This window comes from Actinoplanes awajinensis subsp. mycoplanecinus (genome assembly GCF_001509495.1).
GTDB classification, from domain to species: Bacteria; Actinomycetota; Actinomycetes; order Mycobacteriales; family Micromonosporaceae; genus Actinoplanes; species Actinoplanes palleronii.
On record NZ_LLZH01000328.1, the window covers coordinates 1 to 44,368 of the forward strand.

Here is a 44,368-nt window from a genome sequence, read left to right on the forward strand (position 1 = left end):
GACGAGGGGGACGGGGCGGGGCCGGGGGACGGGACCGGGCCGGGGGTCGCGGCCAGGAGGGTGATCGAGGCGGCCTCCGGGAGGGACCGTGGCGGCTGGGACGCGGTCTTGTGGCCGGGCTGGTGGGTGGCTCGCTCGTCCTCGTGTGCCTCCTGCAGCGCGGTCAGCACCACGCCGACCAGCAGGTTGGTCAGCAGGTAGCAGGCAGTGACCATGTAGGACACGTAGTAGAGGACGGCCCAGCCGCTCACCTCCCGGCCGGCCTGCAAGGTGTCGGTGATGCCGTCCAGGGAGAGCAGCAGGAAGAGGGTGAGCATCGCCTGGCCGACCGTGCCGTACCGGTCCGGGAAAGCGGTGCCGAACATCATCCAGCCGAGCATCGCGTAGCCGTACAGCAGCAGGACGGTGACCAGCAGGAAGCTGGCCAGGCCGGGCAGGCTGCGCCGGATGCCGACCAGGATCACCCGCAAACTCGGGAAGAGCCGGAACGTGCGCAGGATCCGGGCCAGGCGCAACAGCCGCAGCAGGGTGACGTTCTCCCGCACCCCGGGCAGCAGCGGCGCGACCACGATCGCCAGGTCGAACAGGTTCCAGCGGTCCCGGAAGAACCCGGCAGGGGCGCTCAGATGTGATCCGAACCGGACAATCAACTCGACCACGAAGCCGGTCACGCACAGGTACTCGAGGACCTGCAGCTCGGCGCCGGCGGTGCGGACCACCGGACCGTACGTCTCCAGCCCGAGAGCCGCGGCATTGACCATGATGACGACGAACCCGGCGATGTTGAACCAGGGCGCCTCGACCACTCGCGCACAGCGCGCGGCGAGGCCACGGGTGGACTTCATCAACGGTCGGTGCTCCCTCGGCCGAACGGTAACCGGCCGGAGCCTATGTCAGTCCGTACCGCCTCGGGTAAACCGCCCACCTCGTCACACCGCGTGCCCTACCGGACACCACCCGCCCGGGTGATCCCGGTCGGCCGAAGTGGCGAACGTGGCCGGACGTTCAGCGGAATGAGTGACTTCTATCGGTCAGCGACCGCCTGGTCACCTAGGGTGGCACGCAGTCACCGATGGGGAGAACGATGCAGAAACTGATTCGTGGGGTTCTGGTGCTGGCTCTGGCCGCCGGCGGCGGGGCCGTCCTCGCGTCGCCGGCCGAGGCGGCCGTGCCGATCAAGACCTTCAAGAACTGCACCGAGCTGAACAAGAAGTACAAGCACGGTGTCGGCAAGAAGGGCGCGAAGGACAAGGTGCGCGGCAAGACCAAGGCCGTCACCACGTTCTACGTCAACACCAAGCTGTACAACGCGAACAAGAAGTCGGACCGCGACAAGGACGGCGTGGCCTGCGAGAAGCGGTGACGCCGGGCTCGTGTGCCGGGTCGACCGGAGCAGCAGCCTGCCCGGCGCGCAAAACGGCAGCACCACTGCCCGGCGCGTGAAAAAACCGCCGCCGGGGGCGAGGCCCCCGGCGGCGGCATTTCCGGCCGGGCTGGTCAGACCCGGTCGGCGGCGATCAAGAGGTAGTGGAAGCTACCCTCCTTGTACGCCGTGAGGAACGCCTCCTCGATCCCGGTCGCGACGTCCGACTTGGCGCGCAGCTCCCAGTACGGAATGGTCGCCGCGGTCAGGTCGACCACGTTGATCGGGACCAGATCGTGCGCCGCGAGCGACTTGAAGTAGTCGCTGCGCGGGTGGATGTCGCAGGTGTAGTGCTCATTGATCTTGCTGACCGCCTTGGAGCGCCGGCCGGTCACGTCGTTCGCGCAGCCGGTGATGCAGACGTAGCGGCCACCGAAGCCGAGCATCCGGGCGAACTCGCCGAACAGGTCGTCCAGATCGACGTACATCGTGGTCTCGTTCGTCCAGATCGCCTGCCGCGACCCGGTGGCGAACCCGGACTCCAGCATGTTCCGGAAGTGGAACCTGACCTTGTCGGCGACCCCGCGCCGGCTCGCCTGCTCGTTGGCGAAGCCGACCTGGTACTCGGAGATCGACACGCCGTCGACCTGGCAGCCGAACCGGGCGTTGGCCATGATGCTGGTGCCGCCCCGGCCGGAGCCGCCGTCCAGCAGCGCGTCGGTGGGCCGGATCGGCCCGAGGTGGTCGAGCAGCAGGTCGGCCTGCGCGCTCTCCAGCCGGTGCAGCTCGGCGATCAGCCGCTGCTCGCGGGTCTCGACCGGGCCGCCGAGCACGCTCAGGTCGGGCTCGCCGATCCCGTAGTGGTGGTGGTAGAGGCCGTCGACCTCGCCGAGGCGCAGGTTGACCGGGTCGACCTGGTTGGTGTTCCAGTAGGCCGCGACCGAGCGCTCGAAGTCGGTACGCAGCGGAGAGAGGGCAGTGGTCGTCATGAGTCTTCTCCTTGAGAGTCGTGGTAACGGCCGCTCGTCGCGTGCCACTCCCGGCTGCCGCCCAGCCAGGCCCAGGTGTCGGCCAGGAAGCGACGGAGGTTCGGTGACCCGGTCGCGCTCAGCGAGGCGGCCAGGGTCACGAAGCTGGTCATCAGTTCGTTGTGGATCTCGACGGTGCGCAGGAGCGCTTCCCGGGGTGTGAGCCCCTCGTGCGCGGTCAGCACGGTCGGCAGGTTGTGATCGGTCTCGGACTCGTTCTTTCCCGAGTAGAGGTCGTTGACCAGCACGGCGGCGTCGCCGGCGGTGGTGAACGCCTCGCGCACCCGCGGGTGGTAGAACTCGTCCGGGGACAGCTCGTAACCGCCCAGCACGTCGATCAGGATCATCGGCGGCAGGTAGTTGTTGAGGTGCCGCTGCACCAGGTACTCCCAGACCGGCGGGGTGCGCCGGTTGGCGTGCCAGTCGGCCTCCTGCGTCCAGGCCAGGAAGAGGATCGCCATCTGGTGCTGGAAGCGGCCCATCTGCGCCGCGGTCGTATACCTGGCCAGGTGTTCCATCGCGCTGCGGAACGCCACCGAGATCGGCTGCAGCCGGTGATGCTCCTCGTGGTCGGCCGCGTACCGGCGCGGCAGCGCGGCCGGGTCGACCACCGCGTGCAGGTTGGCGAGCCGGGAGCCGACCACCATCGGGTCGGCGCCCAGGGACACCTCGTCGACGTAGTAGTCGTCCGCCGCCCACTCCGCGACCAGGCACTTGGTCGCCGCGAGCAGCCGATCAGGATCGGACGTGTTGGGGTGGGCCAGCATCATGAACCGGCCGAAGTCGGCCGTCCGCAGCTTGTCCAGCCGGCCCGGGTAGATGCCGACCTGCTCGGCCCAGCGCACCACGGCCCGGTTGACCTGCTCACCCAGCGCACGGTCGTCGCGCACCGGTCCGGGGCAGAAGAGCTGCGGCGCCGGGCTCTCCGGCCGGAGGAAGAAGCGGGCCGCGGAGGTTCCGAGGCCGGTCGGCGCCAGACCGATCTTCGACTTCTCCGGTACGGCGGTGAGCACGGCAGCGAGTTCACCGGGTGGCGCTCCGCGCAGGTCACGCAGGATGTCCCTGCCGAGATCGGGGGCGAGCAGCATCAGTGCGACAGCTCGACGTGGTCCAGGATGCCCAGCGCGTCCGGCACCAGCACCGCGGCCGAGTAGTACGCGCTGACCAGGTAGGACATCACCGCCTGCTCGTTGATCCCCATGAACCGCACGGAGAGGCTCGGCTCGTACTCGTCCGGGATGCCGGTCTGGTGCAGCCCGACCACACCCTGGTCGGACTCGCCGAGCCGCATCGCCAGGATCGAGGTGGTGTGCGACTCGGTGACCGGGATCTTGCCGCTGGGCAGGATCGGCACGCCGCGCCACGCCATCACGGTGTGCCCGTCCATGTCGAGCATCGGCGGGTAGATGCCGCGCTTGGTGCACTCCCGGCCGAACGCCGCGATGGCCTGCGGGTGCGCCAGGAACATCTTGGTGCTGCGCCGCATGCTGAGCAGCTCGTCCAGGTCGTCCGGGGTGGGCGGGCCGCCCCGGGTGTGGATGCGCTGCCGCAGGTCGGCGTTGTGCAGCAGGCCGAACTCGCGGTTGTTGATCATTTCGTATTCCTGGCGCTCGCGCAGCGCCTCGACGGTGAGCCGGAGCTGCTGCTCGAGCTGGTTCATCGGGTCGTTGTAGAGGTCGGCGACCCGGGTGTGCATCCGCAGGATGGTCTGCGCGACGCTCAGCTCGTACTCGCGCGGGGCCTCTTCGTAGTCGACGTACGTGCCGTCCAGGACCGGCTCGCCCTTGTGGCCCGCGGCGACCGAGATCGCCGCCTCGCCGTGCTTGTTCTGCGGGCGGCGGTTCTTGGCCTGGAAGCGTTCGACGTGCGAGCGCAGGTGGACGCTGCGGCCGAGCAGTTCGACGAACGCGGACCGCGGCATGCTCAGCAGGGTCACCGCGGTCATCGCCTTGGCGGTGTAGTCCCAGATCCGCTCGGCGTCGATCAGCGCCTGCTCACCGAACGCCTCGCCGTCGGCCAGCACACCCAGGTTGACCGGGTCGCCGTAGGCGCCCACGCCGACCTTGTTCACCTTGCCGTGCGCGATCACGTAGACCTGGTCGGCGATCGAGCCGAACTCCACGATCACCTGGCCGGGCTGGTACTCCTGCTGGACGAACTTGTCGGCCATGTCGGCGAGCACTTCGGGATCGTCGAACTCGCTGAGCACGGAGAGCTCACGCAGTTCGGCGGGGACGACGCGGACCTGGGCGCCGACGTTGGTGAAGCTGAGCCGGCCGTCGCCGATCCGGTAGGTCATCCGCCGGTTCACCCGGAAGGCGCCGCCGGAGACCTGCACCCACGGCAGCTTGCGCAGCAGCCACCGCGAGGTGATCTCCTGCATCTGCGGGACCGTCTTGGTGGTGGTGGTCAGGTTCCGGGCCGCCGCCGTGCTGAGACTGCTCTGGCGTTCCCGCTCTTTCTCTTCCTCACGGATTTCGGACTGGGTGGGAGTAGCCACCGTTCGTACCCCGTTCGTCGGTTTTCAAGCATGTATTCCGTAACGCCGTTCTATCGCAGATCAAGACGTTTTGTCGGGTTTCACGGAATATGCACACATGCCCTGAGCAGGGCTTCTAGCTTGAAGATCATGGAGAAGACCCTGTTCCGTGCCCTGCTCCTCGCCACCACCGCCTCGCTGGCGGCCGGCGCGCTCGCCGCACCGGCCGCGGCGCTGGCCGACGGCACCACCACGTCGCTGAGCAGCGCCGAGATGGCCGCCGCGCTCAAGGCGGTGGCCGCCACCACGGCCATCGCGGAGATCCCCGGGTACGCCGGCGAGGTCACGGCCACCTTCAACTCGTTTTCCACGACCGCGGTGACCACGACGTTGCTGCACCACCCGGCTCTGCTGAAGGCGACGGACACCGGCCGGCAGACCGGCTCGGTGAGGTTCGCCGCCGACCCGGTACACGGCCGCGGCTCCTTCCGCAGCGTGATCGCCGGCGAGGGCGTCACCATCGGCTTCGGCGTGGGCGGCAAGGGCGAATACGTGTACCTGGCCGACCCGGCCGAGCACGCCGCCGCCAGGATGGCCGGCCTCCCGGCCGCGCGGTACGTCTTCCAACCGGACCCCAAGCTGACCCTGGACACCTGGGCCGGCCAGAACGCCCCGGCCCCGTCCGACCTGATCGTCCAGGACCCGCGACACCCGGGCACCAGGACCGTCCACGACGACGGCTCCGCCGACTACGCGTACACGACGGACTCCGCGACGATCACGTACTCCGCGGACGCCGGCGGGGTGGCCTCCGGCGGCACCGTCGCGTCGCCCGCGATCGACGAGACGTTCCTCTTCCAGTACGGCGCGCACAGCGTGACGCTGCCCCCGTCCACCCAGGTGATCAGCCGGGTGACGCTGACCAAGGCGCTGGCCTACCGGACCATGGCGAGCAGCGTGGCGCGGGTCGCCGGGGACATCACCGCGCTGGTCGAGGAGAAGGCGCACGGCAGGAACGTCACCGCGGCCGGTGTCCGCAAGTGGGGCCGGGTGGTGGTCACCGGCTTCAACCGCAGCATCGAGGTCACGATGGTCACGGTCAGGAACAGGGCCGGCGGGGTGCGGATCGGCGCGAAGAACCCGTACACCGGTGCCACGAGCGCCTACGTGGTCAAGGCGCGGGGCAAGCACGCGGTGGCCCGCAAGGCGTGATGCCCGGGAACCCCGTGCGACCCGCCGGTGTCACTGCTTCATGCGTACGCTCGCTCCTGCGATCCTGATCCTCCTCCTCGGCGCGTGCACCGCGTCGAAGCCGGCACCGGCCACCACCCCGTCCCGCGGGGACTGCGAAACCGGAGTGAGCCGGGCGGCCCTGCCCGAGTGGGCCCGGGCCGGGTTCACCGGCGACGGCGCCGGGACCCCGCACCGGCTCGGCGACCGGGGCGACCTGATGGCGGTGCTGTTCAACTACCCGCCGGTGGCCGACCCGGACCGGGGCACCAAGATCCTCTGGGTGTCCCGGCTCCCGGTCGACTCCCCCGGCCCGCTGGTCATCGACGCCGTCCGGGACGACGGGCAGGTCGCGCGCCAGGAACTCACCGGCGGTGCCGGCCCGTCGTCCGTCCAGCTCCCCGCGCCCGGCTGCTGGGCCCTCACGCTCTCCTGGTCCGGTCACACCGACGCGATGCGCCTGCGTTTCACCTGACCCGGCCCGGCCCTCAACTCGGTAGCACGGGGGCCGATAGACCTCGGACCGGACAACGGCCGAGGACGGAGGCAGGGTGTCGTACCGCTCGTCGCTCCTGCGCACGGTGATGTTCGCCGCCGCCTACGCGATCGCCTGCGCGGCCGGCCGGCTGACCGTGATGGACTCGTCCAACCTCAGCCTGGTCTGGCCCGCCGCCGGCGTCGCCGTGATCTGGTTCTGCGCCCAGCGGCAGGCCCGGGCGACCTGGCCGGACGTGGCCGCGTTCGCACTGGTCACCATGGCGATCAACATGATCACCGGCGCGTCGCCCACGCTCGCCCTGTGCTTCGTGGTGGCCAACCTGCTGCAGGTCGCGGTCTTCCTGGTGCTCTTCCAGCGCTGGCGCCCCGGGCTCTGGGGCACCGGCGGACCCGCGCCGATGCGGACCCCCGGCGACCTGTGGGGGCTGCTCGCCGCCGCGTTCACCGCCACCCTGTCCGGCGCAGTCGTCGGCCCGCTGGTGATCTGGCTGGTCACCGGCACCTTCTCCTGGGCCGCGGCCTTCGTCTGGCTGGCCCGCAACACCGCCAGCGTGCTGCTGCTCGGTGCGGTGGCGCTGAGCGTCGGGCACGCGGTGACCGGGTACCGGGACCGGCACGGCGGCCTGGCGCGGTGGGGCCGGCACGGCATGTCGCTGCTGGCGGCCGCACCGCGGCGCCGGGTCCTGGAGTACCTCGCGATCATCGTGGGCACCATGGCCACGTACGTGGCCGGCTTCGCCCTCGGCCACGGCCTGCCACTGACCTTCCTCATGATCGCCGTGACGGTGTGGGCCGGCACCCGGCTCGCCACCCCGTTCGTGGCGCTGCACGCCCTGGCCACCGGCACCGTCTCGGTGCTGTTCACCCTGCACGGGCTGGGACCGTTCGCGGCGGTCGAGGACAACGCCGCCCGGGCGTTCCTGGCACAGCTCTTCGTGGCGCTGGTGGCCGTGGTCGGCCTGGCCCTGGCGCTCGGCCGGGCCGAACGCGACGCGCTGCTCGCCGAACTCGCCGCCGAGAAGGCCGAACTGGCCGTGCACCGCGAGGAGGCGTCCCGGCGCGCCGACATGATGACCACGATCGTCGACTCGATGACCGACGGCCTCGCGGTGATCGCCGCGGACGGCCGGGTGGTGCTGCGCAACCCGGCCGCGGCGCGCCTGCTCGGCGGCCAGGTCAGCCCGGACCACCGGATGCTCACCAGCACGCACTACGGCCTCTTCCACCTCGACGGCCGCCCGGTCGCCGAGTCCGAGATGATGCACCGCCGCGCGATAGCCGGCGACCACCTGCACGGCCAGGACTATCTGGTGCGCAACGCCGGTGTGCCGGAGGGCCGGATCCTGCGGGTCACCTCCGGCTCGTTCAACGACGTCGGCGGGGAGCGCACCGCCGTGCTGCTGTTCCACGACGTCACCGCCGAACGCCGGCACCGCGACGAGCTGACCAGCTTCGCCGGCGTGGTGGCGCACGACCTGCTGAACCCGGTGACCACCGTCGAGGGCTGGAGCGAGGCGGCCGAGGACGCCCTGGACGGGGTGCCCGGCGTGGAACGGGCCCGGGACGGCCTGGCCCGGGTACGCCGCGCCGCGGGCCGGATGCGCACCCTGATCAGCGGGCTGCTGGACTACACCACCGCCCGGGACGCCGAGGTGGCACCGGCCCGGATCGACCTGGACGAGCTGGTCGCCGAGATCACCGCGGCCCGGAGCGACGCGGCGGTGGCCGCCGGCACGCCACGGCCCCACTTCACCGTCGGCGACCTGCCCGCGGTCTACGCCGACCCGGTGCTGACCCGGCAACTGCTGGACAACCTGATCGGGAACGCGATCAAGTACACCGCGCCGGGCGTCGAGCCGGCCCTGACCCTCACCGGCGGCACCGCCGACGGCCTGGTCCGGATCTCGGTGGCCGACAACGGCATCGGCATCCCGGCCGGCCAGCACGAGACGATCTTCGGAAACTTCCACCGGGCGCACCGCACCGAGGGGTACGCCGGCACCGGTCTCGGCCTGGGCATCTGCAAGCGGATCGCCGAGCGGCACGGCGGCACCATCACGGCCGGCGACAACCCGGGCGGTGGCTCCCGGTTCACCTTCACCCTCCCGGCCGCGCCGGTCCTCGCGCCGCTCCTCAGCAATGCCGGGGCAGAGCCGATGGTCAGGCTATGAGCGACGTCGTCAACGACGAGGCCCGGCTCGCCGCACTGCGCTCCTATCGGGTGCTGGACCGGCCCCGGCCGGCGGTGCTCGACGACCTCACCCGGCTGGCCGCCACCATGTTCGACACCCCGATCGCCGCCGTCTCGCTCGTCGACCGGGACCGGCAGTGGTTCGCCGGCAGCGTCGGCCTGCCGGTGCCGCAGACCCCGCTGGACGTCTCGTTCTGCGCGCACGTGGTCCCGGCCCGCAAGCCGCTGATCGTCCCGGACGCCGCCCTGGACCCGACGTTCGCCGGCTACGCCAACGTGATCGGCGCGCCGCACCTCCGGTTCTACGCGGGCGCACCGGTCTTCGACGAGGCCGGCCACGTGCTGGGCACCGTCTGCGTGGTCGACGACGTGACCCGGGAGATCGGCGACCGGCAGATCGACGCGCTCACCACGTTCGCCGGACAGGCCTCGATGCACCTGGCCGCGATCCGCAACCGGCTGCAGCTCGCCGACCTCGGTGATCACCTGGCCCGCGCGGCACAGCGCGAGGAGGACCTGATCGCGACGATCACGCACGAGCTGCGGACCCCGGTCACCACGATCCAGGGGTTCCTGGAGCTGCTCTGCGACGACGAGGACCTGGCGCCGTACCGGCGGTTGATCGAACCGATCGAACGCAACGGCAGGCGCCTGGTCTCGATGGTCGACCACATCCTGGCCGGCACCCGGCCGTCCGACGCGCCGCTGCCCGCCCCGATCGGGCCGGCCGACCTGAACACCGCGGTCGAGACCGCGGTGTCCGCCTGCCGGTCCCTCGCCGCGCGGCGGTCCGAGCCGATCGACGTGCACACCGGCCCGCCGGTCATCGTGCGCGCCGACCTGTCCCGGCTGTCCCACGCGATCGAGCAGCTGCTGCGCAACGCGCTGCTGTTCACCCCGGAACACCGGCAGATCACGGTACGGGTCACCGCCGATCCGCAACCGGTCGTCGAGATCAGCGACGCCGGGGTGGGCATCCCGGACGACGAGCTGCCGTACGTCTTCGACCGCTTCTACCGGGGCCGGCACGCGCGTGACCAGGCAGTTCCCGGCGTCGGGCTGGGCCTGACCATCGCCCGGGCGACGATCGCGGCGCACCTGGGCGAGCTGACCGTGACCAGCGATCCGCACGGAGTCACGGCCCGGGTCACGCTGCCCGCCTTCGACTGACCCGTTCCCGGCGATACGGTAGGCGGATGGAGCGGCCGATGTTCCCCGACGACGTGGTCGCGGTGATCATGCGGCGGCTGGCCGAGCAGCGCCGGGTGGTCCCCGGTTACGTGATCCGGGACGCCGTCGAGGCCGCGCTGCGCCGGCGGTTCCCGGACGTCCCGCTGGCCACGCTGCACGTCCCGCCGGAGGTGGCCGCCGAGCTGATCACCGGGTTCGGCGACGGGAACGGGGCCGCCGAGGACGATTCCGCGACCATGCCGGCCGTGCTCAGCGGCGACGAGACCGGGCGGCTGCTGGCGGCGCTGGGCCTGGCCGTACACGTGGCCGCCTTCAACCTGGACCGGGACCGCCTGCACGTGGCGCAGATCCTGAACGGGTCGGCGGCCGCCCTGGTCGCCCTCGGCGCCGCGCAGCGCGCCGCGGACGCCGCCGGCACCGTGGCGGTGCTGCTCTCCCCGGCCACCCTGCGCACCGTGCGGACCACGATGGTCGCCGTCCTGCAGGGCATCCGGAACCGTGGCTGGCAGGCCGAACACCTCGACCCGGTGGCCTCCACGGCGATGTTCACCGACGTCCTGACCCTGCTCGGAGCCGTGCCCTAATAGGGTGTCCCGGTGAACGGCGTGCAGCTTCTGCTCATCATCGGCACCGGCATCGCGGTCACGTCGGTCGCGCGCCGGCATCGCATCGAGCCGGGCTGGGTGATCGTGGTGATCGCGGCCGCGGCCTCGTTCATCCCCGGCGTGCCCCGGCTCGAGCTGGAGAGCCACCTGATGCTCGCCATCGTGATCCCGCCGCTGCTCTACTCGGCGACCCGCGGCGCCTCGGTCTCCGCCTTCGGCGCGAACCTGCGCGCGATCATCTCGCTCGGCGTGGTCGTCGTGGTGCTCACCGCCGCGGTGCTCGGCTGGCTCTCCTCGCTGCTGCTGCCGACGATCGGCCTCACCGCCGCGTTCGTGCTGGGTTCGATCCTGGCCCCGCCGGACACCATCACCACCGTCTCGCACGGCGCCGAGATCGGGCTGCCGAAGCGGGCCACCTCGATCCTCACCGGGAGAGCCTGGTCAACGACGCGACCGCGCTGACCCTGTTCAGCATCGCGGTGGCCGCGGTCAACGGCGAGCACGCCACCTGGGGCGGCGGCATCCTGGAGTTCCTGCGCACCGCGTCGATCGGGCTGGCCATCGGGGCCGGGTTCGCCCTGCTCGGGCTGATCCTGCGCAAACGGCTCGGCAACCCGACGCTGGAGACGGCGCTGACCCTGCTGCTGCCGTTCACCGCGTTCCTGACCGCCGAGGAGGTGCACGCGTCCGGCATCCTGGCCGTGGTCGCCGCGGCGTTCTCGATGAGCATCAACCTGGCCCTCGACCCGAAGCACCAGTACCCCGGCGGCTACCTGACCCGGCTGCAGGAGGAGCAGGTCTGGCGGGTGATGGACTTCCTGCTGGAGACGTTCGTCTTCGCGTACATCGGGCTGCAGCTCAAGTTCGTCCTCGACGACCTGGCCGAGTCCGACGACCCGGGCGTGTACCGCACGCTGATCGCGGCCGGGGTGCTGCTGGTGGCGGCGATCGTGTTCCGGATGGTGGCGGTCTTCGGCCTGTTCGGCCGCTGGAGCCTGAAACACCGGGCGATCCAGGTGCGGGTCGCCCGCGACCCGCGCGCCGCCCAGGTCCACCGGGACCGGCTCGCCCGGCGCCGCGGTGGTGAGCCGCTGCCGCCGCCGACCATGAAGGAGACCACCCTGGTCGGCTGGACCGGCATGCGCGGCATCCTCACCCTGGCCGCCGCGGCCGCGGTCCCGGAGCACACCTCGTCCGGCGCGCCGTTCCCGGGCCGGGACGCGATCCAGGCGATCGCGCTGATCGTCACGCTCGGCACCCTGCTGATCCAGGGCACCACGATCGGCTGGCTGGCCAAGCGGCTGAAGTTCGACCTGACCGCCGAGCGCGCCGAGGAGGAGCAGGTCCGCGAGCGGGCCCACCGGATCGTCGCCGAGGCCGCCGCCCAGCCGGCCACCGACGTGGACGCGTCCTTCGAGGCGCAGCGGCTCGCCCTGGGCCGGGCGGTGGTGGAGCGGACGGTCACCGAGGACCTGGCCCGCGAGCTGATCGAGGACCTGGACCTGCGCCAGGCCGCCCGCCACACCACCACCGGCATCCCCGGGGCGACACCGATCAGCTGAGGGCGAAGCCGTCCTCCAGGTAGGCCACCGTGCCGGCCGCGCGAGCCTCGATGGCGGCGGTGAGCCGGCGGGCCAGCAGCCCGGAGAGCCGGGTGGCGGCCTCCGGCCCGGTGCACCACGCCCAGCTGCGCAGCTCGTCGGCGGGCAGCCGGATCCGGCCGGCCTGCTCGTCGGGCAGCACGCCGCCGTCGAAGAGCAGCATCAGGCCCTCGGTCCGGCCGGGGACCGGCGGCACCCAGTCGGTGACCAGCAACCGGCCCGGCCGGATCGCCAGGCCGAGCTCCTCGGTCAGCTCCCGGGCCGCGGCCGCGTACGGGGACTCGTCGGCCTCCACCACGCCGCCGGGGATCTCCCAGTGGTCCTTGTAGGTCGGTTCGACGATCAGCGCCCGGCCGGCCGGGTCGGAGAGCAGCACCCCGGCACCCATCCGTTTGCGGGGCAGGGTGGCGGTCCAGTCCTGGGTCACCGCGTCAGGCTAACCAGCGGGGGCGATCTCCAGGCGCAGGGTGAAGACGCTGCCGGACGGCACACCCGGGCGGTAGCCGACCCGGCCGCCGTTCGCCTGGGCCAGGCTGGACACGATGTGCAGGCCCAGCCCGTGCCCCTCGGCGAGGCTGTCCTCGGCCCGGGTGTAGCGCTCGAACAGGTGCGGCCGCAGCTCGGCGGGCACCCCGGCGCCCTCGTCGGTCACGCTGACCTCCGCCTCCCCGCCCACCACGACCGCGGAGAGGCCCGTGGCGCCGCCGCCGTACTTGCGCGCGTTGGTCAGGAAGTTCACCAGGATCTGCCGCAGGTGCGCGGGGTTGGCCAGCACCGTCACGCCGGGCGGGCAGTCGACCGGCACGGCCATGTCGGCCGCGTCCACCGCGTCCTGCAGCGCGGCGCCCAGCAGGACCGGCTGGCGTACCGTGGTCAGCTCGCCGGCGTCCAGTTTGCACATCGCCAGCACGTTGTGCCGCAGCTCGTCGATCCGGTGCGCGCCGTTCATGATCCGGGTGGTCAGCGCGGTCAGCGGAGCGGGCAGGTCGGCCTCGCTGAGCACTTCGCCATACCCGAGGATCGCGGTGAGCGGGGTGCCGATGTCGTGCGAGAGCATCCCCATGAGGTCGAGTTTCAGCTGGTTGGCGCGTTGCAGCTGCTCGTTGCGCTCGGCGAGCACGGCCTGCGTGACGTCGCGTTCGCGCCGGGCCCGGGTCTGCTCGGTGATGTCCTGCACCACGCCGATCAGGTGCAGCGGCCGGCCGCCGCCGTCCCGGATCAGCCGTACGCCGGTCTGCACGTCGACCAGGTGCCCGTCGGCGTGCAGCAGGCGCTTGGTCCGCTCGTACGAGTCACCGTCGTCGGCGAACAGCCCGGCGAGCGCCTCGGTGTCGGCGTCCCGGTCGTCCGGGTGGGTCAGCAGCACCACCCCGGAGCCGGTCAGCTCGGTCGCGGACCGGCCGACCATCCGCGCGTACGCGTCGTTGACGTGCAGGATGTTCCCGTCCAGCCCGACGATCACCTGCCCGATCGTGGACTGGTGGAACTGCACCCGGAAACGCCGCTCGCTCTCCTCCCGGGCCTGTTCGGCACGGCGCCGCTCGGTGATGTCGGTGTTCGTCTCGATGATCTCCTGGCCGGTCCCGCCGGCGGCCGGGCGCGACACGAGCCGGCTGAGCGCGACGACGGTCTTCCCGTCGGCGCGCCGATGCACCAGCTCGCCGTGCCAGGAGCCGGTCGTCGCGAGCGCCTGCTCGACCTCGGACAGCGGCTTCGGGAAGACCGTGGCGAGCAGCCGGTGGATGTTGCGGCCGAGCACGGCGTCGGCCGGCCAGCCGTACATCTGCTCGGCGCCCTGATTCCAGAACCGGATCGTGCCGTCCGGGTCGCGGACGATGACCGAGGCCGGAGCGGCGTCGATCAGCTCGGCCTGCCGGCGCAGCTGCTCCTCGGCGGTCCGGCGGGCGCTGATGTCGTGCAGGAACGCGTGGAAGACCGGCCGGCCGCCGCCGATGTTGGTGGCCTGCAGGGTGAACTCGACCGGGAACACCCGGCCGTCGCGATCCACCGCGGGCAGCTCCAGGCGCTGCCCGGCCAGCACCGACTTCCCGGTCGACCGGACCCGGTCCAGGCCCCGGTGGTGCGCCTCCCGGTGCTCCTCCGGGACGATCAGCGTGCTCAGGTCCATGCCCGCGGCCTCGTCCCGGGACCAGCCGAAGAGCCGCTCGGCGGCCGGGTTCCACTCCCGGACCAGTCCGTCGGCGTCGATCGAGACGTAGGCGTCCTGGGACACCTCGAGGATCCGGCGGACCAGCGCGGAGTTCTCCTCGGCGTGCTGCGCCGACTGGACCAGCTCGATCTCCGACGAGACCGCCGCCGCGAGGTCCTCCAGGATCGCCAGGTGCTCGGCCGTCCAGGCCCGCGGCTCGACGTCGATGGCGCAGAACGCGCCGAGCGTCTCACCGCCCACCCGGATCGGCATCCCGGCATAGGCGATCACGCCGATCTCGGTGATCGCCAGGTTGTCCCGGACCAGTGGATGCTCCCGCGCGTCCGACACCACCAGGGGCTGGTCGCCGTTCACGACGTGCTGGCAGAACGAGTGGCTCAGCGGCGTCTGCCCGAGATCCGCCCACGGCTGCGGCAACCCGATCTGGCTCGCGAACACCTGCCGATCGTCGAGCACCAGCGACACCAGCGCGGTCGGCGCACCCAGCAGCCGCGCCGCGAGCCTTGTCAGCCGCCGCAGCCCGGGCGCCTCACCGGCATCCAGCAGACCGGTCGCCCGCACGGCCGCGACCCGGCCCGGACTGTCCACCCGCCCCTGCTGGAGAACTGCCATATCGTGCCCATCGGCACTCCGCACCGATAGTTGAGCACCCCCTGACGTCACGGTCCGCTTCTGCTTCCGACCGCCCTTTTCCGGTACGAATACGGAGCGCCCGCCCGCAGGCTACGAGCCGAGTCCCCCGGTGGCCTCACGCGACGCCGCCCCCACCCCCGGACCGCAGCGCGCCTCCCGGCCGCGGCTGGCGCCGGCGGCTGCCTCCGGCCCGCCGAGACAACCCTCAGCACCAGCCGGGACCGGGACGCGCGCTGCGGTCCGGGCCACGGGACGGCTCGCGGTGGGTGGCTGGTCCCCAGGGGTGTCTCGGTGGGCCGGAGGCACCCCTGGGGACCAGCCGGCGGGGCGGGACGCGCGCTGCGATCTCGAGCCCGGGGTGCCTCGCGGGCGGGGTCAGTGGGGGAGGTGGTCGAAGCCGTCGAGGAGCAGGTTGAGGGCGAACTCGAACTCGAACTGGTCGTCGCAGCCGGAGCCGACTACCGAGGACTCGTCGTGCGCGGCGGCCAGCGCCATGATCGCGAGGTTCGGGAAGGTCGGGGCCATCAGGCGGGCGGCCTCGCGCTGGGCCGCGGGTGAGCTGGCCGGGGAGTCGTTGAAGAGCTCCTGGGTGTAGCCGAGCATCCGGGTGCCGAGCGCGTGCACGATGTGGTGGGTCTGGTCCGGCGAGAAGCCCCCGGCCAGGAACAGTCCGATGATCGAGTCGAGGTAGGCGAGGACCGCCGGGGTCGGCGTGGTCCGGGAGTCGATCACGCGCCAGGCCCACGGGTGGCGCAGCAGCGCGGTACGGGCGCCGAGGATCCGGGACCGCACCGCGGTCTTCCAGCCGTCACCGGCGGCCGAGGTGCCGATCGCGGCGACCACCGTGTCGACCATGCCGTCCAGCAGCTCGTCCTTGTTGGCCACGTGCTTGTACAGCGCCATCGGCACCACGCCCAGCTCCTGGGCCAGATTGCGCATGCTCAGCGCGTCGATGCCGGTGCGGTCGGCCAGCTCGACGGCGGCGCGCAGCACCCGATCCCGGTTGAGCGGAACCCGCCGCTCGGCAACATCCACGGGCCAACCCTAAACCGGACCATTGACCGGTGTACGCCGTACACCTATGGTGTACAGCGTACACCCCATCGAAGGAGGCACCCGTGAAGGCGATCACGCAGGAGAAGTACGGCGGGCCGGAGCAGCTGCGCTGGGCCGACGTGGCGACACCGGTCCCCGGCGACGGCGAGGTGCTCGTGCGGACCCGCGCGGCGGCGCTCAACGCGTACGACTGGCATCTGATGCGCGGCGACCCGTACGTGATGAGGTTGGCCCTGGGTCTCCGCGCGCCGCGCGGCCGGATCCGCGGCCGGGACCTGGCGGGCGAAGTGATCGCGATCGGTCGCGACGTGACGGGTTTCCGGACCGGTGACCGGGTCTTCGCCGACCTGGGCGACGCGCAGGGCGCCTTCGCCGAGTACGCCGTCGTCCCGCAGCGCCTGCTCGCCCCGATCCCGGCGCACCTGTCCTTCGCCGAGGCCGCCGCCCTGCCGCTGGCCGGCGGAACCGCCCTGTCCTGTCTCGACGCGGCCGGCGTGACCGAGCCCGCGAACAAAGGGGATGCTGATCAAGGGGGCATTGATCGAGCCGGCGGCCGGCGGATTCTGATCAACGGCGCCTCCGGCGGGGTCGGCACGTTCGCGGTGCAGATCGCCAAGGCCCGGCACGCCGAGGTGACCGCCGTCTGCCGCACCCGCAACGTCGAGCTGCTCACCGGACTCGGCGCGGATCACGTGATCGACTACACCACCACCGACTTCGCCGCCGGCGGGCAGCGCTACGACGTGGTGTTCGACCTGGTCGGCAACCGCAGCCTGGCCGACCTGCGCCGGGTGCTGACGCCGGGCGGCACGCTGGTCCTCTCCGGCGGCGGCGTCTCCACCGGCGGCACCGTGATCGGCCCGCTCCCCCTGCTGATCCGGGGCAAGCTGGCCGCCGCGTTCGTCCGCCCGCAGCGAGTGATCAACCCGGTGCCCGACCCGAGCCGCGCCACCCTCGACGAGCTGAGCCGGCTGACCGTCTCCGGCCGGCTGACCCCGGCGCTGGACCGGACGTTCCCGATGGCCGAGGCGGCCGCGGCGATCCACTACCTGGAGACCGAGCACGCCCGCGCCAAGGTCGTGCTGACGCTCTGACGTCGTTTAGGGTCGGCAGATGACTGCTGCGCGGGAACGGTTCCGGGAGTTGCACGAGAGCGGCACGTTCGTGATGCCGAACCCGTGGGACGCCGGCTCGGCCCGGCTGCTGGCGAGCCTCGGCTTCGCCGCGCTGGCCACCACGTCGTCCGGGTTCGCGGCCACCCTCGGCAAGCTGGACCAGCAGGTCACCCGGGACGAGCTGGTGGCGCACGTGGCGGCGCTGACCGCGGCGGTCGAGATCCCGCTGAACGTGGACGCCGAGCGCTGTTTCGCGGCGACCGCGGCCGGCATCGCGGAGACGGTGGACCTGCTGGCCGCGGCGGGCGCGGCGGGCATCTCGATCGAGGACTACGACCCGGCGGCCGATCGGGTCGAGACCCTGGAGGTCGGTGCCGAGCGGGTGGCCGCGGCGGCGCGGGCCTGTGCCCGGCACGGGATCGTGCTGACCGCCCGCGCGGAGAACCACTTGTACGGGCGGGACGATCTCGACGACACGGTGGCGCGGCTGCTGGCGTACCGGGCGGCCGGCGCGGACGTGGTCTACGCGCCGGGACTGCGGACGCCCGCGGAGATCACCCGGGTGGTGTCCGAGGTGTCCGCACCGGTGAACGTGCTGGCCGTGCCGGGTGCGCCGGCCGTGCCGGAGCTGGCCGCCCTCGGTGTCCGCCGGGTGTCCACCGGCGGCGCGCTGGCCTGGGCGGCGTACGGCGCCCTGCGCGACGCGGCGCAGGAGCTGCTGACCACCGGCACCACCGGGTTCCGCGCCGGCGCGCTGCGCGGCGACGAGCTCGAGGCCGCGTTCACGAACTGACCGACAAGGATCAAACTTCCGGGTACGGTCCGGACACCGGCACCGCGATACCGACCGTGGCGCCCTCCCCCGGAGCACTGTCGATCACCACGGTGCCCTCGTGTCCCTCCACGATCGCCTTGACGATGCTCAACCCCAGCCCGAGCCCCTGCACCTCGGCCCGCTCGGCGTCGGCGCCCCGCCGGAACGGCGCCAGCACCCGCTCCTGGTCGGCCTTGCTGATCCCGGTGCCGGTGTCGCGCACCAGCATCATCGCCTGCCCGTCGCGGGTCTCGGCGGTCACCTCGATCGAGCCCTGCTCGGTGAACTTGATGGCGTTCAGGATCAGCCGCTCCAGCGCCTGGCCCATCCGCCGGTGGTCGATGTCGGCGAAGACCGGCCCGGCCGACGCGACGGTGATGGTCAGCCCCTTGGCCTCGGCCAGCGACCGGTTCTCGGTGACCTTGGCGCGGCACAGCAGGGCAAGGTCGGCCGGCTGCCGGTGGAAGTCGCGGCTCTCCGCGCTCACCTGCGCGGCCAGCAGCATGTCGTCGACCAGCGCGAGCAGCCGGTCCGAGTTGCGCTGGACCCGCATCAGGAAGCCGTCCCGGCTCGACGACGGCAGTTCCGGGTCGCCGAGCATCTCCAGATACCCGTGGATCGAGGTGAGCGGCGTACGGAACTCGTGGTTGACCCGGGCGATGAACTCGTCCTTGATCCGTTCGGCGTCCCGCAACCGCTCGTAGAGCGCGTGCATGTCCCGGGCGTACTTACGCAGTTCGAGGTGGGTGACCACGTGCCGGGCCAGCGCACGCAGGCCCTCGCGCTGGGCCGGGGTGAGCAGCCCGGGCTCCCGGTCGGCGACGCAGAGGGTGCCGATCCGGCGGCCGTTCGGCGTGATCAGCGGCGCGCCGGCGTAGAACCGGACGTGCTCCTCCCCGGCGACCAGCGGCAGCTCCGCGAACCGCGGGTCCTGCCGGGCGTCCGGAACCTGCAGGATGTCGTCGTGGTGCAGGGCGTGCGTGCAGAACGACTCGTCGCGGGGCCCCTCGCAGAGCTCCGTGCCGACCCGCGCCTTGAACCACTGCCGGTCCGCGCCGACCAGGCTGATCAGCGCGATCGGCTTGTCGCAGAGCTGCGCGGCGAGCGTGACGATGTCGTCGAAGTCGCTCTCCGCCGGGGTGTCCATGATCTCGTAGCCGTAGAGGGCGGCAAGGCGTTCCTGCTCCAGCGTCTCGCGCTCGACTTGCGTGGCCGCCATCCGAAATCCCCCTCGCGGTCCTCCGGGACTTCCCGGAGCACTTCCCTACAGGTAAAAGTCGGTCGCCGGACCGCGGTAATGAGACCTCCTCAGGTGCAGGCCCGCTACCTGGGATGCGCGGCCGGCGAGGAGGGCGCGGCAGCCTGGGTGCGCTGCTGCCACTGGTTCTCCAGCACCCGGGCGTAGGCCGAGCGGCCGGCCGGGAGGGTGAACGTCATCCGGGTGCCGCTGCCGTACGGGTTCGCGGCGGCCTCGATGGTCCCGCCGTGCCGTTCCACGATCCGTTTGCAGACGGCGAGCTCGAGCCCGGACCCGCCCTGGCCCTCGCCCTGGTGGAAGTTCGTGAAGATCGCCTGGCGCATGCCGGGCGGGATGCCCAGCCCGTTGTCCAGGATGTCGATCCGCACCATCCCGTTCGGCGCGGGCTGGGCGGCGACGCTGAGCTGCGGCGCCACGCCCGGCGCGGCCAGCTCCAGCGCGTTGTCGATCAGGTTCTCCAGCAGCTGGCGGACCAGCACCGGGTCGGCCTCGACCGCGTCGAGCTGGCCGAAAACGAACTGCGGCGGCTGGGTGCGGTTGGACTCCGCCTGGTCGTACCGGCTGTTGGCGATGTCGGTGAGCAGCAGCTGCAGGTTGATCGTGGTGGGCATCAGCTTGCCGTCGCGGGCCGCGGTGTAGGCGAGCAGCCCGTTCAGGAACGTCCGCATCCGGGCCGCGGCGCGCTGGATCCGGCCGACCCGCTCGGCCGGCTTGTACCCGGCCAGCTCGGTCTCCAGGATCTCGGCCCAGCCCTCGATCGTGGTCAGCGGGTTGAGCAGGTCGTGCGCGACCATCCCGGCGAACGACATCAGCTCGTCGCGGTGCCGCCGGTCCGCGGTGACGTCGTGGAAGACCACCACCACGTGCTGCTGACCGCCCGGGCTGGCCAGCCGGGCCACGTTGAACCGGACGATCCGGCCCTCCGGCACCGCGGCGTTGCGGATCAGCACGTCCATCGGCTGCACGTCCTCGCCGGCCAGGGCCCGCTGGTACGGCAGCTCGGCGTCGGCGAGCGGGGCGCCGTCCGGGTGGAAGAACCCGTAGTCGCTGCCCAGCGCGGAACCGCCGGCCACCTGGTTGGTGCTGCCCAGCAGCCGACCGGCGGCCGGGTTGCGCAGCACCAGGCCACCGGCCTGGTCGAGGATCGCCAGGCCCTCGGTCATCGAGTTGACGATCGTGGTCATCAGCCCGGCCTTCTCGGTGGCCTCGAACTCGGAGGTGCGCAGCCGCTCGATCAGCGCGTTCCGCTCGTCCCGGCTGAACGCCAGGGCCAGGCCGACCAGGGCCAGGACCCCGATGAAGAGCTGCACGACGAGGGTGTGTGTGCCCGGGCTGTCATGGTCGATCGCGGCGTACGGGCCCTGGCCGTGCATGGTGAACACGGCGGCCGTGGTCCCGAAGATCATGACGTGCCCGATGGTGAGCGCGGTGGGCAGCCGCAGTGCCGCCCAGACCGTGATGGCCAGCAGCGCGAACCCGATCGGCAGGTCCTCGTTGACCGAGAACACGTAGAAGTAGGCGGCGGCCGAGATGGCGTAGATGATCACGGCTTCCCGCCAGACCCGCCGGTCGGCCGGCACCGCCAGCAGCCGGTGCGCGGCGGCTCCGAAGATCAGCACGCTGACCACGTCGCGGACCAGCCAGATCGCGGTCACGGTGAGCGAGGGATCCCCGGCGATCAGGTGCTGGCCGAGCCCGCCGAAGGCCGCGCCGAGGAACGCGGCGCCGGTCGCCACCATCAGCGCCCGCACCAGGTCGGGCAGCGTGGCGAGCGGCCGGCCGGTGCCCTCCGGCCCGGCGCCGGTGACCCAGATGCCGGGCATCCAGCGGACCGCGGCGACCGCGAAGGCCAGCGCCTCGAGCGTCGCGGTGCCGCCGTGCAGCAGCGCCAGGCCGATGTCCATCCCGGTGGCCGCGAGCGCGACAGCGGTGAGCACGCCGAGCACCGTGGCGTCCACCCAGCGCCACCGGGAGTCGTTCCGGTTGACCAGCCAGACCGCGGCGACCGCGGTGGCCGGCCAGATCACCGGCATGGCGTCCGGCATGCCGAGGATGGTGAGCTGTCCCGCGGCGATCGCGACGAGGTAGAGCACCGCGAAGCGCACGGTGCTGGGCAGCATCTGAAGACTCATCTGGGTACGCCTCGGGTCAGGTGGCCGGCTCCGACTCCCAGTTCGGCAGCAACGGCGAATCCCTGAACATCCGGGCACAAAGGCCTGAAAATTCACCGGCGTGAGACCCCGCTCTCAAAAGAAGTATCTTGGATACCTTTTTGGCGTACGGTGCTCGTGTGCGACTGAACCGCTCCACCGACATCGGCCTCCGTGTCCTGATGCTGTGCGCGGCGCGCGACGACCGGCTCACCGTCGACGACCTGTCGGAGGCCCTCGCCGTGCCCCGCAACCACCTCGCCAAGGTGGTGCAGACGCTGCAGCATCGCGGCCTCCTGGAGACCGTCCGCGGCCGTGGCGGCGGCGTCCGGCTGGCCGACGCCGGTCTCGGCGAGTCGGTCGGCGCCCTGGTCCGCTCCCTGGAGGGTGCGGCCGAGGTGGTCGACTGCGACGGCGACCCGCCCTGCCCGCTGCGCGGCAACTGCCGGCTCCGGGGCGCGCTACGACTCGCGCAGGAAGCGTTCTACGCCGCACTGGACCCGATCACGATCGGCGACCTCGCCGCGCCCCCGGTGCGCGAGACGCTGCTCAGCATCGGTCGCCGTCCCTGAGAACAAGCCGTCCCTGAGAACAAGCCGCCCCTGAAAGACAACGGAGGAATCATGCTGTCCGCATCCAGCAAGCCGGTGGTCGAGGCGACCCTCCCGGTCGTCGGCGCGCACCTGGACGCCATCACCGGGGTCTTCTACCGGACCATGCTCGAGGAGAACCCGGAGCTCACCAACCTGTTCAGCCGCAGCGCGCAGGCCACCGGCGAGCAGCGCGGCGCCCTGGCCGGCGCGGTCGCGGCGTTCGCCGCGCACCTGATCGGCGCCGGTCCGGACGCCGCGGTCTTCGACCACATCGTCGAGCGGATCGCGCAGCGGCACTGTGCCCTCGGCATCCGCCCGGAGCAGTACACGATGGTCGGGCGGTACCTGCTCGGCGCGGTCGGCACGGTGCTCGGCGACGCCGTGACGCCGCAGATCGCGGCCGCCTGGGACGAGGTGTACTGGCTGTTCGCGGCCCGGCTGATCGGCCGCGAGGCCCGGCTCTACGCCGAGGCCGGGGTGGACGGCACCGACCCGTGGCGCGACTACCTGGTGGTCAACCGGGTCGCCGAGGCCGACGACACGGTGTCGTTGCTGCTCGCACCGCTGAACGGCGAGCCCGCGCCGTCCTTCCAGCCCGGGCAATATGTCACGGTAGCGGTGGATCTCCCGGACGGCAGCCGCCAGCTCCGGCAGTACTCGCTCTCCCAGGCCGCCACCGGCGGCACGCTGCGGATCACGGTGCGCCGGGTCCGGGGCCGAGCGGGCGCACCGGACGGCCTGATCTCCGGCTTCCTGCACGACCGGGTCGAGGCGGGCGACAAGCTGCGGATCAGCCAACCGTACGGCGATCTGGTGCTGCGCCCCGGCGACGGCCCCCTGCTGCTGGTCAGCGCGGGTGTCGGGATCACTCCGATGGCCGCCATCCTGGACCACGTGTCCCGGGTCGCCCCGGCCCGGGAGGTGGTCGCGGTGCACGCCGACCGCAGCGCCGACCGGCACCCGCTGCGCGCCGACATGGCGGTGAACGGCGCTCGGCTGCGCTCGTTCACCAGCCAGATCTGGTACGAGGACGGCGCCGGCCGGATCGACGTCGACGCGATCCCGGTGCACCCGGAGGCGGAGGTCTACCTGTGCGGCCCGGTGCCGTTCATGCAGCAGGTCCGGGCCGGTCTGCACCGGCGCGGCATCCCGGACGAGCGGATCCGCTACGAGGTGTTCGGTTCCGAGCAGTGGCGGAGTGAGCCGTCGCGGAATGAGCAGTGACAACCGGCCTGCAACCGGCGTTTAGCTGGCGGGGGCGGACCGCGGGCCGATGACTTCGAGCATCTCGGGACGCTCCCCCCACGGAGCGGCCCGCCGCGCTGGCGATGGGAGCCACCATGACGGCCGTTCTCGAATCCGTGTCCGTACCCGCTGTCCGCCCGATCCTGGCCGGCCCCACCATCCTGGTCGTCGACGACGACGAGAACGTCCGTGACCTGGTCAGCTTCAAGCTGGAGATGGCCGGGTACAACACGGTCACCGCGGCCGACGGGTGCACCGCGCTCACCATGGTCACCGAGACCCATCCCGACCTGGTGGTCCTGGACATCGTCATGCCGGGCATGGACGGGCTCAGCGTCTGCTACCGGATGCACGCCGACCCGGCCACCGCGGACATCCCGGTGATCATGTTGAGCGGCATGGCCAGCGAGACCGACATCGATCTCGCGTACGTCTCCGGCGCCGAGGAGTATCTGGCCAAGCCGCTCAACCCGGTGGATCTCATCCGGCGGGTCCGATGGCTGCTGCCGAACACGTGAGCCCCGGCACGTTCAGGGACACGCTTTTTCGCCCGATAAGTCGGGTGTGAGCCGGAGGCGTGTTCAACCCTGGTGGCGGGCTGCGGCGGTCAGCGCGCTCGTTGCCGTGGTGGGTTGCACGCTGGCGCTGGGCGTCGGCGCCGTGCTGCGGCGCAACGAGCTGGCCGCCGGGGACGCCCAGATGGACCGGCGCAGCACCGCCGCCGCCACCGCGGTGAAGATCGAGACCCACCGGTACATCGACACGCTGCGCAACGTGGCCGCGGCGGTCGGCGCCCAGCAGGACCTGACCGCAGCCGACTTCGCCGCCATCACCACGCCGTTGCGCGCCATGGCGTTGGCCGGCGCCACCTCGGTGACCCTGGTGGTGCCGGCCGGCAACCGCGAGGTCGCGCGGGTGCAGCAGAGCTGGCGCGACCGCGGTCTCACCGGGCTCGTCCTGCGCCCGCACGGCAGCGGCGACCACGCGTTCTCGGTCCTGGGCACCGGGCTGAACGCGACCTCCAGCACGGTCGGCCTGGACATGATGCAGGCCGCCGCCCCGGCCGCGGCGCTGGCCGAGGCGCGCCGCAGCCGGCAGATCGCCGTCTCGGACACCTATCACCTGATCATCGACCGGTCCCTGCCGCCCGAGCGGCGGCAGAACTCGTTCGCGCTGGCCGCGCCGGTCTACCAGGGCGCCGAGCAGTCCTTCCTGGGCTGGATGCTGCTCGGGGTGCGCGGCCAGGACTTCATGGGCGCCATGCTGACCGCGGTCGGTCCCGGGTTGCGGGACCTGACCCTGGAGGCCGACGACGCGGACGGCCTGCTGGTCACCATGGCGTCGGTGCACCACCCGGAGGCCGGCTCGGCCGATCTGCGGCGCACCGTGGAGATCCCGGTGGCGAACTCGACCTGGGCCCTGCGCCTGAGCGCCGACCGCCGGACCCTGCCCGGCGCGGACACCGGCCAGCCGCTGACCGTGGCGGCCGGCGGTCTCGTGGTGACCCTGCTGCTCACCTCGTTGATCTGGGTGCTGGTCACCGGCCGGCAGCGGGCCCGCTCCCGGGTGCACGCGGCCACCAGCAAGCTGGCCGCCGAGCAGACCGCGGCCAGCCGGCAGGCCGGGCTGCTGCGCGCGGTGCTGGACAGCATCAGCGACGGGGTCGGCGTGATCGGCCCGGACGGCAACTTCCTGCTGCACAACCCGGCGGCCCGGGGACTGCTGGGCCAGGAGGAGGACGCGGTCGGCGGCACGGACTCCTGGCAGCAGCACTTCGGGCTGTACCGGGCGGACGGTGTCACCGCGTTCCCGGTCGAGGAGATGCCGCTGGTCCGGGCGCTCGGCGGGGAGAGCGTCGACCACGTGGAGATGGTGGTCCGCAACAACACCCACCCGGACGGGCGGGTGCTCAGCGTGTCGGCCCGGCCGGTCGACACCAGCGGAGGGCTGCGCGGCGCGGTCGCGGTGTTCCACGACATCACCGACCGCAAGCGGGTGGAGACCGAGCTGCGCGGGTTCGCCGGCGTGGTGGCGCACGACCTCAAGGCGCCGCTCACGCTGGTCAGCGCGTACGGCGAGCTGGTCACCGAGGCCCTGGACGACCTGGCCGCGGGCGCCGGCGCGCCGACCCTGGAGCAGGCCCGCAAGGGCACCGCGAAGGTGCTGCACGGCGCCGCCCGGATGCAGCGGCTGATCACCGAGTTGCTGGACTACACCGCGGCCCGGGACGCCACCCTGCGGGTCGAGCGGCTGAGCATGCGCGCCCTGGTCGACGACGTGGTGGTCACCCGTACCGATGCGCCGGACCATCAGGCGGTGTCCCGGCCGGACGTGTTCGTCGGGCCGCTGCCGGACGTCTACGCCGACCCGGTGCTGCTCCGCCAGGTGATCGACAACCTGGTCGGCAACGCGATCAAGTACACCCCGCCGGGGCAGCCGCCGCGGATCGACATCACCGCGCGCACCGACGAGGACGGCGGGGTGCGGGTCCGCATCGCCGACCGCGGCATCGGCATCCCGGACGGCGAGCACGCCGCGGTCTTCGACAGCTTCCACCGGGCCAGCAACGGCACCGCGCACCCGGGCACCGGGCTCGGGCTGGCGATCTGCCGGCGGATCGTGGAACGGCACGGCGGGCACATCGACGCCGGCCCGAACCCGGGCGGTGGCACGATCTTCGCGTTCACCCTTCCCGGCTCGGTGGCCTACGGGCCGGAGCCGGTGGAAGCGCCGGTTCTCGACGCGGTGCCGGCCAGTTAGGTTCGTCAACAGAACGGGCTATTGCCTGTTCACGTGCACATGCCCTAGATCACCTTGTTGATCTATAGGATTTCTGGAAATATCTCGGGCCATGGCCATCGATCGTCGTACCCTCTTCCGGCTCGCCGCCGGCACCGGCGCCGCTGCCCTGCTGGCCGCGTGCGCCGGCCCCGGCGGCGACTCCTCGAAGACCGCCGGCACCGGCGGTGACCTCTCCTTCGCCCACTGGCGGGCCGAGGACAAGGACGTCTTCGAGCAGATCATCAAGGACTCCGGACTCGCCGTCCGCCAGGACATCTCACCGTCGGCCGACTACCAGAGCACCGCGCTGCAGAAGCTGCGCGGCGGCTCGGTCGGCGACGCGTTCACCGCGTTCCGGGGCGCGCAGTTCCTGGACATCGCGAAGGCCGGCGTGTGGGCCGACCTGACCGGCAAGCCACTGGTCGCACAGTACGAGCCGGCCCTGATCGCCGCGGGCGCGCAGGACGGCAAGCAGCTGGGCCTGCCGTACCAGCTGGTGTTCAACACCCCGCTCGCCAACCGGGACCTGGTCACCGAGACCCCGAAGGACTGGGACGGCTTCCTCGCCCTGCTCGAGTCGCTCAAGGGCAAGGGCGTCACGCCGATCGCCTGGCCGGGCGGCGACGCGGCGAACGCCGGTCAGCTGCTCAACGTCATGGTGGTCAACAACGCGCCCACCGACGACGCGCTCGGCAAGATCGAGACCGGCGAGGCCAAGGTGACCGACGACTGGTTCCTCACCGTGCTCAAGCAGTACCAGCAGCTCGCGCCGTACTTCCAGAAGGGCGCCACCGGCACCAGCAGCGACGCGGCCCTGGCGCTGTTCGCGCAGGGCAAGGCGGGCCTGCTGGCCACCGGGTCGTTCCAGGTCAGCGGCGTGCGCAAGCTGGGCGCGACGTTCCCGATCGACCTGCTCGCGCCGATCACCACCACCGCCGACAAGGCCACGTACGAGGGCGTCTTCAACGCGACGTTCATCCTCGGCGTGAACGCCAAGTCGGCGAAGCAGGACGCCGCGCTGGCCTGGCTGGACCGCCTCTCCGACCCGGCGGTGGCCGGCGTGTACGCCAACGGCACCTCCCAGCACGTCACGGTCAAGGGCGTCGAGTACACCAACGCCGACCTCAAGGCGCTCGCACCCTGGCTGACCAAGAAGACCGCGCTCGCGCCCCGTTTCCAGTTCACCAACCTGGACGTCCGCGGCGCGGTGGAGAACGCGGCCGTGCAGGTGGTCGGCGGCACGAGCCCGGAGGAGGCCGCCGAGGCCGCCCAGAAGGTCGTCGATCAGAAGAAATGAGCCGTCGAACCCCGCGCGCGCTCTACCTCTTCGCGCTGCCGGCGCTGGCCCTGTACGGCGGGTTCTTCCTGCTCCCGGCGGTGCAGGGCCTGCAGTACGCGACCACCGACTGGGACGGCTACAGCCCGGCCTTCCACCATGTCGGCGCGGCGAACCTGACCGACGTGGTGTCGGACGACGACCTGTTCCGGAACGCGCTCACCAACAACCTGAAGTTCCTGCTGGTGGTGGTGCTCGGGCAGACCGCGCTGGCCCTGCTGCTGGCGGTGCTGCTGGCCGCCCGCAGCCGCGGCTCGACCTGGCTGCGCGCGGTGTTCTTCCTGCCCACCGTGCTCTCCTCGGTCTCCGTCGCGTTCATCTGGAAGTTCGTCTACGACCCGAACTTCGGGCTGGCCAACGCGGTGCTGGGCGCGGTCGGGCTGGACCGGTTCCAGTCGGCGTACCTGGGTGACGAGGACACCGCCATCCTCTGGGTGGCGGTCGCCCAGATCTGGTTCCACGCCGGGCAGATGATGGTCATCTACATCGCCGGCCTCAACCAGATCCCGGAGGAGCTCTACGACGCGGCGAAGACCGACGGCGCCGGCCGCTGGCAGCAGTTCCGGCACGTCACCTGGCCGATGGTCGCGCCGGCCACCGCGCTGGTGGTCGCGTACACCACGCTGCAGTCGTTCAAGGCGTTCGACCTGATCCTGGGGCTGGCCGGGAACCCGCCGCGGTCCAGTCTGGACGTGCTGGCCACCCGGATCTACGCGACGTTCGCGAACTCGCAGCTCGGCTACGCCGCCGCCGAGTCGATCGTCTTCATGGTCGCCATCGCGGTGGTCACGTTCCTGCAGAACCGAGCCGCGAGGATGGTCCACAAATGAGGCGAGTGGCGCTCGGGATCTACACCCTGCTGATCATCGTGCCGCTCGTCGTGATCGTCGGCGGCAGCTTCAAGACCACCGCCGACCTGTTCGCCTCGCCGTTCGGCCTGCCGACCCGGCCCACCCTGGACAACTACGTCACCGTGCTGGCCAAGCAGGACCTGCTCGGGGTGCTCGGCAACAGCGTCCTGGTGGTCGCCGTCTCGGTGCCGGTCACCCTGCTGCTGGGCAGCCTCACCGCGTACGCGGTGGCCCGGCTGCCGCGCTGGCCGTCCCGGATCCTGTTCGGGATCTTCGCGCTCGGGCTGGCGGTGCCGGCCCAGGCCGTGATGATCCCGCAGTACGTCCAGTTCGACCGGCTCGGGCTGCGCAACAGCCTGACCGGCCTGATGCTGATCAACGTGGTGGTCACGCTGCCGGTGGCGGTGTTCATCCTGGCCGGGTTCATGCGGACGCTGCCGGCCGAGCTGTTCGAGGCGGCCGAGATCGACGGGGCCGGGCCGTGGGCGGTGTTCCGGCGGATCGTCGTACCGGTCTCGGCGCCGTCCCTCGCGGCGACCTCGATCTTCCTGGTCGTCATGCATTGGAACGACCTGCTCTACCCGCTGCTGTTCATCGACGACCCGTCGAAGCGCACCCTGCCGCTGGCCCTGCTCGACTTCCAGGGCGAGTACCTGACCGAGTACCCACTGCTGTTCACCGGCGTGGTGGTCGCGTCGCTGCCGATGGTGCTGGCCTACGCGTTCCTGCAGCGGCACTTCGTCGCCGGCATCACGGCCGGTGCGGTGAAGGGCTGACCCGCTGGCGGGGGATCCCCGCCGCGGTGAGCCGGTCGGTCATCGCCCCACTCGGGCTGCGGACGAACACCGGCACCTGGTGGTCGTCGCCCAGATCGCAGGCGGCGGCCACCGAGCCCACGTCGAACGGATCGAGATCAGGCACGTCGCTCAGGTCCACGATCACCCGGAGCGGGCGGACCCGGCGCAGCAGGTGCACCAGCGCGTGGCGCAACTCGCCGGCGCGGACCGGGTCACCGGCGCCGTGCGGGCTGATGACCACGCTGCCGTCATCAGCGGTACGAATCTCCAGGATGGAATCGAGCATCGGAGGACCCTCCGTCACCTCGCGTTCAACCGCCGGCTCACCATACGACCCGCCGGGCCTCCCCGTCGATCACCCGTAGTCGGTAACCTGCGCGCGCCTTTCTGTGATCACTTTCAGACGGGTTGGCAGCGCGCCGGGTTCGCCAACTCGGGGCAGGGACGCAGGCCGTGCGAGCGCAGGATCTCCGCTCCGACCTGGTTGGTGAGGAACCGCAGGAAGCTGCCGCTCAACGACCGCGCGGCGGGTTCACCGGCCGTGTACGCGTACTCGGTCTCCCAGAACGGGTAGCGGTTCGCGTCGGCCTCCTCGACCGTCGGGGCGTGGTCGTCCAGTCGTACCGTGATGAGGTTTTTCTTGCCGGCGGCCGCGCCCGCCTCGGCGTAGCCCAGCGCGCCGGGTAGTTCCGCGTCGGTCTCCGCGACGTTCGTCGTGGTGGTGTCCATCTGCAGCCGGTAGCCGAGCCGCTTGCGTCCCTTGAGGACGAACTCGTAGAACGCCGCGACGCTGGGAACCAGCACACCGAGCGTCGCCAGCGCGACGCTCCACCAGAAGTCGATCTCCGCCTCCGCACACCCGTGAAGGCTTCTGATGCTATGCCGGTCGATGCACCGGTTCCGCAGCTCACGCCGGTTCTTCAGCCAACGTTCACGACCCGGCCAGCAGGGTCGCCACCGGGGTCGGCGGGCGGCCGGTCAGCTCGGCCACGTCGGTGGTCACCGTGGACAGTTCGCCGGCCGCGATCGCGGTGTACGTCGACACCCACGCGTCCAGCTGCCACGGCGGCGCGCCGTAGGACGCCCGGGACGCGTACGCCTCGTCGACCGTCTCCGGGTGGTAGGTCGCGCCGACGATCGCCGCGATCTCGGTCAGGCTCAGCGCCTCCGGGCCGGTCAGGCCGTACGTCCGGCCGGCGTGCGCGCCCGGGTCGCGCAGCACCGCCACGGCCGCGTCGGCGATGTCGTCCTGCGCCACCGCCGCGACCCGCCCGTCGCCGGCCGGCCCGCGGATCACCCGGTCCTCGCCGGCCAGCATCGGCAGGAAGTCCGCGTACAGGTTGTCCCGCAGGAACGTCGCGCCGATGCCGGACGCCCGGATGTGCTCCTCGGTGGCCCAGTGGTCGCGGGCCAGGGTGAACGTGGCGTCCGGGGCCGCGCCGAAGAACGAGATGTAGACCAGGTGCTCGACACCGGCGGCCACCGCGGCGTCCACGAACGTGCGGTGCTGCCCGACCCGGTCCGGCGACTCGGACGCCGACACCATCAGCACGGTCCGCAGCCCGGCCAGGGCGGCCCGGCAGGCCTCGCCGTCGTGGAACGGCGCGACGCCCGCGACCGCACCGGGCAGTTGCGGCGCGCGCGCCACGTCCCGCACCAGGAGCTTCTGGGGTACGCCGTAAGCCGCCAGCCGCAGCGCCACCCGGCCGCCGAGCTGGCCGGTCGCCCCGCTCACACCAATGTGTTGATCACTCATCCCGCCATCCTGCCCCGTGCGCGGTCAGGGTTCCTCGTTCTCGATGATCAGATCGGCGTGCGCGCGGACCTGGTCGGCCGCGTAGAACGCGTCCTCGTGCGCCGCCCACCGTTGCCAGTGCGGGGCGTAGGTCTCACCGTCCCTGGCGAGGGCGCGCCGCTTGCGCAATCCGGTGGAGCTGTCCAACCAGACAACCCCGATCTGGTACGACCTGAGCACCCTCGCCCCGGCACCGACCCCCTCGACGACAAGCCACGCCGCGTCGGGCACCGGGTGCTCCTCGGCGTACTCGCCGGCCGCCCAGTCCCAGCGCCGCCACGCCGCGGGACGGCCCTCGGCGAGCGGCTCGAGCACCCGGTCGCGCAGTTCGGCCACGCCCTGGTCGAGGCCGTCCCAGCCGGCGTACAGGTCGTCCATGTGGATCAGCGGCGCGCCGAGACGTGCCGCGATCGCCCGGGCCAGGGTGGTCTTCCCGGAGCCGGACCGGCCCTCGACGGCGAGCACCCCGCGCTCCCCCGCCGGCGGCTGCCGCTCCCCCGCCCAGCCGGCCACCCGGTCCACCGCGGCCGCCAGCCACGTCGCCTCGCCGGTCATCCGATGTGCCGGACCCGCTCGGGGGTGATCCGCAGGACCACCCGGTCGTCCTCCTGATCGGGATCGGTCACCACGTGGGCGGCGCCGGTGTAGCGCCGGGCCAGCTCGTCGACCAGCGCGTGCGGGTCCTGGTCGGTGACCCGGGCGCGGCCGCGGATCTCGGCGTACCGGGCCGGCGCGGCCCGGTCGTGCAGCAGCACGGTGACCCGTGGGTCACGGCGGATGTTCGCCACCTTGCGGCGGCCGGCCTTCGTCGCCATCAGCAGATCCTCACCGTCCCAGCCCACCCACATCACCGACAGCTGCACACTCCCGTCCCCCTCGGCCGTCGCCAGCACAGCGAACTCCGGCCGCTCCAGCAACTCCCGCACCTCCACCCCGAGCCGGACCGTCATGCGGCGCTCCCGGCCCGGCCCAGCTCCAGCGGCAGCGCGGGGTCGGCCGACCACTCCTCCAGCGAACCGTCGTAGAGCGCCACATCGGACCGCCCGACCACGGCCAGGGCCAGCGCGACGACGGTCGCCGAGATGCCACCGCCGCAGTAGAGCCACACCGGCGCCGGGTCGTCGACCAGGTCACCGAGCGCGGCCCGCAGCTCAGGCTCGGGCAGGAACCGCCCGTCCGCCCCGGTCAGCGACCGGGCCGGCAGGTTCCCGCTCCCCGGAATGTGCCCCCGCCGGCTGTACCGCGTCGGCACCTCCCCGGCGTAGGCCTCAGGGTTGAGCGCGCACACCACCGTCGCGTCGACGTCCCCAGCGAGCCAAGCCCGCAGCTCCCCCGCACCCACCCATCGCCCGCCCTTGGCCCGCACGGTGATCGCGCCGGCCCGGCTGGCCGCCAGGGGTGTCTCGAGGGCACCGAGAGACCCCTCAGAACCAGCCGAAGCCCGGCGCCCGCCCGCGGCCGGGAGGGCAGCGGACTCGCGGTCCCGGCTGGCCCTGACGGCCCCTTCGGGGCCGGCATAAGGGCCCTCAGGGCCAGCTGGGGACTCGCGCGTGCTCGCGACCGGGAGGGCGGCGGACTGCCAGGCGGGGAGGCCGCCGTTGAGGACGTAGGACTCCAGGCCCAGCCAGTCGAGGAGGTACCAGAGGCGGGCGGCCCAGAGGCCACCGGCCCGGTCGTAGGTGACCACCGGGATGCCGTCGCGGACGCCCAGGTCGTGCAGGGCGGCGGCGAGCGCCTCCGGGGGTGGGGCCGCGAAGTGGTAGGGCGCGGCCGGGTCGCTCAGGGTGTGCAGCAGGTCGGCGTGCCGGGAACCGGGGATGTGCGCACGCTGCCACCCGGCCAGCCCCGACACCGAACGGTGGTCGCCGTCGTGGGCGGCCGGGGCCAGCTCGACCGTGGCGTCCAGGATGACGATGTCGCCGTGCTGACGTCGTACCTCAAGGTCGTGCGGAGAGATCAGCGGACCGGTCATCGCGGAGCGGCCTGGACCGGAGCGGACGTCGCGGGGGTGACGGCCTGGCGCCAGTCGAAAGCCGCCGGGAGGATGTCGTTTTTGATCAGCCAGTCGGTATACGGCGTCATCAGGTCCCCGCGGATCTCGCCCCAGTGACCGCCGTGCCACCAGGTCGGCGCGATCAGTTCCAGCGACCGGGCCAGGATCGGGCGCGGGAAGTACGGGATGACGTGGTCCAGGATCTCCAGGGTGCCGGCCGGGTCGTCGGTGGCCGCGCGGTAGCCCTGCTCGGTGACCTCGAGGAACGTCGCCAGCAGGGCCGGGTCGGTGAGCGCCGGGCCGGTGCCGAGCAGGTAGCTGTGGTAGGGCGGCGCGCCGATCTCGTCGACCGGCCAGACGATCCGCTGCTCGCCCGGCAGTTGGGCGAAGAGCGCGTCCCAGGCCCAGTACCCGCCGAACGTGGCGTCCACCGCGCCGGCCGCGATGTCGTCGACGCTCAGCTCACGGTGACCGCTGTCGATCAGCACGACCGCGTCCGGGTCGCCGCCGTCCGCGGTGATCAGATGCCGGACCATCGCCACGCCGCGCGGGGTCGGGTTCAGCGCGAGCCGCTTGCCGGCCAGGTCGCGGGGCCGGGTGATGCCGCGACCGGCCACCGTCTGGATGGTCTCCATGCCCCGGTGGTTGATCGAGGCCACGCCGTGCACCGGCTGCCCGGCCGCGCTGCGGACCAGCAGCCGGTTGGTCGGGAAGACGCCGAGGTGGACCTCGCCGCGGGCCAGGTGCTCCAGGGTGTCGCCGCGCAGCGCGTCGAAGACGGTGAGCTCGACGTCCAGGCCGGCGTCGCGGTACCAGCCGCGGTGGCTGGCGACGTAGAGACCGGCCGCGTTCGGCCACGGGTGGAAGTACTCGAGCATCACGCGGAGGTGGGTGAGTGTCATGACGGAACACCTGTCAGCAGATCGGTGAGGCGGCGGCGCAGCTTGACGAACTCGGGGTCGTCCACCACCTCGGCACGACGGGGACGGCCGAACGGCACGGTGATCTTCTCGAGGACCGTGGCCGGGCGGTGCGAGAAGACGTAGACGGTGTCGGACAGCAGCAGCGCCTCCTCGATGTTGTGGGTGACGAACAGGACCGAGCGGCGGTTGGCCTCCCAGATGTCCAGCAGCCAGCGGTGCATGTCGGCGCGGGTCATCGCGTCGAGCGCGCTGAACGGCTCGTCCAGGCAGAGCAGCTCCTGGTCGGAGATCAGGGCGCGGAGGAACGCGACGCGTTGCTGCATGCCGCCGGAGAGCTGGTGGGGGTAGGAGCGGGCGAATCCGTCGAGTCCTACCTTGGCCAGCCACTCTCTAGCGATCTTGCGGTCTTTCTTGCCGGCGATCTCGCGGGCCAGGATGACGTTCGCCTCGATCGTGCGCCACGGCATCAGGGCCGGGGCCTGGGGCATGTAGCCGATGAGGCCGCGGCGGCCGACCGCGTCCGCACCGTTGATCTCGATGGTGCCGCTCGTCGGCGTCAGCAGGCCGCCGATGAGGTGGAAGAGGGTGCTCTTGCCGCTGCCGCTCGGGCCGATGATCGAGACGAACTCGCCCTGCTCGACCGAAATATCTATATTTTTCAGGACTTCTAGGTCTTTGAAGCTGTGATTCAGACCGGCGACCCGCAACGTATCAGGCATGACGACGCCCCCGCACGGTGAGCTTCTCCAGGAGCGCGACCAGGCCGAAGATGACCAGGGCGAGCACCACGACGATGACGATGGCGACGAACATCCGATCGGCCCGGAACGCGGACTTCTGGACGATCATGTACCGGCCGATGCCCTTCTCGCTGCCGAGCCACTCCGAGATGATCGCGCCGAACACGCTGTAGGTGGCCGCGATCTTCAGGCCGGAGAACATCGTCGGCAGCGCGTGCGGCCACTGCAACTTGGTGAACAGCTGCCGCCGGTTGGCGCCGCTCATCCGCAGGTAGTCGGCGATCAGCGCGTCACCACGGCCCAGCCCGTCCAGGGTCGCGACGGCCACCGGGAAGAAGCAGACCAGCACGATCACCACGATCTTCGGGGCGATGCCGAAGCCGAGCCAGATCACCAGCAGCGGGGCGAGCGCGATGATCGGCACGTTCTGACTGATCACCAGCAGCGGGTAGATCGCCGCGCGCAGGAACGGGACCAGGTGCAGGACGATCGCGATCAGCAGGCCGGCGGCCAAGCCGTACAGGGTGAGCTCGACGGTGGCCAGGGTGTGCGTGGTCAGCGCGTCACGCTGCTCGATCGCCGCGTCCCAGATCCCCTTCGGGCTGGGCAGCAGCCACGCGTCGATCCCGGAGACCGTGGTGTAGACCTGCCAGCCGGCGATCAGCAGGATCAGCGTGATCGCCGGGGGAAGCCATTTCCTGTACGTCATGCCGCTGGCAGGAAGTCGTTGGTGTAGGCCTTCGCCGGGTCGATCTCCTTGCTGAGCACCTTCTGCGCGTAGAGCCACGCGGAGAAGTCGGTCCACACGGTCGCCTTCTGCTCACCCCAGCGCGCCGCGTCGTCCTGGTACTTCGGGCTCAGCCACTCCTGGCTCTTCCTTACCAGCGCGGCGTCCAGGTCCGGGGCCGCCTTCAGCAGGATGTCCGCGCTCTCCGCGGCGTTCTTGCCGGCGTACGTGTACCCCTCGGAGACCGCCGCCGTGAAGTCCTTGACCAGCGCCGGGTCGCTGCTGATCCGCTTCTCGTTGGTGATCAGGATCGGGGTGTAGAAGTCGAGCGCCTTGTCGTAGTCCTTGACGTACTGGATGTTCAGCGGCGAGCCCTTGAGCTCGGCGTTGACCCCGTCCCAGCCGTAGAAGATCCACTCGAAGTCGATGCCCTTCTTGGTGGCGGTGAGGAAGTCGGCCTCGCCCACGTTCACCACCTTGACCTTGTCCGGGTCGCCGCCGTCCGCCTTGACCAGCGTCTTGAGCAGCGGCTCCTCGATCGCGCCGCCGTACCCGCCGTAGGTCTTGCCGGCGTAGTCGGCGGGCCGGGTCAGGTTGCGGTCCCATCTCGACGTCCAGGCCGTGCGCCGCGAAGTAGCCCTTGGCCTGGGCGACGTACAGGCCGGTGTGGTTGGTGTTCGGGGTCCAGTCCAGGGCGACTTGGATCTTGCGCAGCGCCCCGCTCGCGCCGGCGGCGGGCGTATCGCCGTTGTCACCGTCGCCGCATGCGCCGAGGGCGAGCACGAGCGACGTGCCGGCGACGGCGGCGAGGAAGCGGCGACGGCTGGTTCCAGTGATGATCATCCGGGCAACGTACGGACGCCGCAGCGCCGCCACCAGGAGAAAGTGACTGGCATTACACACTTTTCCCACATATCAGACTGAGTTACTAGGACATGACCGCGCCTTTTGCGGCAATTGTTGCCCGATCGCCCCGGCGCAGTGATCTAAATCGCGCGCCCCGCCTTTTCGAATCACAGGAACGGCACAGCGAATTCGGGGCGATTTGCGGGCCTCGGGCGGTGAAATGTGAACCGACCGGGAACACCTCGTCACCCATTGCTATTTTCCCGCCCGGCCGACCTTTCGGTTGATCGACACCGCCCCGTTCCAGCAGTTCCGCTCGCCTGACCGGTTACGTAGCGTCATCGCCGCCCACCGAGCAGTTTTCCTTGAGGAGCAGCCGACTTGGACCCCTTCGGCAATCCCGCCGTCAGCGTCGTCATCCCCACACACACCGAGCGTCGCTGGGCGTCCCTGACCCGGACCGTCCGGTCCGCGCAGAGCCAGACGTACCCGGCCGTCGAGGTGGTGGTCGTGGTCGATCACAACCCGGCCATGGCGACCCGGGTCCGGGCCGAGTTCCCCGGCGTCACGGTGCTGGAGAACGCGTACACCCGGGGTGCCTCGGGCAACCGGAACACCGGCGCGTTCCACACCCGCACCCCGCTGATCGCGTTCCTCGACGACGACACGGTGGCCGCGACCACCTGGTTGCGGGGTCTGATCACCCCGTTCCGGGACGACCGGGTGGTCGGCGCCGGCGGCGGGATCATCCCGGCCTGGGAGGGGTCACATCCGCGCTGGTGGCCCGATGAGCTGCTGTGGGCCGTCGGGGTGTCGTACACCGGGATGCCGACCAGCACCGCGCCGATCCGCAACGTCTGGTCCGCCAGCATGATCGTGCGGCGGGACGCGTTCCTGGCGGTCGGCGGGTTCCGGACCGGCTTCGGCAAGCTCGGCGACCAGAACCGGCCCGAGGACACCGAGCTCTGCCTGCGGATGAGCGCGGTGAACGGCGGACACTGGATGTACGTCCCGAGCGCGGTGATCGACCACGAGGTGCCGCGGTCCCGCTCGACGTTCCGGTTCCTGATGGCGCGCTGCTACCACGAGGGCCGGGGCAAGGTGCAGATGGCCGGGCTGCTGCCGAAGGAGCAGAAGCTGGGCGCCGAGGCCGACTACCTCAAGCGGACCCTGCCCCGTGCCGTGGCCCGCAACCTGCTGCACGCCACGATGGGGCGCGGCGGCTTCCACGCGTTACGCGCAGTGACCGTGGTGGCGGCAGTACTGGCCGCCGCGTGGGGTGGCGGCGTGGAGACCATCGTGGGACTTCTGGACACCGGAGCGACAGTTCCGAGCACTCCGGCGGTGTGACTCAACCAATCTTCTCCAACCGTACGATGACCCATTTCGACGTCGGTGTTCCGCTCTCCTCGGCCTGCGAGTCGAGCGGCACCAACGGATTCGTCTCCGGGTAGTACGCGGCCACGCAACCCTTCGGCGTGTCGTACGCGATGAGCCGGAACCGATCGGCCCGCCGCTCGCCGTCGTCGAACTCGGAGACCAGGTTGACCAGCTCGCCGTCGGCGAAGCCGAGCTCGGTGAGGTCGGCCGCGTTGATGAAGACCACCCGGCGCCCGGAGTAGACCCCGCGATAACGGTCGTCCAGCCCGTAGATCGTGGTGTTGAACTGGTCGTGGCTGCGCAGCGTCTGCAGCACCAGCCGGCCCGGCGGCACGGTCATCACCTGCAGCGGGCTGACCGTGAACACCGCACGGCCCTCCGCGGTCGGGAAGGTCCGCGAGTCCCGGGGTGGGTGCGGCATGGTGAACCCGCCGTTGTCGACCTTGTCGGCGTAGTCGCCGCAGCCCGGCACCACCCGGCCGATCCGCTCCCGGATCCGGGAGTAGTCCCCGGCGAACTCGGCCCACGGGATGCCCTGCCGGTCGCCCACCACGGCCTCGGCGATCCGGCAGATGATGTCCACCTCCGAGCGCAGCAGCGGCCCGGCCGGCTCGGACCGGCCCCGCGACGCGTGCACCGCGGACATCGAGTCCTCGACGGTGACCCGCTGCACCACGCCGCCGGTGCGGTCCTGCTCGGTGCGGCCCAGCGTGGGCAGGATCAGCGCGGTCCGCCCCGCGTCGACGTGGCTGCGGTTCAGCTTCGTGGAGATCTGCACGGTCAGGTCGGCGCCGCGCATCGCGGCCGCGGTCACCTCGGTGTCCGACATCGCGGCCACGAAGTTGCCGCCCAGCGCGACGAAGACCTTCGCCTTGCCGTCCCGGAACACCCGGACCGCGTCGGCGGCGTCCACACCGTGCTCCCGCGGCGGCTCGAACCCGAACTCGTCGCGCAGCCGGTCGAGGAACACCGCGGGCGGCTTCTCCCAGATCCCCATGGTCCGGTCGCCCTGCACGTTGGAGTGCCCGCGAACCGGGCAGAGGCCCGCGCCGGGCTTGCCGATCATGCCCTGGAGCAGCGCGACGTTGACGAACTCCTTGATCGTGGCGACCGCGTTGCGGTGCTGGGTGATGCCCATCGCCCAGCAGTGCACGATCCGCTTCGACGAGGCGAGCATGTCGGCGGCGGCCTCGATCTCGGACCATTCGAGCCCGGTGGCGGCCAGCACCGCCTCCCGGTCGACCTCGGCGACGTGCTTGGCCCAGGCCTCGAAGCCGACCGTCGACGACTCGATGAACTCCCGGTCGGCGACGCCCTTCTGCAGCAGTAGGCTGCCGATCGCCTGCCACAGCGCCAGGTCGCCGTTCGAGCGGATCCGCAGCAGCCGGTCGGCCAGACCGGTGCCACTGCCGACCAGGCCGCGGGCCTTCTGCGGGTTGTCGAAGCGCAACAGGCCGGCCTCGGGCAGCGGGTTGATCGCCAGGATCTTCGCGCCGTCCCGCTTGGCTATCTCCAGCGCGGTCAGCATCCGTGGGTGGTTGGTGCCCGGGTTCTGCCCGGAGACCACGATCAGGTCGGCCTGGTGCAGGTCCTCCAGGGTCACCGAGCCCTTGCCGATGCCGATGGTGCGCATCAGCGCGCTGCCGGTCGACTCGTGGCACATGTTGGAGCAGTCCGGCAGGTTGTTGGTGCCGAACGCCCGGGCGAAGAGCTGATAGACGAACGCGGCCTCGTTGCTGGCCCGCCCGGAGGTGTAGAAGACCGCCTCGTCCGGGCTCGCGAGCTTCTGGAACTCCGCACCGATCAGGGCGAACGCCTCGCCCCAGGAGATCGGCTCGTAGTGCGTGCCGCCGTCCCGGCGGACCATCGGGTGGGTGAGCCGGCCCTGCTTCTCCAGCCAGTGGTCGGTCTGCCCGGCCAGGTCGGCGATCGAGTGCTCGGCGAAGAACGCCGGGCCCGCGGTGTCCCGGGTGCCCTCCCAGGCGACCGCCTTGGCCCCGTTCTCACAGAACTCGGCGGCGTGCCGGTGGCCCTGCGGGTCGGGCCAGGCGCAGCTCATGCAGTCGAAGCCGTCGTGCTGGTTCAGCGAGCGCAGGTTGCGGACGGTCTTGCGCACGCCCATCTGCCCCACCGCGTTGGCCAGGCTCAGGCGCACGGCCTGCAACCCGGCGGCGTGGTCAGCCGGTGGACCCACCCGCAGGCGGGCCTCTTCGTCATCGATCGGCGCCATGGCCCCAGTCTGCCTCGCCGACCCGGCCGGGCTCCAGCCGGATCTTCCGATCGGTCAGGCGTATTCCTGGCGCAGCTCGGCCAGCACCGCCGGGGACGGCCAGTCGTCCACCCGGTACCGGGCCGGGGCGAGCAGCGGCTCGGCGTCCAGGCCGACCCGTTCGGCGACCGCGTCCCAGGGCGCCCGGAACTGCGGGCCGGTGTCCGGGTGCACGAACGCGATGGTGTCCGCCTTGGGCAGCAGCGTGCTCACCCCCGCGGTCCACACCGCGATGGTCTCCGGAAGGCCGCCCACCGGCTCGGCGGCGAGCAAGCCGCCGATGTGCACGTCGACGCCGGCCTGGGCGTACTGCTCGGCGAGCCAGTTGGTCTGGCCGTGGTACTCGGTCAGCGCGAGCAGGGTCTCGGCGCGGCGGGCGGAGAGGTGGTGCGCGTGCCCGGGCGGCGGGGAGTACATCACCGTCCGGCCCTGCGGCCCGGCCACGTACCCGACCGGCGACAGGCTTCGCGGCGCCTCCTTGAAGTGCTGGTCGACGAGCGCGTAGAACGGCTCGGCGGTGGCGTCCGGCAACGGGCAGAGCAGCAGCGTGTTGTTGTCCGGGGCGAACGCCAGCACCGGACCGCCGAGCCGCTCGCCGACCTCGGCCAGCCAGCCCGGCGCCAGCAGAAGCGAGGTGAAGTACGCGTCGCCGTCGTCCAGCATGCTGATCAGCGGCTGCCCGCCGGGCCAGTTCTGCTCGAGGGAGTGCCGGGCCATCCCGGCCAGATTGGCCCGGGCGGTGGTGAACACCTCCTCGGCGGAGACGCCCCACTCGTCGACCCGGTCCGGCACCACGTAGGCCATCGCGTCCGGCTGGTCGACGACAACCAGTTCCTTCAGGTACGGCAACGCGGCCCGGGAGATCGGCGGCCGCATGCCGGGCGGACCGGCGGTGCCGAACGTGACCGGGCGCAGGACCGGGCGGAGCTTCGGGCGTACCGTCTCCCAGTCGTCCTGCGGCGGCGGCGCCGCCATGATCCGGACCAGTTTGACCAGCCGCTCCCGGCGCTCGGACGGTGTCGCGTCGGCCGTCTCCCGGAAGATGTTGGCCAGGTAGAGATGGGCCGGACCGGGCGAACCGGTGCGGTAGATCTCGATGGCGAAGTCGTCCGGCCGGTGCACCGCGCGCTCCACACCGGGGGTGCGCCGCGCGACGCGGAGAGCCAGCGCCGCGAATCGGCGCCGGGGCGAAACGAACCGGTCGAGCATTCCCACGGCGGAACCCTAACCGACCCGGCGCGCCGTGTTCAGGCTCGACCGGGGGAACCGGCCGCCGCCGGCTCGTCCACCAGCCGGGTCGCGATGTTGGTGAGCGCCTGGTCGAGCAGCGCGCGGTCACCCGGATCGGTCATCGTGAAGTCCTCCAGCCGGACGTCGAGCCACTCCCGCCAGGCATGCCGTACCCGGTCGAACTGTTCCTGCCCGGCCTCGGTGAGCTGCACCGCGTCACCGTCGAGCCGCGCATATCCGGCCTGGCAGAGGTCGGTGAACGCGGGCTGCAGCACCTCGGCCGGCATCCGGTTGGTACGCGCGATGGTGTCCAGGTCAGCCCGCCCCCGGGCCCGGGTGTGCAGGTGCGCCTGGCCCATCGCCCAGGCCTGCGACGGGTTCAGCCGCCCGCCCGAGTCGGCCAGGATCTCCTCCAGGACCGTCCGGTCATGTCCGGCTTTGCGCATGGTGTCACTGATCGCCCGTTCCAGCTGAGCGACCCGGTCGGCCGCGGCCGGCGCCGAGAAACCCTCGCCCACGTCGGTCGCGTGCGAGCGGGCGCCGTCCCGCAACGGCAGCTCCTTGAGGAACCAGGCGATCACGAAACCCAGCACGGCGACCGGAACCACCCAGCGGAAGACGTACCCGATGGTGTCGGCATAGGCCTGGATGATCGGTGCGGCCTGGACCGTGGAGAGTTTGTGCAACGCCGCGGGGCTGGCCGCCGCCGGATCCGCCGCCGCCGGGAACGAGCTGAGCTTGTTCGTGAACAGGGTGCCGAAGATCGCGGTGCCGAACGAGCTGCCCAGCGTACGGAAGAACGTCACCCCCGAGGTGGCCGTGCCCAGGTCGGCGTACGGGACGGTGTTCTGCACGACGATCGTCAGCACCTGCATGCTCAGGCCGATCCCCATCCCCAGCACGAACATGTAGAGCGACATCAGCGCGGCACCGGTGTCCGGGCCCATGGTGGACATCAGCCACAGCCCGAGCGACATCACCGCGGTGCCGGCGATCGGGAAGACCCGGTACCTGCCGGTGCGGCTGACCAGGTTCCCGGCCAGGATCGACGTGGTGAACAGGCCGGCCACCATCGGCAGGGTGCGCACCCCGGAGCCGGTGGCCGAGACGCCGTCGACGTACTGCAGGTAGGTGGGCAGGAACGTCATCGCGCCGAGCATGGCGAACCCGACGATGAAGCTCAGCGTCGAGCAGACCACGAAGACCGAGTTGCGGAACAGCCGCATCGGCAGCATCGGTTCCTTCGCCCGCAGCTCGACCAGGACGAACGCGGTGAGCAGGACGATCGACGCGGTGAACAGGGCGAGGATGGTGGGCGAGCTCCAGGCGTACTGGTTGCCGCCCCAGGAGAGCGCCAGGATCATGCTGGACGCGCCGGTGGCGACCAGGGCGATGCCCGCGTAGTCGACGATCGGGCGGGTGTCGCTGCGGATCGACGGGATGGCCCGGGCCGCGATGGCCAGCACCACCACGGCCACCGGCACGTTGATGTAGAACGCCCAGCGCCAGCTCAGGTGGTCGGTGAACAGCCCGCCCAGGGTCGGCCCGAGCACCGTGGTGACACCGAAGACCGCGCCGAGCGCGCCCTGGTACTTCCCCCGTTCGCGGAGCGGGATGACGTCGGCGATCAGCGCCATCGCGGTGACCATCAGCCCGCCGCCGCCGATCCCCTGGACCGCCCGGGCCGCGATCAGCATGACCATGTCCTGCGCGACGCCGCACAGCACCGAGCCGCCGACGAAGACCAGCACGCTGATCTGGAACACCGTCTTGCGGCCGAACAGGTCACCGAACTTGCCGGCCAGCACCGTCGACACCGTCTCGGCCAGCAGATACGCGGTGACCACCCAGGACATGTGCCCGGCGCCGTGCAGGTCCGCGACGATCGTCGGCAGCGCGGTGGACACGATCGTCTGGTCCAGCGCCGCGAGCAGCATGCCGAGCAGGATCGCCGTGAAGACGATGTTGGTCTGACGCCGGCTCACCACCGTGGCCGTGTCACCGGTCGACATGCCGCCAGTCTTCCCGGCCGGGCGCGCCCAGGTGCCGCGATCGCCGAAAGTCAAAGTAAACTAAGTTGACTTCCGCGTCGGTGAGAGGACTTTCGATGGCTTTGACCGCTTCCAGCACGGTCGGCGACTGGTTGACCCACCCGGCCGGCGGCGCGGCCCTGCGCGCGCTGCTCGGCTCCTCGTTCGAGGAGTCCCAGCTGAACCCGGTGCGGGGGCTGCCGCTTCAGCAGTTGGTCGCGCTCAGCCAGGGCCAGCTGCCGCAGGCCGCCGTCGACGCCCTGGTGCTCCAGGTCAACGACGGCGTCGTCCCGGCCGACGACGCCGCGTCCAGCGCCTGGCGCGAGAAGATCACCCCGGGCCGCTTCGCCGGCCAGACCGTGATCGTCACCGGCGCGGCCTCCGGCATCGGCCGGGCCACCGCGTCCCGCATCGCCCGCGAGGGCGGCCGCGTCATCGCCGTCGACATCACCACTTCCGGCCTGGAGGCACTCGCCGCCGACCTCAGCGCCGCCTTGAGCCCTGCCGCCGCCGGCCCGGGCCCTGCCACCGGCCCTGGCTCTGCCACCGGCCCTGGCTCTGCCACCGGCTCTGCCGCTGGCCCTGGCTCTGCCACTGGCTCCGGTGGCGCGGTGATCACGGTGACCGCGGACATCACCCGCGACGAGGACATCGCCGCGATCGTCGCCGCGGCCGGCCCCCGGATCGACGGCCTGGCCAACATCGCGGGCGTCGTCGACGACTTCACCCCGGCACACGAGACCTCCGACAAGGTGTGGGAACGCGTCTTCGCGGTCAACGTCGACGGCGTCTTCAAGCTCACCCGCGCCGTCCTCCCGGCCATGCTCACCGCCCACCGCGGCGCGATCGTCAACATCGCCTCGGAGGCCGCCCTGCGCGGCAACGCCGCCGGTATCGCCTACACGGCGTCCAAGCACGCGGTCGTCGGCATCACCAAGAACACCGCTTTCATGTACGGCCCCGAGGGCATCCGGGTCAACGCGGTCGCCCCGGGCGGCGTCGCCACCGGCATGCGCCCCACCGACCAGTCCGCGTTCGGCCTGGGCCGCACCGGCCCGTTCCTGAAGCTGATCCCCCCGATCGCCACCGCCGAACACCTGGCCGCCTCGATCACGTTCCTGCTCAGCGACGACGCCGTGAACCTCAACGGCGCCATCCTCCCCTCCGACGGCGGCTGGTCCATCCAGTAGCCACCGCTCCAGCACTCCCGCCGGGCGCACCTCATCAAGATCAAATTCAAGATGTCGTGCGTCCGCCGGGGTACAGCCCGCCGCTCCCGCCGGGACCCCTCCAGGCTCCGCTGGCCGCTACGCGTCCACAACACAGAGCCCTCCGGGGCGACGCCCGCGGGTGGTCACGGAAACCCCCGCTCACACCCCACCAGGGAGCAAGCCCCCATTTCCACAGCCCCAGACCATCCACAGCCCCCACCCCACCCACCCCCTTCCCC

At 71.6% G+C, this 44,368-nt stretch carries 39 protein-coding genes and 2 pseudogenes; 18 read left to right on the forward strand and 23 right to left on the reverse strand.

What is annotated here, in order from left to right; genetic code table 11:
- On the reverse strand, nucleotides 1-845 hold an 845-nt coding region (locus ADL15_RS45005), incomplete at its 3' end, for an ion transporter (protein WP_157441989.1).
- Between the two features lie 239 nt (nucleotides 846-1,084).
- Between ADL15_RS45005 and ADL15_RS45010 the strand changes: the two genes are divergently transcribed.
- Complete coding sequence (locus ADL15_RS45010; protein WP_067705799.1) at nucleotides 1,085-1,363, forward strand: excalibur calcium-binding domain-containing protein; 279 nt, start codon at nucleotides 1,085-1,087, stop codon at nucleotides 1,361-1,363.
- 134 nt (nucleotides 1,364-1,497) lie between these two features.
- On the opposite strand, the gene ADL15_RS45015 is transcribed toward ADL15_RS45010, so the two are convergent.
- Genes ADL15_RS45015 through ADL15_RS45025 form a run of 3 tightly spaced genes read right to left on the reverse strand, consistent with a single transcriptional unit; the run spans nucleotide 1,498 to nucleotide 4,891 of the window.
- Complete coding sequence (locus ADL15_RS45015) at nucleotides 1,498-2,352, reverse strand: geranyl diphosphate 2-C-methyltransferase (RefSeq protein WP_067705803.1); 855 nt, start codon at nucleotides 2,350-2,352, stop codon at nucleotides 1,498-1,500.
- Nucleotides 2,349-3,479, reverse strand: a complete 1,131-nt coding sequence (locus tag ADL15_RS45020) for a family 2 encapsulin nanocompartment cargo protein terpene cyclase (protein WP_232344943.1) — start codon at nucleotides 3,477-3,479, stop codon at nucleotides 2,349-2,351. Before ADL15_RS45020 ends, ADL15_RS45015 begins: the two co-directional genes overlap by 4 nt.
- Nucleotides 3,479-4,891, reverse strand: coding sequence for a family 2B encapsulin nanocompartment shell protein (locus tag ADL15_RS45025; protein ID WP_067705807.1), 1,413 nt, complete (start codon nucleotides 4,889-4,891; stop codon nucleotides 3,479-3,481). The genes ADL15_RS45020 and ADL15_RS45025 overlap by 1 nt, the downstream gene beginning before the upstream one ends.
- Nucleotides 4,892-5,020: 129 nt before the next feature.
- On the opposite strand from ADL15_RS45025, the gene ADL15_RS45030 reads away from it, so the two are divergent.
- The 6 genes and pseudogenes from ADL15_RS45030 (at nucleotide 5,021) to ADL15_RS54750 (ending at nucleotide 12,147) form a co-directional block, all read left to right on the forward strand.
- The gene (locus ADL15_RS45030) at nucleotides 5,021-6,082 is read left to right on the forward strand and encodes a hypothetical protein (protein ID WP_157441990.1); all 1,062 of its coding nucleotides are present in this window, start codon (nucleotides 5,021-5,023) and stop codon (nucleotides 6,080-6,082) included.
- 40 nt (nucleotides 6,083-6,122) lie between these two features.
- Nucleotides 6,123-6,575 carry a hypothetical protein gene (locus tag ADL15_RS45035; RefSeq protein ID WP_067705813.1) on the forward strand — a complete coding sequence of 151 codons (453 nt, stop codon included), beginning with the start codon at nucleotides 6,123-6,125 and terminating at the stop codon, nucleotides 6,573-6,575.
- Between the two features lie 76 nt (nucleotides 6,576-6,651).
- Nucleotides 6,652-8,769, forward strand: a complete 2,118-nt coding sequence (locus ADL15_RS45040) for an ATP-binding protein (protein ID WP_067705816.1) — start codon at nucleotides 6,652-6,654, stop codon at nucleotides 8,767-8,769.
- A complete protein-coding gene (locus ADL15_RS45045) occupies nucleotides 8,766-9,959 on the forward strand; it encodes a GAF domain-containing sensor histidine kinase (protein WP_067705818.1) in 1,194 nt (397 codons plus the stop codon). Before ADL15_RS45040 ends, ADL15_RS45045 begins: the two co-directional genes overlap by 4 nt.
- A 26-nt stretch (nucleotides 9,960-9,985) precedes the next feature.
- On the forward strand, nucleotides 9,986-10,564 hold the full coding sequence (locus ADL15_RS45050) for a hypothetical protein (RefSeq protein WP_232344944.1): 579 nt from the start codon (nucleotides 9,986-9,988) through the stop codon (nucleotides 10,562-10,564).
- A 171-nt stretch (nucleotides 10,565-10,735) separates the two neighbouring features.
- A pseudogene (locus ADL15_RS54750) lies at nucleotides 10,736-12,147 on the forward strand (cation:proton antiporter).
- On the opposite strand, the gene ADL15_RS45060 reads toward ADL15_RS54750, so the two are convergent.
- From ADL15_RS45060 to ADL15_RS45070, 3 genes are all read right to left on the reverse strand, one after another.
- Complete coding sequence (locus ADL15_RS45060) at nucleotides 12,140-12,613, reverse strand: NUDIX hydrolase (RefSeq protein ID WP_338025630.1); 474 nt, start codon at nucleotides 12,611-12,613, stop codon at nucleotides 12,140-12,142. The pseudogene ADL15_RS54750 and the gene ADL15_RS45060 overlap by 8 nt on opposite strands.
- A 9-nt stretch (nucleotides 12,614-12,622) precedes the next feature.
- Nucleotides 12,623-14,968: a PAS domain S-box protein gene (locus ADL15_RS45065; protein WP_067705821.1), complete on the reverse strand. Its 2,346-nt coding sequence runs from the start codon at nucleotides 14,966-14,968 to the stop codon at nucleotides 12,623-12,625.
- A gap of 396 nt (nucleotides 14,969-15,364) precedes the next feature.
- Complete coding sequence (locus ADL15_RS45070; RefSeq protein WP_067705823.1) at nucleotides 15,365-16,024, reverse strand: TetR/AcrR family transcriptional regulator C-terminal domain-containing protein; 660 nt, start codon at nucleotides 16,022-16,024, stop codon at nucleotides 15,365-15,367.
- 83 nt (nucleotides 16,025-16,107) lie between these two features.
- Here ADL15_RS45070 and ADL15_RS45075 point away from each other — a divergent pair, with 83 nt between their 5' ends.
- The gene (locus ADL15_RS45075; RefSeq protein ID WP_067705827.1) at nucleotides 16,108-17,139 is read left to right on the forward strand and encodes an NAD(P)-dependent alcohol dehydrogenase; all 1,032 of its coding nucleotides are present in this window, start codon (nucleotides 16,108-16,110) and stop codon (nucleotides 17,137-17,139) included.
- A gap of 19 nt (nucleotides 17,140-17,158) precedes the next feature.
- Nucleotides 17,159-17,953, forward strand: a complete 795-nt coding sequence (locus ADL15_RS45080; RefSeq protein ID WP_067705828.1) for an isocitrate lyase/PEP mutase family protein — start codon at nucleotides 17,159-17,161, stop codon at nucleotides 17,951-17,953.
- A 10-nt stretch (nucleotides 17,954-17,963) separates the two neighbouring features.
- Here the strand turns inward: ADL15_RS45080 and ADL15_RS45085 are convergent, their stop codons facing one another.
- Complete coding sequence (locus tag ADL15_RS45085; protein ID WP_067705832.1) at nucleotides 17,964-19,193, reverse strand: GAF domain-containing sensor histidine kinase; 1,230 nt, start codon at nucleotides 19,191-19,193, stop codon at nucleotides 17,964-17,966.
- 104 nt (nucleotides 19,194-19,297) lie between these two features.
- A complete protein-coding gene (locus ADL15_RS45090) occupies nucleotides 19,298-21,364 on the reverse strand; it encodes an ATP-binding protein (RefSeq protein ID WP_067705833.1) in 2,067 nt (688 codons plus the stop codon).
- 158 nt (nucleotides 21,365-21,522) lie between these two features.
- On the opposite strand from ADL15_RS45090, the gene ADL15_RS45095 reads away from it, so the two are divergent.
- The 7 genes from ADL15_RS45095 to ADL15_RS45125 all read left to right on the forward strand — a co-directional run bounded on the left by ADL15_RS45095 (nucleotide 21,523) and on the right by ADL15_RS45125 (nucleotide 28,964).
- Entirely contained in the window at nucleotides 21,523-21,954 is a 432-nt protein-coding gene (locus ADL15_RS45095; RefSeq protein WP_067705835.1) for an RrF2 family transcriptional regulator, read from the forward strand.
- A 51-nt stretch (nucleotides 21,955-22,005) separates the two neighbouring features.
- Entirely contained in the window at nucleotides 22,006-23,199 is a 1,194-nt protein-coding gene (locus ADL15_RS45100) for a globin domain-containing protein (RefSeq protein ID WP_067705840.1), read from the forward strand.
- Between the two features lie 116 nt (nucleotides 23,200-23,315).
- A complete protein-coding gene (locus tag ADL15_RS45105) occupies nucleotides 23,316-23,738 on the forward strand; it encodes a response regulator transcription factor (RefSeq protein ID WP_067705892.1) in 423 nt (140 codons plus the stop codon).
- Between the two features lie 109 nt (nucleotides 23,739-23,847).
- On the forward strand, nucleotides 23,848-25,980 hold the full coding sequence (locus ADL15_RS45110; protein WP_232344945.1) for an ATP-binding protein: 2,133 nt from the start codon (nucleotides 23,848-23,850) through the stop codon (nucleotides 25,978-25,980).
- A gap of 91 nt (nucleotides 25,981-26,071) precedes the next feature.
- Nucleotides 26,072-27,298: an ABC transporter substrate-binding protein gene (locus tag ADL15_RS45115; protein ID WP_067705844.1), complete on the forward strand. Its 1,227-nt coding sequence runs from the start codon at nucleotides 26,072-26,074 to the stop codon at nucleotides 27,296-27,298.
- Nucleotides 27,295-28,167, forward strand: coding sequence for a carbohydrate ABC transporter permease (locus ADL15_RS45120; RefSeq protein ID WP_067705847.1), 873 nt, complete (start codon nucleotides 27,295-27,297; stop codon nucleotides 28,165-28,167). Before ADL15_RS45115 ends, ADL15_RS45120 begins: the two co-directional genes overlap by 4 nt.
- Entirely contained in the window at nucleotides 28,164-28,964 is an 801-nt protein-coding gene (locus ADL15_RS45125) for a carbohydrate ABC transporter permease (RefSeq protein ID WP_067705851.1), read from the forward strand. Before ADL15_RS45120 ends, ADL15_RS45125 begins: the two co-directional genes overlap by 4 nt.
- Here the strand turns inward: ADL15_RS45125 and ADL15_RS45130 are convergent.
- The 11 genes and pseudogenes from ADL15_RS45130 to ADL15_RS57275 all read right to left on the reverse strand — a co-directional run.
- A complete protein-coding gene (locus ADL15_RS45130) occupies nucleotides 28,939-29,271 on the reverse strand; it encodes an STAS domain-containing protein (protein WP_067705855.1) in 333 nt (110 codons plus the stop codon). The genes ADL15_RS45125 and ADL15_RS45130 overlap by 26 nt on opposite strands.
- Nucleotides 29,272-29,384: 113 nt before the next feature.
- Entirely contained in the window at nucleotides 29,385-29,789 is a 405-nt protein-coding gene (locus ADL15_RS54755; RefSeq protein ID WP_067705858.1) for a type 2 periplasmic-binding domain-containing protein, read from the reverse strand.
- A gap of 127 nt (nucleotides 29,790-29,916) precedes the next feature.
- Nucleotides 29,917-30,741 carry an SDR family oxidoreductase gene (locus ADL15_RS45140; protein WP_067705860.1) on the reverse strand — a complete coding sequence of 275 codons (825 nt, stop codon included), beginning with the start codon at nucleotides 30,739-30,741 and terminating at the stop codon, nucleotides 29,917-29,919.
- A gap of 24 nt (nucleotides 30,742-30,765) precedes the next feature.
- On the reverse strand, nucleotides 30,766-31,335 hold the full coding sequence (locus ADL15_RS45145) for a nucleoside/nucleotide kinase family protein (RefSeq protein ID WP_067705862.1): 570 nt from the start codon (nucleotides 31,333-31,335) through the stop codon (nucleotides 30,766-30,768).
- Entirely contained in the window at nucleotides 31,332-31,730 is a 399-nt protein-coding gene (locus ADL15_RS45150) for a PPOX class F420-dependent oxidoreductase (protein WP_067705864.1), read from the reverse strand. Before ADL15_RS45150 ends, ADL15_RS45145 begins: the two co-directional genes overlap by 4 nt.
- Nucleotides 31,727-32,752 carry a sulfurtransferase gene (locus ADL15_RS45155; protein WP_067705866.1) on the reverse strand — a complete coding sequence of 342 codons (1,026 nt, stop codon included), beginning with the start codon at nucleotides 32,750-32,752 and terminating at the stop codon, nucleotides 31,727-31,729. Before ADL15_RS45155 ends, ADL15_RS45150 begins: the two co-directional genes overlap by 4 nt.
- Nucleotides 32,749-33,675, reverse strand: coding sequence for an ABC transporter substrate-binding protein (locus ADL15_RS45160; protein WP_067705868.1), 927 nt, complete (start codon nucleotides 33,673-33,675; stop codon nucleotides 32,749-32,751). The genes ADL15_RS45155 and ADL15_RS45160 overlap by 4 nt, the downstream gene beginning before the upstream one ends.
- On the reverse strand, nucleotides 33,672-34,415 hold the full coding sequence (locus ADL15_RS45165) for an ABC transporter ATP-binding protein (RefSeq protein ID WP_083972530.1): 744 nt from the start codon (nucleotides 34,413-34,415) through the stop codon (nucleotides 33,672-33,674). The genes ADL15_RS45160 and ADL15_RS45165 overlap by 4 nt, the downstream gene beginning before the upstream one ends.
- A complete protein-coding gene (locus tag ADL15_RS45170; protein ID WP_067705873.1) occupies nucleotides 34,408-35,145 on the reverse strand; it encodes an ABC transporter permease in 738 nt (245 codons plus the stop codon). Before ADL15_RS45170 ends, ADL15_RS45165 begins: the two co-directional genes overlap by 8 nt.
- Nucleotides 35,142-35,756 (reverse strand): ABC transporter substrate-binding protein, encoded by a 615-nt coding sequence (locus tag ADL15_RS45175; RefSeq protein ID WP_394326996.1) that lies wholly within the window; start codon nucleotides 35,754-35,756, stop codon nucleotides 35,142-35,144. The genes ADL15_RS45170 and ADL15_RS45175 overlap by 4 nt, the downstream gene beginning before the upstream one ends.
- A 31-nt stretch (nucleotides 35,757-35,787) precedes the next feature.
- Nucleotides 35,788-36,006 (reverse strand): annotated as a pseudogene (locus ADL15_RS57275) (ABC transporter substrate-binding protein); the annotation flags it as partial.
- Between the two features lie 384 nt (nucleotides 36,007-36,390).
- Between ADL15_RS57275 and ADL15_RS45180 the strand changes: the two are divergent.
- Entirely contained in the window at nucleotides 36,391-37,359 is a 969-nt protein-coding gene (locus ADL15_RS45180) for a glycosyltransferase (RefSeq protein ID WP_067705878.1), read from the forward strand.
- A gap of 1 nt (nucleotide 37,360) precedes the next feature.
- On the opposite strand, the gene ADL15_RS45185 is transcribed toward ADL15_RS45180, so the two are convergent.
- From ADL15_RS45185 to ADL15_RS45195, 3 genes are read right to left on the reverse strand one after another with little or no spacing between them, the layout of a single operon-like run.
- Complete coding sequence (locus ADL15_RS45185; RefSeq protein WP_067705880.1) at nucleotides 37,361-39,619, reverse strand: FdhF/YdeP family oxidoreductase; 2,259 nt, start codon at nucleotides 39,617-39,619, stop codon at nucleotides 37,361-37,363.
- A gap of 54 nt (nucleotides 39,620-39,673) precedes the next feature.
- A complete protein-coding gene (locus ADL15_RS45190; protein WP_232344946.1) occupies nucleotides 39,674-40,867 on the reverse strand; it encodes a hypothetical protein in 1,194 nt (397 codons plus the stop codon).
- 38 nt (nucleotides 40,868-40,905) lie between these two features.
- A complete protein-coding gene (locus tag ADL15_RS45195) occupies nucleotides 40,906-42,900 on the reverse strand; it encodes an MDR family MFS transporter (protein WP_067705883.1) in 1,995 nt (664 codons plus the stop codon).
- Nucleotides 42,901-42,995: 95 nt separating this feature from the next.
- On the opposite strand from ADL15_RS45195, the gene ADL15_RS45200 reads away from it, so the two are divergent.
- Complete coding sequence (locus tag ADL15_RS45200) at nucleotides 42,996-44,108, forward strand: SDR family NAD(P)-dependent oxidoreductase (RefSeq protein WP_067705885.1); 1,113 nt, start codon at nucleotides 42,996-42,998, stop codon at nucleotides 44,106-44,108.
- The last annotated feature ends 260 nt before the right edge of the window (nucleotides 44,109-44,368 follow it).

Excerpts from the sequence above, each read along its gene's own strand:
- ADL15_RS45200 (WP_067705885.1), top strand. The coding sequence starts at position 42,996 with ATGGCTTTGACCGCTTCCAGCACGGTCGGCGACTGGTTGACCCACCCG.
- ADL15_RS45140 (WP_067705860.1), bottom strand. The coding sequence starts at position 30,741 with ATGAGTGATCAACACATTGGTGTGAGCGGGGCGACCGGCCAGCTCGGC.
- ADL15_RS45105 (WP_067705892.1), top strand. The coding sequence starts at position 23,316 with ATGACGGCCGTTCTCGAATCCGTGTCCGTACCCGCTGTCCGCCCGATC.
- ADL15_RS45015 (WP_067705803.1), bottom strand. The coding sequence starts at position 2,352 with ATGACGACCACTGCCCTCTCTCCGCTGCGTACCGACTTCGAGCGCTCG.
- ADL15_RS45155 (WP_067705866.1), bottom strand. The coding sequence starts at position 32,752 with ATGACCGGTCCGCTGATCTCTCCGCACGACCTTGAGGTACGACGTCAG.
- ADL15_RS45080 (WP_067705828.1), top strand. The coding sequence starts at position 17,159 with ATGACTGCTGCGCGGGAACGGTTCCGGGAGTTGCACGAGAGCGGCACG.
- ADL15_RS45085 (WP_067705832.1), bottom strand. The coding sequence starts at position 19,193 with ATGGCGGCCACGCAAGTCGAGCGCGAGACGCTGGAGCAGGAACGCCTT.
- ADL15_RS45195 (WP_067705883.1), bottom strand. The coding sequence starts at position 42,900 with ATGTCGACCGGTGACACGGCCACGGTGGTGAGCCGGCGTCAGACCAAC.
- ADL15_RS45020 (WP_232344943.1), bottom strand. The coding sequence starts at position 3,479 with ATGCTGCTCGCCCCCGATCTCGGCAGGGACATCCTGCGTGACCTGCGC.
- ADL15_RS45165 (WP_083972530.1), bottom strand. The coding sequence starts at position 34,415 with ATGCCTGATACGTTGCGGGTCGCCGGTCTGAATCACAGCTTCAAAGAC.
- ADL15_RS45030 (WP_157441990.1), top strand. The coding sequence starts at position 5,021 with ATGGAGAAGACCCTGTTCCGTGCCCTGCTCCTCGCCACCACCGCCTCG.
- ADL15_RS45150 (WP_067705864.1), bottom strand. The coding sequence starts at position 31,730 with ATGACGGTCCGGCTCGGGGTGGAGGTGCGGGAGTTGCTGGAGCGGCCG.
- ADL15_RS45120 (WP_067705847.1), top strand. The coding sequence starts at position 27,295 with ATGAGCCGTCGAACCCCGCGCGCGCTCTACCTCTTCGCGCTGCCGGCG.
- ADL15_RS45045 (WP_067705818.1), top strand. The coding sequence starts at position 8,766 with ATGAGCGACGTCGTCAACGACGAGGCCCGGCTCGCCGCACTGCGCTCC.
- ADL15_RS45035 (WP_067705813.1), top strand. The coding sequence starts at position 6,123 with ATGCGTACGCTCGCTCCTGCGATCCTGATCCTCCTCCTCGGCGCGTGC.
- ADL15_RS45170 (WP_067705873.1), bottom strand. The coding sequence starts at position 35,145 with ATGACGTACAGGAAATGGCTTCCCCCGGCGATCACGCTGATCCTGCTG.
- ADL15_RS45090 (WP_067705833.1), bottom strand. The coding sequence starts at position 21,364 with ATGAGTCTTCAGATGCTGCCCAGCACCGTGCGCTTCGCGGTGCTCTAC.
- ADL15_RS45115 (WP_067705844.1), top strand. The coding sequence starts at position 26,072 with ATGGCCATCGATCGTCGTACCCTCTTCCGGCTCGCCGCCGGCACCGGC.
- ADL15_RS45050 (WP_232344944.1), top strand. The coding sequence starts at position 9,986 with ATGGAGCGGCCGATGTTCCCCGACGACGTGGTCGCGGTGATCATGCGG.
- ADL15_RS45010 (WP_067705799.1), top strand. The coding sequence starts at position 1,085 with ATGCAGAAACTGATTCGTGGGGTTCTGGTGCTGGCTCTGGCCGCCGGC.
- ADL15_RS45160 (WP_067705868.1), bottom strand. The coding sequence starts at position 33,675 with ATGACACTCACCCACCTCCGCGTGATGCTCGAGTACTTCCACCCGTGG.
- ADL15_RS45185 (WP_067705880.1), bottom strand. The coding sequence starts at position 39,619 with ATGGCGCCGATCGATGACGAAGAGGCCCGCCTGCGGGTGGGTCCACCG.
- ADL15_RS45145 (WP_067705862.1), bottom strand. The coding sequence starts at position 31,335 with ATGACCGGCGAGGCGACGTGGCTGGCGGCCGCGGTGGACCGGGTGGCC.
- ADL15_RS45065 (WP_067705821.1), bottom strand. The coding sequence starts at position 14,968 with ATGGCAGTTCTCCAGCAGGGGCGGGTGGACAGTCCGGGCCGGGTCGCG.
- ADL15_RS45100 (WP_067705840.1), top strand. The coding sequence starts at position 22,006 with ATGCTGTCCGCATCCAGCAAGCCGGTGGTCGAGGCGACCCTCCCGGTC.
- ADL15_RS45190 (WP_232344946.1), bottom strand. The coding sequence starts at position 40,867 with ATGCTCGACCGGTTCGTTTCGCCCCGGCGCCGATTCGCGGCGCTGGCT.
- ADL15_RS45130 (WP_067705855.1), bottom strand. The coding sequence starts at position 29,271 with ATGCTCGATTCCATCCTGGAGATTCGTACCGCTGATGACGGCAGCGTG.
- ADL15_RS45125 (WP_067705851.1), top strand. The coding sequence starts at position 28,164 with ATGAGGCGAGTGGCGCTCGGGATCTACACCCTGCTGATCATCGTGCCG.